The following is a 45,812-nucleotide window of genomic DNA, read 5'->3' as shown; positions in this document are numbered from 1 at the left end:
CGCCAGGTCAGCAACGACGGAACCCGGCGCGTGCTGGCCAAGAAGCTCGGCAACGGCGACGTCGCGGTCGCCCTGTTCAACCAGGGCGGCAGCACCACCACGATCAGCACCACCGCGTCCGCGATCGGCCTGACGGGCGATTCGTTCACCCTGCGCGACACCTGGACGAACACCGCCGGCACCAGCACCGGCACCATCTCGGCCGCCGTGCCCTCGCACGGCACCGTCGTCTACCGGGTCAGCGGCAGCACCACCCCGACACCGACGCCCACCCCCACGCCGACGCCCACCCCCACGCCCACGCCGAGCGGGTGCACGGCGACGTACCGGCTGATCAACGACTGGGGCACCGGCTTCCAGAGCGAGGCGACCGTCACCAACAACGGGCCGTCCGCACTCGACGGCTGGACCGTGAAGCTGACGCTGGCCGGCGGCCAGACCATCACCAGCCTCTGGAACGGCGTGAACACCGGCACCACCGGCACGGTCACCGTCAAGAACACCCCCTACAACGGCACCATCGCCGCCAACGGGACGACCACCTTCGGCTTCACCGCCAACGGCAACGGCTCGACCGCCCCCACCGGTGTCACCTGCACGAGCCCATGACCGAACGCCATCTCAAGGAAGGTAAGCAGGCATGCGACAAATCAGCACTTTGCGCCGACGAGTGGCACTCTCGGTCGCGGCCATCGCTGCACTGTCGACGGCCGGTGTCGGTGTCGCCGCGACACATGTAGCATCGGCGGCCGCAGCCGGATGCGAGGTCAGCTACACGGTGACCAACCAGTGGTCCGGAGGCTTCGGCGCCAATGTGAGCGTTAACAACCTGGGCGACCCGATCAACGGCTGGAAGCTGACCTGGGCGTTCCCCGCCGGTCAGACCATCACCCAGCTGTGGAACGGCACCTACACCCAGTCCGGCGCCCAGGTGACGGTGTCCAACGTCAGCTACAACGGCAGCATCCCCAGCGGCGGCAGCACCAGCTTCGGGTTCAACGGGAGCTGGAACGGCTCCAACCCGGTGCCGACGAGCTTCGCCCTCAACGGCGTCACCTGCACCGGCGACGTCTCCACCCCCACTCCCCCGGTCACGCCGCCGCCCTCGTCGAGGCAGCCGTGTGACATCTACGCCGCAGGCGGTACACCGTGCGTGGCGGCGCACAGCACCACCCGTGCCCTGTACGCCTCCTACAACGGCCCGCTCTACCAGGTACGCCGTTCCTCCGACAACACCACCCGGGACATCGGGGTGCTGAGCGCGGGCGGGGGCGCCGACGCCGCCACGCAGGATTCGTTCTGCGCCGGCACGACCTGCCTCATCACCATCATCTACGACCAGTCAGGTCGCAACAACCGCCTCACCCAAGCACCTCCCGGCGGGTTCCCCGGCCCGGCCCCGGGCGGATACGACAACCTCGCCAACGCCACCAAGGCACCGACCACCGTCTACGGCCGCAAAGCCTACGGCGTCTACGTCGATCCCGGCGTCGGCTACCGCAACAACACCACCAACGGCATCGCCAAGGGAGACCAGCCCGAGGGCATGTACGCCATCTTCGACGGCACCCACTACAACGGCGGCTGCTGCTTCGACTACGGCAACGCCGAGACCAACAGCCGCGACAACGGCAACGGCACCATGGAGGCCATCTACTTCGGCAACATCAAGGTCTGGGGCTACGGCGCCGGCAACGGCCCCTGGATCATGGCCGACCTCGAGAACGGCCTGTTCTCCGGCGTGAACCAGAAGTACAACGCCAACGACCCCACCATCAGCCACCGTTACCTGACCGCCATCATCAAGGGCGAGCCGAACCACTGGTCGATCCGCGGCGGCAACGCCCAATCGGGCAACCTGTCCACCTTCTACAACGGGCCACGTCCCAACGTTCCGGGCTACAACCCGATGAAGAAGGAAGGGGCCATCATCCTCGGCATCGGCGGCGACAACAGCCACGGCGCCGCCGGCACCTTCTACGAAGGCGTGATGACCTCCGGCTATCCGACCGACGCCACCGAGAACGCGGTCCAGGCCAACATCGTCGCCGCCGGCTACAGGTGAGTCGGTCAGGTGAACCAGCCACCGGGATGACCGAGCCCCGCACCCGACGATGCGGCCTCGCGGGGCCGGCACCTCGGCGATCCACCCATCCCTAAGGAGAACTCAGTGCGCTTCAGCCGACATCGGCGCTGGCTCGCGGCCGCGACGGCCGCGGCGCTCGGCGCCCTCGGGCTCGCGACAGCCGGCTCCGCCCACGCCGCTGAGGGTTGCCGGGTCACTTACACGGTGACCAACCAGTGGCAAGGCGGTTTCGGCGCCAACGTGACGATCGACAACCTGGGCGATCCGGTCAACGGCTGGAAGCTGACCTGGTCGTACACCGCCGGACAGACCATCACCCAGCTCTGGAACGGCTCCTACACCCAGTCGGGCGCGCAGGTGACCGTGAGCGACGCCGGCTACAACGGCGGTATCCCCAGTGGCGGCAACGCGAGCTTCGGGTTCAACGCCACCTGGAACAACACCGCCAACCCCGTCCCTGCGACCTTCGCCCTCAACGGCACCACCTGCACCGGTACCGTCACCACCACTCCCTCGCCGACCCCGTCGGTGCCGCCGACCGGCACGTCAACGGCCTGGCAGAACGGGAAGTTCGTGGTGGACACGCCCAACGTGGTCCGCCGGTCCAGCATCGTGTTCAGCCGGGCCAACACCACCGCCAGCCAGTTCGCGCCGCTCGGCAACGGCACGCTGGGAGCCGCGGCGTGGGGAGCGAACGGCTTCACCGCGCAACTGAACCGCAACGACACCTTCCCCGACCGCAAGTCACCCGGCCAGGTCGTCATCCCCGGCCTGAGCAAGCTCGCCGGGGCCGCCGACTTCAAGGGATACCTGGATCTGTACGACGGAACGCTGTACGAGTCGGGTGGCGGGATGACCCTGAAGGCCTATGTGCGGGCCGACACCTCCCAACTGGTGGTGGACGTCACCGGGGCCGACCCCAACAGTTCCCAGACGGCGCAGGTGAAGCTGTGGAGCCCGCGCAACCCCAGGGCCGAGGCGTCGGGCTCGGTGGCGACGCTGTCGGAGAGCTGGACCGACTGCTGCGGGGGCGGCGCCTCCGGCCAGACGTTCGGCACCATGGCGGGCGTCAGCGCCGGCGGGCGCAACGTGCGCGCCGCCAACCCCGACTCGCGGACCGCGCAGGTGAGCTTCCAGCCCAACAGCGACGGGTCGTTCCGGGTCATCGTGGTCTCCCCCGGCTGGAAGGGCGGCAACGCGCTGACGACGGCGACCACCCTGCTGGGCGGAGATCTGACCCGGGGCTCCGCCGACCTGGCCGCCGGCACCCTGTCCTGGTGGCACGACTACTGGAGCTCGGTCGGCCTGATCAAGATCACGTCCAGCGACGGGTCGGGCGAGTACTTCGAGAACATGCGGACGCTGTACCTGTACAGCATCTCGGCGAGCAACCGCGACACCTACCCGGGCACCCAGGCCGGTGAGGCCAACCTGTTCAACGTCGGCCAGGACACCCAGCCCTGGTATCCGGCCGGGTACTGGTTCTGGAACCTGCGAATGATGATCCAGGCCAACCTGTCGGCCGGTGCCTTCTCGCTGAACACGCCGATGTTCACCCTCTATCGGAACAACCTGAGCAACATCGCGGCCTGGACGAGCGCGCGCTATCCGGGTCATGAGGGCATCTGCGTGCCGGAGACCATGCGGTTCAACGGCAACGGCACCTGGTACGCGGGCAACGAGTCCTGTGACTCGGCCATCGCCCCCTCCTACAACTCGCAAACCGTAACCTCCGGCGCCGAGATCGGCCTGTGGGTCTGGCAGACGTACCTCGCCACCGACGACCGCGCGTTCCTGTCGGCGAACTACCCGATCATCCGGGATTCGGCGAAGTTCCTGCTGTCGCACGCCAGAACCGGCTCCGACGGCCTGCTGCACACCCACTCCAACGCGCACGAGACGCAATGGTCCGTGGATGACCCGATCACCGACGTGGCCGCGATGCAGGCGCTGTTCCCGGTGGCGGTGTCGGCGGCCCAGACGCTCGGCATCGACGCCGACCTCGTCACCAGGCTCCGGACGGCGATCCCGAAGATCCGGCCGCTGCCCAGAACCGATTTCGGGCAGACCCAGGTGCTCGGCCCGTCCTCCGACGCCGCCGGGAACAACATGCTCGCCCTGTCCGCGCAGCCGACCGCGGCCAAGCACAACGTGGAGAACCTCGGCCTGGAGCCGGTGTGGCCGTACAACCTCATCGGTGACAGCGGCAACCAGTCCGACCTGGCCAAGCGCACCTTCAGCCACCGCAGCTACATCACTCAGACCGACTGGAGCTTCGACGCGCTGCACGCGGCGCGGCTCGGCCTGGGCAACGAGATGCGGACCGCCCTGATCGCCAACATCAACAAATATCAGGTCTTCCCCAACGGGTTCGCGAGCTGGGATGCCACCAAGCTGACCAACCCGTACCTGGAGGAGTTGGGGGTCACCGCCGCGGCGGTCACCGAAGGCCTGGTCCAGGACTACGACGGCACGCTGCGCGTCGCCCCCGGCTGGCCGACCGGATGGGACGCCGACGGGACCGTGTACATCCAGCACAAGGGCAAGGCCCACGTCCAGATCCGCAACGGCACCCTGGTCACCGTCGCCGTCGAGGCGGGAGCGAGCGGGGACATCACCGTCCGCAACCCCTGGCCCGGCCAGAACGTCACAGTCGTGAACGGCAGCGGTGCCACCGTGCTGACGAACCAGACCGGCGCCACCATCACCATCCCCGCGCAGGCCGGCACTCCGTACCTGATCCAGCGGGCCTCGGCGCCCACCACGTCCCTGCCTTTCGCGTCGGTCGGCGGCAGCCCCGCCACCGCGGCCAAGCGCCTCGGCAACCGGAGCATCGGACTGTGACCGCGGACGCGGGAGTACGGCTCGCCGAGGTCCGGGTGGCCCGGCCTCCGTCTCCCGCGCCGATCTCCACAGTCCGGCCTCGGGGTCGTCTCCTGGCGGCGACCCCATCCGCTCGGGGACGACCCGACCCGGAGGCCGGGTCGTCCCCGACACCAGTCCCCGAAGGGAGAACCCGCCGTGTCAAGAGTCAGACGATTGCTCCGGCGCCTGCGCGCCGCGGCGGTCGTGACGGCCGGAGCCGTTCTGGCCTCGGGCAGCGTGCTGACCGCGGTCACCGTACCCGCCCAGGCCGCCACCTCGATCACGATCAACGGAGCGTCGGGCGGCCGTACGCTCGACGGCGTCGGCGCGGTCAGCGGCGGTGGCGGCAACAGCCGCCTGCTGATCGACTATCCCGAGCCGCAGCGCTCACAGATCCTCGACTACCTGTTCAAGCCCGGGTACGGCGCGAGCCTGCAGATCCTGAAGGTCGAGATCGGCGGCGACACCAACTCCACCAGCGGAGCGGAGGCCAGCCACGCCCACTTCCGCGGCGACCTCAACTGCGACCGCGGGTACGAGTGGTGGATCATGGAGCAGGCCAAAGCCCGTAACCCCGGCATCAAGCTGGTGGGCCTGGCCTGGGGCGCACCGGGCTGGATCGGCAACGGGACGTTCCTGTCCCAGGACATGATCGACTACTACCTGTCCTGGCTCAGCTGCGCCAAGCAGCACAACCTGACCATCGACTACCTCACCCCGGTGCAGAACGAGCGAAAGTGGGACGTCAACTTCACCATCAACGTCCGCAACGCGCTCAACGCCAACGGCTACGGCAACGTCAAGCTCATCATGGGTGACCAGTATCCAGGCTGGGTCGGAGCCGACCAGGCGGCCGGCAACCCGGCCTTCCGCAACGCGGTCGACGTGTTCACCGCCCATTACCCGTGCGGCTACCTCGGACCACAGAGCTCATGCCCGACCCCGGCCAACTTCCTCAACTCCGGCAAGCAGTTGTGGGCGGGCGAGAACGGCTCACAGGACTACAACGGTGGAGCCAAGGCGATCGCCCGCGGCGTCAACCGCGGCTACATCGACGGCAAGTGGACCGGCTACCTGCACTGGAACCTGCTCGCCGCGATCACACCGAACATCCCCTGGTCGACGGTGGGGCTGATGGTCGCCAACCAGCCATGGTCGGGCTGGTACTCGGCCGGCAAGAACCTGTGGGCCATGGCCCACACGGGACAGTTCACCGCCCCCGGCTGGAAGTACCTGGACACCTCCAGCGGCTACATCGGCGGCAACCGCAACAACGGCAGCTACGTGTCGCTGAAGTCGCCGAACAACCACGACTACAGCACCATCATCGAGACGATGGACGCCACCGCGGCCCAGACGCTGAACTTCACCGTCACTGGCGGCCTGTCGACCGGACAGGTACACGTGTGGGCCACCAACCTCAACTCCAGCAACTCCGCGGATATCTTCCAGCACACCGCCGACCTCACCCCCTCCGGCGGGAACTTCTCCCTGACCGTCCAACCGGGGTACCTGTACTCGATCACCACCACCGCCGGGCAGGGCAAGGGCAGCGCCGTCAGCCCACCGCAGGGATCCCTGAGCCTGCCCTACACCGACGACTTCGAGGGCTACGCCACGGGCAGGGAGCCCGAATACCTCATGGCCATGCAAGGGGCCTTCGAGGCAGCGCCTTGCGGCGGCGGCCGGACCGGCACCTGCGTGCGGCAGGCGACCCCGCAACAGCCGATCCTGTGGAAGGAGAACGCCACGCCGTACGCGCAGCTCGGCAACACCGCCTGGAACAACTACACGGTCTCCTCCGACGTACTGCTGGAAAAGCCCGGTTATGCCGAGCTGATCGGCCGGGCCGGCACCGAGGACCTCAAGCCATGCGGGCTGAACGCCTACTACCTGCGGGTCAGCGACACCGGCGCCTGGTCGATCCTGCGGAACAACACCGGCTGCACCTTCACCACGATCGCCGGCGGCACCACCGCCGCACTCGGCACCGGCCGCTGGCACAGCCTCGCCCTTGGCTTTTCCGGAAGCACCATCACCGCCACCATCGACGGCACCGTGATCAGAACAGTGAGCGACTCCACCTTCTCGGCCGGTCAAGTCGGTTACGGCACCAGCCAGGGCGAGACCGCCCAGTTCGACAACCTCAAGGTCGTTGCCGGCTCCGGCAGCCCGGGCGATGGATCGACGTTGCGCAACGTCAACGCCGGCCGCTGCCTGGACGTGCCGGCCCTGTCGCAGACGAACGGCACGCAGGTGGCGTTGTGGGACTGCAACGGCGGGACCAACCAGCAGTGGACCTACACCTCGGGCAAGCAGTTGCAGGTGTACGGAACCAAGTGTCTGGAGGCCGGAACCGCGAACGGCACCAAAGCGATCATCTGGGACTGCACCGGGCAGCCCAACCAGCAGTGGAATCTCAACGCGGACGGCACCGTCACCGCCCCGCAGCCCGGCCTATGCCTCGACGCCAACGCCGCCGGAACCGCGAACGGAACGCAGGTGATCCTCTGGGCCTGTAACGGCGGGAACAACCAGAAGTGGACACGTAGCTGATTCGGTCACCGGTCGCCCTCGCCGGAGCCCGTCACTCATGCTGGCCGGACGGCACAAGACGTCCGGGTGACGTTCGGATGGCCGGTTCGATCTCCCGAGCCGGCAGGAGCACGCAGGTATGATCTCGGGGCGCGCGGACTGGCCCGCCCCGGGGTCGGAAAGCCTGTACGAAACCCGCACAGAGCCCGCGGAAAGCCGGTCGTTCACCTCAGTGACCGTGCCCCATCGAACGCGGTTCGTGGTGGCGGGCAAGGAATTGGAGGTGTTCGCGGTGGCCGCCCGCCGGTTACCGCCGCGTCGTGCCGTACCACGCGGCGGCGGGGATCGGCACCGATCCGGCCTGTGGATGCGCAAACCCTGTATGGGCGGATCACTGGTATCGTCCGCAGCTCTGCGGCTGATACCTACAGCTCACCATTGTCGGGCTCCGGTTGATCGCTCGCCTCGGAGGGTATTGCGCCGGCATGCCGATCTGGTGAAACGCCGCCGAAGCCACCGATCACGGCAGCCAGGACTACCGCAGACGTGACCCCACGATCATCGTGATGACGAACTAATCCACAAACAACCTCCGACTCAGCAGACTCCACAAAGACGCGTTGGCCACCAGCTGCGATCCCACCCAGGACCAAAGGTTCGGCCTCGCGCTCACTGGCTGGATACGAGTATGAGCTGGTCTCGAACCGGCTGCCCGGCAGCGACATCACGCGGGGCAGGTTCGACCTCACCGAGGTGACCGGGGCCGAGCGTGCAGCCTATCCCGCCGACGAGGCGCGGCTGTCCGGCGGCGCGCGGATCACTGTCAGGCGAAGGGACCCACCGTCGCGCTCGGCGGAGCGGCGGGCGCCACGTTCTTCGTTGCCGCGGGCGAGGACGGCTACCACGGCCTGGCGCTCTGCGCCTGCCGAAAATGCCATCCGTGCACGTCAACCTGTATGTGAGTACTCGTGGAGGATGCCGCCAAGCCGGTCTCGTCGGCGTATGTTCAGGTCGGTGATTCGCTCGGGGTGCGTGATCGGGTCCGGGACGGGACGCAGCGGGGCGGCTTGGGCCAGGGTTTGGTGGGCGCGGTGCTGGTTGCAGAATCGTTCGTACTCGCGTAGGGCGTGCCGTAGGTGGTGTTCGTTCCAGAGCAGGCAGCGGTCCAGGAGTTCGTCATCGCTCCGTGATCGAGTTCATTCACGGCATCCGGATACCGGTGAGTATGGTCTGGATACCTGCGTCGGCGAGGATCTCGTCCATTGGGGCGGGGAACTTCCATCCCTGTCTCGGACCAGAAAGCGCGCCCGGCAGCCCGCATCCTCCAGATCCATCACAAGATTCTTGAACGCCTGGATCACCTGGTTCCCGCTCGGGTGAGCGGTGGTGCCCAGCACGCGGACACGCCGAGTGGCGTGCTCGATGACAGCCAGAATGTACTGGCGCTGGCCGCTAAGCGTGACGGTCTCGATGAAATCGCAGGCCAGCAGAGCGTCTGCTTGGGAGCGCAGGAAGTCGGCCCACGTGCTGGACGCCCGCTCCGGCGCCGGATCAACACCTTCGTGCTTAAGGATCTCCCACACCGTGGACGATGCGACCTTGATGCCGAGCGTGGTGAGCTCTCCGTGGACCCGCCGGTAGCCCCAGCCGGGGTTCTCCCGGACCAGGCGCAGGACGAGAGCGCGGATGGGGCGGACCGTGGGCGGGCGCCCAGGCCGCTTCGGCCGGCAGGTACGGGCATGACCCCGTTTCATCAGATCGCGGTGCCATCGCAGGACGGTGTTCGTGACGGTGAGGTAGGCCAGGCGAAGGAGCACGGCCGATCATCATGCCGCACTTGGTTCCGTCTCCTGGATGGCCGGAGCTCGCGCCGCCACGCGAAGCCTCGCAGGGCCATGACCAGGACGGATGTAATTATCGGCAGGCGCAGACGCAGGGCGCCGGCGGCTCGCTTTGCTCATCCAAAGCCTCCTGCCCACGCCATCGGATACAGTCGAGCTTTGAGAGGGCATCCGATCTCGTCCTCCGCGTCCTGTGATCGCGTCATCTGATCGTTAGTCACGGTGAGCCGCATGTGAATCACGCCCCCGTCCGCGCCTCGCCGACCTTCCGGTTGGTCGCCCGCCTTCAGCACCAACCGCACGGCCATCCGGGCAGTGTCGTGATACAGGTGCGGCAGCACCGAGACGTGAGTGTCGGCGGTCAGCACGATGCCGGCATGCCTCAGCGTGCCCTGCACCACCTTGAGCTCGGTACGCGACGCCAACGCTTTCGTGACTGCTCCGTGGCATAGGTCGTGCCGCCGGATCGTCGGCAGGCCCGCCGCATCAGGTCTCACGCCCTGCAGGTCGAGCGCCCCGCGGCGACTTCTGAAGCGGGAGGTACACCCGTCCGCACCAAGCGGTATGCCATCGCCGCGCCCAGAAGCCGACGGTGCCGCGCCACGCCGCGTCGTACCGGCACAGAAGAAGGAATTATGCCGCGTCTCTGACCAAAAGCGCTGATCAGGCACTCGCAACAACGTCAAAAAGGCGTCACGTGAGCGGCAGATCCAGCATCCTGGGCATGGCCAGAAACTGCCCCGAGCAGAGCTCTTCTTCTCTTGTCCTCCCCCTTTCCCTGAAGAGGTCTTCGTGACTCGGTATGCCATCAACCGTGCCCACAACACGCTTCTCGCGCAGTGGAGCACCGGCATCGGCGACACCGCCATCGTCGTGGCCCGGCTGACCCACGACCAGCTCCACCAGAACACCCGCCGACTCGCCGCCGAGCTGACCCGCCTGTCGCACCTCTGCTGGCGCTCCTACACGCACCCCGCCAGCTCCGCCGACCGGCACAGCCCTCACAGCCTCGGCTGGCACCGGCAACAGGAACGGGACGGCTTCACCACGATCCTCCCCACCCTGACCGCCACCACGCGAACCACCGACCAGCCGATCGGCACCAAAGTCGAGCAAGCCGCTCACGCCGTCGCCCGCGCCCTGCGCGTGCTCGGCACCTCTCAACTCACCACGCACGTCACCACCGACATCGCCGCCGAACTGGCCGCCATCGAACAAGCCGAACGCGGCGACCTGTCCGACCGCGCCCAGCAAGCCGTCGCCCTCAGCCGCGAAGACCCCTCACCCCTGCAGATCTCCCAAGCCGACCGCCTACTGCACGACAACCCCTTCGGCAGCCAGGACCTCTTCACACAGGTGGATCCCACCGCGGCCGCCATCGCCGCCGCCCACTGGTTCTACGCCGCCGTCACCATCACCGCCCAGCACACCGGCATGCACCCGATCCAGGTGGTCGCCAGCGCCGAGCAGTACGACAAACCCCTCGCCCTCGAAAGCCTCACCGACATCACCACAGCCATGAACGCCGGCGCCCGAACCCGGCACGTGGTCATGCCCCTCATCCGCAACGCCCTCCACATCGCCGACGGCCACCTGCGCGGCATCCTCGAAGTCCAACACCGCATCATGGCCGCCCAGGAACTCATCAGCAAGGCGCACACCGACCACCCCGGAATCGACCTCAGCCCCGACACCATCCACCTGCCCCTCACCTCGCTCGACCCCGCCAGGCCCGCCCCCGACCTCCTCGACAACCTGCTCCACGGCATCCACACCTGCTGGCGCCTCTACCAGCACCACGCCGACCCCCAACGCCCCGCCCCCGCAAACGTCGAGAATGCACGGCAACAACTCCGCGAAGCATTCCTCACCGCGACCCGAGAAGAAGCAGCAGCCCGAAGCGAACGACTGCTGTAGCACCCAGAGCGCATGCCGGCCTCGGATATGGCGCCAAGTGAAGCAGCATGTCAGCACCGAGTTCGTCGGAGGTTGCTCCCATGGCATGGCCTGCTCCAGGTACGCGGCAACCTGGAGCAGCAGGACCCCACGCATAGGCGGGGGCAATCCGCGCGCCGATTCGGATGCTCAAAGCAGGAACGCCATCCGCAAGCGGATCATCAGCACCGCTCATGCCGATTCGTGGACGCAAATCTGTTGGGCAACGGCTGCTCGTACGGGGTTCGATCGGCCGTGAAGCTCGAGCCTCCCCATCGAAGCCGGGTCCATGCAGCCGCGGCGAGGAAAGGGATTTATCGACACATAATGCCGATGATCAAGAACGCATGGTTGCTCGGTGGTTGCTCGCGTGCACGCAATACAGCCCGGCACGCATTGGCACGGGCCGACACAACAAGGGAGAGAATTCCGGAGTCAGCGCCGCAAAACAGCACTTGGCGACATTGAGTGACACCAATCGAACTGACTCATAATCCCTGGGTCGTGGGTTCAACTCCCGCCCGCCCTACTCTTCAATACCGCGTTTCGACCTGGTATTTCTCGCCGGCCTCGGATCACGTTGTTGATCTTGGTTGGTTGCTCGGTGGTACGCGACTTGCATGCCTATGACGATTTCTCTCTCACTGCGGATCGGAAGCCCGCTATGACCGTCCTCACGGTAAACCTGGTTCATCACTCCACATACAGCCGCTGACCCTGCATGGCGAACTTGACGTCTCTTCCTCGGGTCTCATCCCGCCTGCCATCGACACGTTGATCAATACCGGTCGGCAACGCCTCACAGTGGACACCGCCGATCTGACCTTCTGCGACTCCCAGGGGCTACGGACGCAACCCCTCTCGTCCACCGGCATGTCCCCTGAACCACTGGCATGCGCCTGCCGCCGCGAAGGCGGATGCCAGCCCGCACCTCATCTCGCCATAGCCGGTGTAACCACGGGGTTGCAGCTCAGGCGCTTCCTTGCCCTCCACTCAACCCGAGGCATCCCAGAGTCTTCACCGATCCCGGAGCGGTTCAACCTGGCGCCGCGACAGCACAGCCCTCGACGAGTTGGTCATGCGCGGCCCGACCCCGTCGATCAGATCAGGGAACCGATATGAGAGCAGTGCTCTTGAATTTCGAAGCCCGATGAGAGAGCATTGCTCTCGCAAGGAAGCACCAGTATCAAATGAAGGAGACACCATGGGCAGGCACGTCATCGCTGGAGCCGGACAGGTCGGCAAGCACCTCGCCGCGCACCTTCTCGCCCAGGGCCACGAGGTCACCGTGATCACCAGGTCCGGCAACGGCCCCGCCGGCGTCGAGGTCATCGCGGCTGACCTCACCGACCGCGACCGGCTCACCCAACTCGTCAAGGGCGCCGACGCCCTGCACAACTGCGCCGGCCCCGCCTACACCCGCTGGGCCCAGGACTGGCCCTCACTGGCCGCCGCGTTACTGGCCGCCGCCCAGGACACCGGCGCGGTACTCGTCACCGCCGGCAACCTCTACGCCTACGGACCCGTCACCGGGCCGATGACCGAGGACCTCCCTCTCGCCGCCACCGGTACCAAAGGCCGCGTCCGCGCCCGGATGTGGACCGACGCATTGGCCGCGCACCAGGTCGGCCGCGCCCGCGTCACCGAGATCCGCAGCTCCGACTACTTCGGGCCCGGCGCCAGCGACCAGACCCCCGTCGGCACGCGTTTTGTGCCTTCGCTGCTCGCCGGTAAGCGCACGTCCTTCCTCGGCGACCCCGACCAGCCCCATTCCTGGACCTACCTGCCCGACGTCGCCGCCGCCATGGCCATCGCCGCCACCGACGAACGCGCCTGGGGCCGCGCCTGGCACACCCCCACCAACCCCGCGCTGTCGGCCCGCGCACTGGCCGAGCAGCTGTGCGCACTCGCTGCGGCGCCCGCACCACGCCTCAACCGTCCCCCGGCGCCGATCTTGCTCGCCCTCGAACTGACCAACCCCGTCATCCGCGAACTGAAAGAAACCCGCTACCAGTTCGACCGTCCCTTCATCGTCGACTCCTCAGCCTTCGAGAACACCTTCGGCCTGACCGCCACCCCGCTCCACGCCGCGCTCCAGGCCACGATCAGCGCCGCATGAACCACCTGACGATCGACCGACCAAACGTCCGCGTGGCAGTTGAAGGGGCACGCCGTTGTGACGGTGGCGTCCTGAGCCGGCCCGACCGGCTCGCCCAGATCACCCGCGAACGCGACGACCTGGCCCGCCGCCTGACCGATCTCCAGGCGGACACGCAAGTGTGACGAGCACCCGTGTGCCGGCGACCGGTTAGAGGGAGCAGAGAGAGCCGGATTCCTCAGCGGGGGCTGCCGGGGCGGCGAAGAGGGCGACCAGATGGCGCACCGAGAGCCAGGCCCCGCCGGGGTCGCCTACGGGCAGGTCGAGGGTCAGCTGGTAGCGGGCGCGCCGGCCGATCCGCTCGTGTGGCCACCCAATGCGCGCGGACCCTGAACCCCCATGCTGCCCGAACTCGGGAGCAACGACGCCGTCATCGTGGCCGAGGTCGCCGACCTGGACGAAGCCGCCACCAATGCCGTCTAGGGCCGTTCTGCAGAACACAGCGCCACCACGGCGAAGACATCGCCCGCCGCCTCCTCGTCGGAATGACCAGCATCAACGACGCCCTCGTGTTCTCGATGAACCCCGCGCTGCCCTTCGGCGGCCGAGGCGACAGCGGATACGGGCGCAAGCACGGTGGGGGCTCCGCGAGTTCGCATACCCGCACTCCCCCTTCGCCAAGACCGGCCCTGCTCAGCTCTCAGTCTCGAGCCTTGGCAGGCCGGCCCACGCGATGGCGGCAGCCCTCGCCGCCCCAGGGTGGCTTCCGCCGGGTCGCCGGTCATCTCGCGGGTGACGTGCAGCCGGTCCGCCTCGGCCTGGGCGGCGCTCTCCCGCTCGGCTAGGCCGTGTTTGGAAAGATCACGTGTGTGAGGCGTGTCGGTGATCGTTGAACGAAGAGGTCTCCGGTAGTTGGTTCAACGACCAAGAAGAACGAAATACCGGAGACCTCGTGGCCAGCGTGGTGGTGACGAGGCGGCACGACCTCACTGACGCGCAGTGGGCGGCGCTGGAGCCGCATCTGCCTGCCGCATCGGGCAAGGGATGTCCGAAGTGGAGCAGGCGGCAGTTGATCGACGGGATCCGATGGCGGATCCGGACCGGGGCGCCGTGGCGGGACGTGCCGGCCCGCGACGGCCACCGGTTCACCGTGTACGTGCGATGCACCCAGCCCATTCACTGGCTCGGGAAGGTCATACAGGCCGTTGAGACCGAAGAGAACGGCCGGCTCGGCGACGGGGCCCACGGTGTGCAGGCAATCTGTAGTGCGGCCACGAGAGTTCTGCCGTGCCTATCCCCGGGAGGGTGTGGCTGGGTTGCGAACCGGCCACGAATACTGTGAGCCATGAACACGAGACGACAGCTCGGGGAGTTCCTTCAGTCAAGGCGTTCCCAGCTCCGGCCCGAGGATGTGGGGGTCGCCACCTACGGTGGCCGGCGCCGGGTCCCCGGGTTGCGCCGGGAGGAGCTGGCGCTGCTGGCCGGGGTGAGCGTGTCGTACTACTCGCGGCTGGAGCAGGGTCAGGCGTCCAACGCGTCTCCTGAGGTGCTGGACGCGCTGGCCGGGGCGCTGAACCTGGACGACGCGGAACGCCGGCACCTGCACGAACTGGCCACCGGCAGCCGCCGCCGGGGCGCCAGGCGCCGGCCAGCGCCCGAACGGGTCAGCCCGGCGACGCGTCAGCTGATCGCGACGCTGGGCGACGTGCCCGTGGTGGTGCTCGGCCGGCGCAGCGACGTGCTGGCGTGGAACACGCCGGGACACGCCTTGTACGCCGGCCATCTGGCCCCGGGCGCTCCGGACACACCGCGGCAGCGGCCCAACATGGCATGCCTGGTGTTCCTGGACGCACACACCCGTGACCTGTACGCCGACTGGACCGCCAAGGCACGTGCCGTGGTGGCGACCCTGCGGATGGCCTCCGGGTGGTACCCGGACGACCCGCTGCTGGCCGCGCTGCTCGGGGAGCTGACGGTCAAGAGCCCGGAGTTCGCCACGATGTGGGCCGACCACCGGGTCAAGGCCGGCGGCGACGCGGTCTACGAGATGCGGCACCCGCTGGTGGGCACCATGCAGGTGACCCAGCAGACGCTGCGGACCGCCGACGAGCAGGCGGTGGTCGTCGCCACCACCGAACCGGAGTCGCCCTCACACTCCGCGATGACGCTGCTCGTCCACAGCGCGGTCACCGGGCGTGCCTCCATCGCCCAGGACCCTCGGCCCGACGCGCCGGCGCGGACATGACCGGCTGACTCCTTCCCCACGCTTCCCCAGGTGCTCCGGAAAGAGCGCCCGATGTCGCACGCCCGCGAACCCTCGTTCGCGAAGCCATTCGTTCGCGAAGTCATTCGGAAAAGGACCAGCAATGCGCAACATAACGCTCACCCTCGCGGTCGCCGCCGTGGCAGCCGGGATCGGTCTGGTGACCGTACCGCCGTCGAACGCGGCGACGATCACCACCGCATCGTCCCCCTCGACCGCGCAGGCTCGCCCGTCGGCTGCGCCGCCGGTGACGTCACGGATCGCGGTGCACTTCGACCTGGCGAAGGGCCAACTGCCGGAGAACATCGCGCTGGGCCCGGACGGCACGGCCTACGTCACCTTCGCGACCGCCCGCCAGGTCGCCGCGATCAGCCCGACCGGCGCCACCCGGATCCTGGCGACCCTCCCCGCGCCCGCCGACGGCGGCGCCGACACGCCGGCCCTCGGGTTCGCGCTCACCACCGGCATCGTGCGCACCGCCGACGGCACGCTGTACTTCCTGTACGCCAGCGGCGACGCCGCGACCACCGGCCTCTACCGGCTGCCTCCCGGGCAGGAGCCGCGACGCATCGCCGCGCTGCCGGCCACCGGGCTGCCCAACGGCCTGGCCTATGACGAGCCGGCGAAGACCTTCTACCTCACCGACTCAGTGCACGGCACCATCACCACCGTGCCCCTGAACGGCGGCCCCGCCCAGGTCTGGTCCTCGGCGCGAGAACTCTCCGCCACCTCATTCCTCGGCGCCAACGGCATCAAGGTGCGTCATGGCGCAGTTTGGGCCACCAACCTCGACCGCGGCACCCTGTTGCGGATCCCGATCAACCGAGGCCGTCCCGGAGCCGTCCGGGTCAAGGCCGCCGGGCTGGCCGGCATCGACGACATAGCCTTCGCCGGAACCGGCGACAACCAGGTCATCGCGACCCTCAACGCGCCGAACAAGGTCGTCCGAATCGATGCGGACGGCCGCGCGAAGACACTCCTGACGACCGCCGCCGGACTGCAGAACCCGACCTCGGTGGCCGTACGCGGCCGTACCGTCTACGTGCTCAGCGCCGCCTACACCACCGCCACCGACCCCAACCTGGTGCTGGCCACCCTGCCGCGCCGCTGACCCTTGGAGACGCACACCATGCACGACATCAAGCTCGGCGACGTCACCGTCACCCGCATCGAGGAGACACACGGCCCGATCATGCCCACCCTGGCGTTCTTCCCGACCATGCCGGACGAAGCCTGGCAAGCGCATCGCGACCTGCTCGTTCCAGACCACCTCGGCGCCGACGACGACATGGTGCACGTCGCCATGCAGACCTGGCTGCTGCGCAGCGAGGGCCGTACCATCCTGATCGACACCGGCATCGGCAACGACAAGAACCGCCCCGCTGTCGAACCCTGGCACCGGCAACAGCTGGACTACCTCGGCCGGCTCGCCACGGCCGGAGTCCAGCCGGAGGACGTCGACCTGGTCGTCAACACCCACCTGCACCTCGACCACGTCGGCTGGAACACCCGCCTGGCCGGCGGCGAGTGGGTGCCGACCTTCCCGAACGCCACCTACCTGATGCCGGCCATCGACTTCCACCACTGGAACCCGGCCAACAATCCCGGCATCCCCGGCAGCGTCAACGAGTACGCCTTCGAGGACAGCATCGCCCCGGTGCACGCCGCCGGACAGATACGCCTCTGGGAGGACACGTACACCATCGACGGGAACCTGCACCTGGAGGCGGCGCCCGGGCACACACCCGGCCACGCCGTGATCAAGCTGGAGTCCGGCGGCGACCGGGCCCTGTTCGCCGGCGACATCATCCACACCCCCTTGCAGCTGCACCACCCCGGCCACGACAGCTGCTTCTGCGAGGACCCGGCCCAGGCCCGTGCCACCCGGCGCCGCCTGCTCGACTGGGCCGCCGACACCACCACCTTGGTCCTGCCCGCCCACTTCAGCGGCCGATCGGCCCTGGAGATCGAGCGGCGTGCCGAGGCATACGCCGTCAAGGAGTGGGGCCCATTCAGCCGCTACTGACCGCTCCGCCACCGGCGCCTCACCCTGCCTGGTTCGTCGCCGGTGGCCGAGCCCGCCAGGTGACCGCGGCCGCGCCCGCAGTCACCTGCCCTGGATCAGTTCACTCAGCGACACTCTCGCCGTCGGCGGGCGGCCCTGCGTGCTTGTCCGGCACGACGACGAGGCTGACAATGCGACGTGTGCGGCCCTGACCCCCAGTGCGGCCGATGCGTGTGACGACCGCCTTCTCTGTTTCCTCGATCATCGCGGCGAATTCGTCGTCGGACAGCCACACCGCCGCCTGCCGATAGACCACCCCGTCGCCGACGGGATCGGCGTCTTCGCCGGCGAGGTAGCGGTCGAAATCCGCCGGCAACGATGCGACGAACGTGCCGTACGCCCGTTGGTGACCTGCCGCGTCATGGCCGCCCGCGCCGCCGGGTCGGCTGAGCAGGTGGCGGCGTAGGGCGCCGAAACCGGGGTCGTCCTGGGCGCGGGGATGGGGAAGCGTGACGGGGCTGTCCTCGGCGATGCGCCCGTCCTCCAGCACGAGAGTACGGTCGGCGAGCAGCGGCGCCTCGTTCACGTCGTGGGTGACCAGGAGGGCGGCGAAGCCGTGATCGCCGCGCAGGCGGAAGAACAACGCCTGCATCCTGAGCCGGTTGAGCGCGTCCAGGGCGGCGAAGGGCTCGTCGAGTAGCAGGATGTCGGGCTCGCGGACGAGCGCGCGGGCCGGGGCAACGCACTGGGCCTGGCCACCGGACAGCTCCGCGGGCCACGACCGCCCCTGATCGGCGAGGCCGACCTCCGCCAGGGCCACCTCCGTACGCCGGGAGACGCCCGGTCTACGCAGGCCGAGCGCGATGTTGTCGGCGACCCGCTTCCACGGCAGCAGGCGGTGTTCCTGGAACACCACCGCGGTGCGGCCGGTGGTGCTCACCTCGCCGTCCGCCTCGGAGTCGAGCCCGGCCAGGATGCGCAGCAGCGTGCTCTTGCCGGAACCGTTCGCCCCGAGCAGCGCGACCACCTCGCCCCGGCGGATCCGCAGATCGACGCCGTCGAGGACCACCGCGTCGCCGAACACGCGCACGATCCCCGTGGCGGTGACCACCGTCTCCGCCGCCGCAGGGGTGCCGCGGCTCAGCTCGCCTTGGGGCCGCGCCGCCATGCCAGGGCCCTCCTCTCCGCCGTACGCAGGGCGAGGTCGGAGAGCAGTCCGAGGAACAGCGACGGCAGCGCGCCGGGCAGGACGACGTGCCGCAGCCGGGCCGCGGCGGGCAGACCGCAGGTCCGCGCCGCCTCCACCAGCCGCTCGTCGATGTTGCGGATGCCGCTGTAGGTGTTGAGATAGACAGGGAAGAAGGCCCCCAGCGCGACCAGCGAGATCTTCAGCGGCTCCCCGATGCCGACCTAGATGAGCAGCAGCGGGACCAGGCCGAGGTGCGACAGCATCCGCGCCATCTGCACCGGAGGGTCGACGAGGTCGTCGCCGAGCCGCACCAGCCCGGCGGCCGATCCGAGCGCGAGCCCCAGCCCGCCGCCGATGCTCGGGCCGATGACGGCCCGGGTCAGCGAGTGACGGCGCCTCCCCCGTCACGAGATGATCACCTGCGACGTCGCAGGCAGCACCGGCCCGATCGCGCGCCGGGCGCCCGGGGTGCGCCCGTGCCCCCAGCCGATCTGCCGGCGGTATCCACCCAGCAGCCCCCGCTCGGCCAGTTCCGTCACGTCGGGCGGCTCCGGGAGCGGGTGCGCGGCCGGGGCCACGTAGAGGGCGTCCACCGGGCAGTACGCCTCGCACATGAAGCACGTCTGGCAATCGCCCTGCCGCGCGATCAGCGGCACCCCGTCGTCCCCGCGCACGAACACGTCCGTCGGACAGGCCTCGATGCATTTGTCGCAGGTGATGCACCGGTCCCGCAGGACGATCTCGATCACGACGCCACCGCCAGCGGCCACCCGGTCTCCGGCAGCACCCAGACCTCGTCGAGCCCGCCGGAGATCAGCCGGTGGTGCTGGGCGGGATCGGAGCCGGGGTGGTCGGCACGCTTGTGCATGCCGCGGCTCTCGGTCCGGGCCAGCGCGCTGGCGTACATCCACCGGGCGTGGGCCGCCATCGCGGCGGCCGAGCGGGCGCGCACGACGTCGGGGCCGTCGGCGCGCAGGCCGTGCCTGGCCCGCTTCCAGGTCTCGTCGAGCGCGGCCAGCGCGGGCGCGAGCCGATCGCCGTGGCGCAGGTAGTTCTTCTCGTACGGCAGCACCTCGGCCTGGACCGCCTCGATGATCTCGCGGTGCCCGGCCGGGTCGCCGCCGGTCGGTCGCAATCCGGCGCGGCCCGCTCCGCGCACGGCCCGCGTGGCCCTCCGGGCGCCCAGAGCGCGGGCGTGACGGGCCGCGGCCTGCCCTGCCCAGGTGCCGGACGACATCGCCCAGGCCGCGTTGTGGCTGCCGCCGCCGGTGAAGCCCCCGCAGATCGGTTCCCTGGTGGCGGCGTCGCCGGCGGCGTACAGGCCCGCGACGGAGGTGGCGCAGTCGTAGCCGGTCAGGCGGATCCCGCCGGTCCCGCGTACGGTCCCCTCCGCCAGGAGCGTGACGGGGAAAAGCTCGGTGAACGGGTCGATCCCCTGCCGGTCGAAGGGCAGGAAGAAGTTGGGCTGAGCCAGTCGCATCGCCTGCCTGATCCCCTCCCCCGCCTGGTCGAGGCGGCAGAAGACGCGCTCGGACAGCAGCGCCCGCGCGATCACCGACCGGCCGCGCGTGCTGCCCGCACCCTCCAGGACGCTGCCGTCGGCATGGTAGAAGGTGGCGTAGGAGTAGAAGGCGGTCTTGGTTACGGAGGTGAACTCCGGAGCGATCGCGTAGGCGTTGGAGAACTCCATGCCGGACAGCTCGGCCCCGGTCTCCGCCGCGAACAGGGCGCCGTCGCCGGTGTTGACGTCACAGCCGAGCGCCTTGCTGAGGAAGGCGCAGCCGCCGGTGGCCAGCACCACCGCGCCCGCGCGCACCCGGTAGGAGCGGTCGTGCTGCCTGCGGTGGCCGGCCGCGCCCGCGACCGCGCCGTCCGCGTCCACCAGCAGTTCGGTGACAGGGCTGTGGTCGAGCACGCGCACCCCCGAGCGGCGCGCGCGGATGCGCATGCGGCGCATGTACTCCGGGCCCTGCAGGCCGCGCCGGATCTGCCCGCCGTCCTCACCCACCGGGAAGGGGTAGCGGCTCACCTCGGCCAGCTCGTTCATGTTCGCGTACGTCTGGTCCAGGACCCGGGCCATCCAGGCGCGATCGGCGAGGTACCCGCCCAGGGCCTCCCGGGAGGCCATCGCCGCCTCGCGGGAGGCCGGGTCGGGATCGACGTACCAGACTCCGGTGCCGGCGGCAGCAGTAGCACCGCTCGTGCCCAGGTAGCCCTTGTCGACCAGGACGACGTCGGCGCCCGACTCGGCTGCCTTGACGGCGGCCCAGGCGCCGGCCGGCCCGCCGCCGGCCACCAGGACGTCCGCGATGAGATCCAGATCGGTCATGACTTCCTCCTCATGGGAGATCCGCAGGGCGGCTCGTCAGTCCTGCGCTGAAGAAGGTGACGGGACGTTCCTGCGCGACGCCGTCGACGACGATGTCCACTGCCTCGTTGTAGAAGGCCACGTGCCCCTTGATCGGCGCGGCGGCTGGGATGGGGTCGGGGTAGGCCCAGGCGACGTCGGGCGGCGCGCCGCCGCCCTTGAGCGACCAGTACGAGGCCACCCCCTTGTACGGGCAGCGGGTGTGCGTCTCGGTCGGCTCCAGCAGGTCGAGCCGCACGTCATCCGGCGGGATGTAGTAGCGGGTCGGCAGACCCGTCTCGAACAGCAGCACCGCGTGACGGGTGTCCGCGACCACCTGCCCGCCGATCTCGACGACGACATGCCGGGAGCTGGGGATCGGGTCCACCCGCTTGTACGGGTCGCGCGGGTGCACGAAGATCTCCTCTTCCTCCTCGTACCAGTGGTCGAGCACGACGTCCGGATGCCGGAACCACGCGAACGCGATGTGGTCGGGAAGCTCCGGATACCGCCAGGCGGCGTCGCGTACGAGCGCGTCCCCGACCGCGAGGTCGTAGCGGACGCCCGGCGGCTCCCCGACGTCGCGAAGCAGGTCAGTACGCACGTCACGAGCGGGGAAGGCGTACCCGGGCACCGGCCGGCCCGGCTCCCACACGAGCACGGGGGCGCGGCTGTCCACGACGACGACGCCGTCGCGCAGACCGCGCACCCAGCGCTCGCTCGGCTCCCAGCGGAAGTCTCCGGGCATGTCAGGTCTCCGCCAGCTCGGCCACATACGGGCGGCCCTCGCGCCACGCCGCGACCTGGTCCGGCCGCCCGAACACCTCCAGATACTCCTCGACCTGCCGCTTGGCCTGGTCCCACAGCAGCACGGGCTCGTAGTCGGAGCCCTCGGGGCCGACGAACGGGGCCAGCGGCTCGATCACGGTGTCCAGGCTGGGATGCCAGAACACGCCGGTCGAACGCCTGGTGACCGAACCACCCGCGACCACCCGGTGCGTACCCGCGGACAGGCGGCCGTTCGTCCACTTGGTGAGTATGTGACCGGAGAACACCTGCAGGGCGCCGGGCACGATGGGGACCGGGATCCACTCGCCGTCGGGGCCGCGGCCCTGCAACCCGGCGTAGTCGCCGCGCTGGTGCAGCACCGTGAGCGCGGAGCCGTCGGCGTGCTCCAGCAGGAGCAGCTTGTCCTGGTCGGTGTCGCCGCCGTCGTCATAGGTCCAGGTCGGGTAGTCGTTGACGACGAAACTGGTGTAGTAGGGGCGTCCGGAGGTGGGGAAGGTGCCGGCGGGGACGCCGAGCAGGCGCGCGTACAGGGTGAGCACCTTCTCGGCCACGCCGACCGAGGCGTCGTGGTAGCGCGCGGCCAGGTCCTTCAGGCCCGGCTCCTGCGGGGGCCAGACGTTGGGGTGGGCGTAGAGCTGCGTGTGCTCGTCGCCGAGCCCGGCCGCTTTCGCCTCCTCGACGCTGCCGAACTGGCCGATGATGAAGCGTTCCAGCTCCAGGCGGCCGAAGTCGTCCGGCCACTGCCGCCAGCCGCGGTAAGGGTGGCCGGTAGGGCTGGCCAGCTCGGCCTTATCCTCGCGGGGCAAGGCCAGAACGCGGCCGATGGAGTCGTGGAAGCCGTCGATGAGCTCGTCGGGCACTCCGTGGTTGGTCACCTGGATGATCCCGATCTGCTCGGCCGCTTCGCGGGCGGTGTCGAGCAGTTCGGGCGGGGCGTCGTCGCTGAGGGCGAGTTCGAGGTCGATGAGGGGGATCTGGGCGGTCATGAGCTGCTCCTCGTGGTCGGGCCGGTCAGCAGGAGGTCGGCGAGCCGGGCGGGCGTGAGCCCGGCCGCGGTGGGTGGTGGTCCGTCGGGAGCGGGGCTGTGTCCCTCCGAGGCGACGAGCCGGGCGGACGGCACGCGCTCGCTCAGCTCGGCCACGGCGGCGTCGCTCAGGCTGCCGCGGACGACGGTGACGGGCGCTCCCCCGGCGGCGAGCCGGGCGAGCCCTTGCCAGAGGTACTCGGCGTCGTCCGAGGGAGCGGGATGCCCGGGGAGGGTTCCGATGAGAATGAGGGCGGGGACGAGGTGCGGGTGCCGGGCGGCCAGCGCGGCGGCGGCGAGCGCGCCGAGTCCGGTCCCGGCCACCGCCTTGGCCTTCGGGGCGAACGATCTGATCGCCTCGGCGATGGGCAGCACCAGTTTGCGGGGCGCGTAGACGGCGGTATGGCGGCTGGAGCGACCGTGGCCCGGCAGGTCGAGGGCCAGCGCGGGACGGCCTAGCCCGGCCAGCGGGCCGTCCCAGTCGCGGGCGCTGCCGCCGGCGGCGTGCAGCAGGACGACTTCCGGCGGTCCCGCCCCCCAGGCGACGCCGCTCACGTGGTCGCCGGTGGAGACGGTGACCCATCGGCGCTGCACGGGGCCGGGCAGACCGGCGAACTCGTGGTCGGACATGGTGCTTCCTCCCGGAGAGCGGTTATGGTGACGTGCTGTTCCCGGCTCGACGTGGGAGCCGCTCGGGATCGAGGTGACAGCGGACGACGTGCCCCTGTCCGAGGTCGCGCGCCGGTGGCGCGCTCGTGTCGCACAGTCCGCCGACGCGGCTGGGGCAGGTGCCGGCGAACGGGCATCCGGTGCCACTCACCCGGCCCGGAGGTCCGGGCCGGCGGCTGCCGACGAGCAGCGCCGTGTAGGGGTGGTGCGGGCCGTGCAGGACCTGCCCGGCCGGTCCCTGCTCGACGATCCGGCCCTGGTACATCACCGCGATCCGGTCGGCGAGGTAGCCGACGACGGCCAGGTCGTGCGAGATGAACAGGTACGACGTGCCGCCGGCCCGCTGCCGGTCGTCGAGCAGCCGCAGCACGCCGGCCTGCACGCTGACGTCCAGGGCGGACACGGGCTCGTCGCACACCACCAGGTCGGGTTCGCCGGCGAAGGCGCGGGCGATGGCGGCCCGCTGGCGCTGGCCGCCGGACAGGCGGTCGGGGCGGGCGTCAAGGATGTACGCGTCGAGGCCCGCCTCCCTCGCCAGGTCCGCCGGGTCTCGCGTGCCGCCGAGGCTGCGGGCCGCCTTGGCCAGGATGACGCGGACGGTGTGGCTCGGGTTGAGGGAGGCGTAGGGGTTCTGGAAGACCATCTGTACGGCGCGCCGCTGCCCGGGGTCCCGGCGGGTCACCGAGGGGTGGAGGGGACGTCCGTGCAACGTGATCGTCCCCGGTCCGCGTCCTGCCAGCCCGGCGACCGCCCTGGCGAGCGTGGTCTTGCCGCTGCCCGACTCGCCGACCAGCCCGACGACCTCACCCCTCCGGATCACCAGATCGGCACCGTCCACGGCCACGGTCCTGCCGTACCGGCGCGTCAGTCCCCGGACCTCCAGCAGCGGCCCGCTCTCCGGCACGGCGGGCTCCGTCTCCATAGGTTCCGTCTCCGTAGGTTCCGTCTCCGCGGGCTGCCTTTGCGGAAGCTGCGGTCGCGGTTCCGGTCGCCGGGCCTGGCCCGGGTGGTGGCAGCTCACCTGGTGGAGAGCCGCCACGCCCGAGGCGACGGGCGGCACAGGCACACCGGCCACCGCCACCGCCACCGCGGACGGTGCCGGGGCGGTGGAGTGGCACAACGTGTCCGCCCAGGGGCAGCGGGGGGCGAACGAGCAGCCCGCGAGCTCCTCTCCCGGGACGGGCGGATGGCCGGGGATGGAGGTCAGCGGGTGGGTGCGCCGGGTACGGCCCAGCCGGGGCGTACCGGCCAGCAGCGCCGCCGGGTACGGGTGCGCGGGCTCCCGGAGGACCGCCCCGGCCGGTCCCTCCTCAACCAGGCGGCCCGCGTACAGGACCCCGACGCGGTCGCACAGCCGTCCGACGAGATCCAGGTCGTGGCTGATCAGCACCACCGCCGCGGCGAGCTCGACCCGCAGCTCGCCGATCAGCTCCAGGATCTCCCGCTCGACCGTCGCGTCCAGCCCAGTCGTCGGCTCGTCGAGGACGAGCAGCCGGGGGCGGGCGGCGAGGGCCGCGGCGATGACCACCCGCTGCTGCTGCCCGCCCGACAACTGGTGCGGATACCGGCGGGCGATCGCGCGGGGATCAGGCAGGCGCACCCGTTCCAGCAATTCGGGGACCTCCCGGCGGTCGCGACCGCGCGCCCGCAGCGCCTGGGTGAGCTGCGTGCCCACCCGCATGGTCGGGTCGAGCGAGGCGCTCGCCTCCTGGTGCACGACGGCCAGCGCCGCCGCCCGCCAGCGCCGCAGGCCCGCGGGCGGCAGCCCGAGCACGTCCACGCCGTCCACGACGATCCGGCCCGAGGTGATCGCTCCGCCACGCGCGACCTGGCCTCCGAGCGCCCGGCCCACGGTCGTCTTGCCGCACCCCGACTCCCCCACGAGCCCGTACGTCTGACCGGGCGCCACCGTGAATGACACCCCGCGCACCGCCGCCTTCCCCGCGTAGGCGACGGACAGATCCTCGATCCTGAGCCCGGTCATGACGCCTCCCAGCGCCCGCGTAGCGCGTCCGTGACCAGCGCGATCCCGACCACGAGTGAGGCGATGGCCATTGCGGGGCCGAGCACCGTCCACGGCGCGAGCTGCAGCCACAGTCGGTTGTCCGACACCGACGCCCCCCAGTCGGGCGAGCCCGGCGGCTGTCCGAGACCGAGGAACGACAGCGTGGCCGCGGCGAAGATCGCGTCGCCGAAGCGGGACGTGGCCTCCACGAGCACCGTCGGGGCGACGTTCGGCAGGATCTCGCGCACCGTCAGGCCCCAGGACCGCTCGCCGCGCAGCCGGGCCGCCTCCACGTAGGACTTCTCCCGCTCCACCAGCGTGGCGGCGCGCACGCTGCGCGCCACGATCGGCACGAACGACGCGGCGATGACCAGCACCATGACCGTGACCGACCGCCCGGCCAGCGCCACGACCAGCACGGTCGCGATGATCGAGGGGAACACGACGACGGCGTCGAGGAACCGCATGACGATCTCGTCCACCAACCCGCCGTAGGTGCCGGCCGCCAGCCCCACCAGGGTCCCGGCCACGACCGCCAGCGCGGTCGCCGCCGGCGCCACCAGGAGCACCGGTCTGGCGCCCGCGAGCAGCCGCGAGAAGGTGTCCCTGCCGAACTGGTCGGTGCCCAGCCAGTGCGCGCCCCCCGGCGGCAGGAAGCGGGCGGCCGGGTCCAGCAGGTCCGGCTCGTACGGCACGAGCTGTGGCCAGAGCACCGCCACGATCGCCCATGCGAGGACGATCGCCGCGCCGATGCCCAGAGCGGCCTGGTGCCGGTGCCGCCGCGCGAACGGCAGTGCGATGGCCGTCACGACGCCGCCCCCAGCCGGATTCGCGGATCGAGCAGCCGGTACGCCACGTCGGCGGCGAGCACGATCAGCATGTACAGCAGCCCCAGCACCATGGCCGTGGCCTGCAGCGTCGGCAGGTCCTTGTCGACCGCCGACGACAGCAGCAGCGCCCCGATCCCAGGATGGTTGAACAGCAGCTCAACCGTGACCAGCCCGCCGAGCAGGAACTGCAGCTGCACGCCGAGCGCGCTGGTGGCCGGGATGGTGGAGTTGCGCAGCACGTGCCGCCGCACCACCTGCCACCGAGTGAGGCCGCGCAGTTCGGCGGCCCCCGCGTACGCGCTCCCGATCGCGGCCACGGCGCCGGCGCGGACGTGCCGGGCGACGTATCCGGTGCACAGCAGCACCAGTGAGAGCGCGGGCAGCGCCAGATGGCCCAGCCGGACGAGCAGGGAGGAGCCGTCCGGCGCCTGCGCCGAGGAGGGGAACCAACGCAGCCGCACCGCGAAGACCACCAGCAGTACCACCCCGGTCACGAACTCGGGCGTCGCGCCGAGCGCCAGCCCGGTCACGCTCACCAGCCGGTCCACGGGCCGGTCGTGGTTGACGCCCGCGACCAGCCCGAGCCCGACCGCGACCGGCACGAGCAGGGCGAACGCCAGCGCCGCCAGCAGCATCGAGGCCGCGAGGCGGTCGAGCACGAGGTCGCGGACCGGCACGCCGAGCGTGTAGGACTGGCCCCAGCGGCCAGTGAGGAAGCCGCCCAGCCAGTCCGCGTACCGCTCGGGCAGGGGGCGGTCCAGGCCGAGCTGGGAGCGCAGGCGGGCGACGGACCCGGCGCTCGCCTCGCGGCCCAGGATGGTGCGGGCGACGTCGCCAGGCACCAGCTCGGTCGTGACGAACACCAGAACCGACACCCCGAGCAGGGTCAGCGGCACGGCCACCAGCCGGCGCAGCAGGAAGCGCATCACACGACCTGCGAGACCGAGCTGAAGTCGACGTAACTGGAGGGGTGGGCCTGGATGCCGGTGAACTTCCTGCCGTTGTAGGCGCGGACGGTCCCGCTCCACACGGCCACGATCACCGGGATGTCCTCGTGCAGGACCTTGGCGATGATCTCGGCCTGGGCCGCCCGTTCGCCGGGGGTCTGGGCGGCGTCGTAGGCGTCGGCGGCCGCATCGAGGGCGGGGTTGGCGTACTTGGAGCCGTTCCACACGCCGCCGCCCTTGACCATGGGGATGATGAACTGGCTGGGGGTGGCGCGGCCGGCCCAGCCGACGAGGTTCGCGGCGGAGAACAGCCATGGGGTGTCCTTCTCCTGGTCGCCCCCGTAGAAGTCGGCCGAGGTGCGCTGGTCCAGCTCGACCTGGATGCCGGCCTGCTTGAGCTGGTTCTGGACGGTGAGCGCGTAGTCCTTGCTGGGCGGGTCGTACGTCAGGGTGAACTTCAGCGGCTGCCCGCCGAGCAGCTCGGCGACCTTGGCCGGGTCCTTGGCGCGCTGGGCGATGCCGTCCGGCGCGGCCGGGAACAGCGGGGCGAACAGGTGGTCGTTGCCCAGAGCCCCGATGCCGTCGTAGACGGTGGCGTTCACGCCGGGGGGTCCAGCGCGTACGCGACCGCCTGCCGCGCCTCCTTGCGGTCGAACGGCGGCCGGTCCGTGCGCAGCGTGAACGCGGTCAGACCGGTGCCCTGGACCTGGTCCACGGTGATGTCACCGAGCCCCTTGAGCGGGCCGACGAGCTGCGGGCGGCTGAGGATCTGCGCATCGATCTCACCGCTCTGCAGCGCCAGCAGGTCAGCCTGGTCGTCGGCGTAGAAGGTGATCTTCACTCCGTCGAGGTACGGTTTACCCGGCTCCCAGTACTTCGGGTTGCGGGTGAACGTGGCCCCCGACGACGCGTCGTACGACTCCAGCAGGAACGGCCCGGTGCCGATCGGCTTCTTCGTGAAGTCGCCCGCGTAGTCCTTCTTCAGGATCACCGCGTTGTAGTTGCCCGCCGAAACCAGATACGGGAAGTCGGAGAAGGCCCGTTCGAGCGTGAAGACGACCGTGGCGGCGTCGCGCACGCTCACCCCGCCCTTCGCCAGCACCGTGTCGAAGGCGGACAGCGCGGCGGACTTGGACTTCGGGTCGAGCAGCCGGTCGAAGCTCGCCTTGACGGTCTCCGCGTCGAGCGGCGTGCCGTCGGAGAAGGTGACGCCTTTGCGCAATGTGAACGCCCACCGCTTGCCACCGTCCTCGGACTCCCACTTCTCGGCCAGCCGCGGCTTCAGCGTGAAATCCCGGTCGAGCCAGATCAGGTAGTCGGCGACGAGCTGGACGATGGCGATGGCCGAGCCGTCGTACATGGTGACGGGGTCCACGGCGGTCGGCGGTGGAGGGGAGCCCGCGCGCAGGGTCCCGCCGCGTCGGGGTGGCGCGGACGCCGCGGCGTTGGCGTCCGCGCCGGACTGAAGAGCCCCGCTGTCCGCGCCGGTCAGCGGAGCCCCGCCGCCTGCGCCACAGGCGGCCAGCAAGAGCGAGAGGGCTCCCCCTCCTGTCCCGGCGAGCAGGACCCGCCTGGTCAAATCGGTGGCCCCCGGAAGGGCGGGCCGGTTGAAGGGATGGGGGAATTCCCTCATGGGTGCTCCTTCATGGCGAACTCTAACCCACTATTCAGATAGGAATACTCGGATGTCAACCCATCGAGACGTCATAGTGGCGGCTGTACAGCGGACCCGGTCGGCCACCTCGGAGAGACGGAGCTGGACCCCTGGCCAGCGCGGCACGATCCCCATCGAGCGGCGCCGGCAAGCTCGCCGCCATCGCCCGGTGGCGGGAGCAGGCCACGGCGGAGAACCTGTCGATCCTGCAGTTCGCCCGCCGGATCGCGCCAGCGCGCCTTCGACGGCGCTGCGTCGCACATCGCCGACGAATGGGTGCGGCACTTAGGCAGCCCCGATCGAGCACGGCGATCTCATCGTGCAGAGTGGCGGCCACGGCCGGGCCGTGCCGTGCGCTCGAATACGTTCACCGACCGGGACTGGAGCTCATGGCGGGTGCGGCTACGGCTTGACCTCGCTGAGCCGCCCGGTCCTGACGTCGTAGACGAACCCCCGGATCGCGTCCTTGTGCGGGATGAACGGGTCCGCCCGGATGCGCCGGACGGACTGGATCACGTCCTCCTCCAGGTCGGTGAACGCCTCGGCGGCCCAGTCGGGCTTGATGCCGACGTCGTCGTAGACGTCCCGCTTGAAGCCGTCGTCGGTGAAGGTGAGCATGCCGCAGTCGGTGTGATGGATCAGGACGATCTCGCGAGTGCCCAGCAGCCGCTGGCTGATGGCCAGACTGCGGCGCTCACCCGCCGTGATGACGCCGCCCGCGTTGCGGATGACGTGAGCGTCCCCTTCTCCCAGACCGAGCAGGCCGTAGACGTTGAGCCGCGCGTCCATGCAGGCCACCACGGCGACCCGTTTGGCAGGCGGCAGGGCCAGCGCCCCATGCCGGAAGGACTCGGCATAGCGCTCGGCGTTGGCGACCAGCTCGTCGGTGATGCTCATCGGGCCTCCCTCTACCGGTCCTCTTACCCTTACCCGCAATTCCGATATGGTCAACAGGGATTTCCGTCGGAGGCCTCGCTCCCCATGCGCCGGGACCGCTGCCGTAAGGTGGCGCTCTACGATGGCATGGTGAGTCATTCCGACCGGGCGGCACTGGCTCGACTCGAGGTAGCGGTGTCGGCCGTCGTGCGGTGGAGTGAGAGCAAGCACGTCAAGGCCGAGGTGGCGCGTCGCTCGGGGTGCGATCTGCCCGGCAGCGAGCTGCGCCTGCTGGAGCACTTCGACGTCGCCGAGCCCATGCGCGTCTCCGACATCGCCGAGTGCCTGCACATCGACATGTCGACGGTCTCGCTGCAGCTACGCCGGCTCCGCACCGACGGCCTCGTCGTACGAATACCGGATCCGCACGACCGCAGGGTCACCCTCATCGCCATCACCGACGCGGGCCGCGCCACCGTGGCCCAGGTCCGCACCACGCGGCGCGACCTGCTCCAGGACATCCTCTCCGGCACCGACCCGGCCGAGCTCGACCGAGCCGCCGATGTCCTGCTGCGGGTCCAGGAGCACATGCTCGACGGCATGCGCACCACGCCTGGTCTCACCGATCCTCACTGACCCCGGCCGAACCCGAGCCGCTTGTGGTGCCGCCACTTCCAGTGCTTTGATTTCTCAAAGTAAATATATGGAGGTGGGGGATAATGTCCACAGCAGTGATCACCGGCGGGAACGACGGCATCGGCAGGGCACTGGCCGACACCTATCTGGAGCGCGGATACCAGGTCCTCGTCATCGGCCGCGACCGCGGGAAGGGCCAGGCCTTCCTCGACGCCGCCACCGGCCACGGGGCGGGCGGCCGCGCCCGCTTCCTGCGAGCGGACCTGAGTCTCGTCACCGAGAACGAACGTGCCCTCGCCTGGATCACCCGGACCTACCCGAGCATCGACGTCCTCGTACTCGGCGCGCGGTACCACCGCTCGAACCGCGTGGAGACCGCGGAGGGATTCGAGAGCAACTTCGCGCTCTACTACCTCAGCCGGTTCCTGCTCAGCCACGGCCTGGTCGGGCCGCTGAGCCGGGCACCGCACCCGATCATCCTCAACTTCGGCGGAGCCGGCCAAACCGGCCCCGTACGCTGGGACGACCTGCAACTGCGGCGCGACTACCCGGGGACCGGCGCACTGGGCCACAGCGCGAAACTGTGCGACCTGCTCGGCGTCAGCTTCACCCGGATCCACCACGACACACCCATCCGATACGTGCTCAACCATCCCGGCGTCGTCACCACCAGCTTCGCCGGCGAATACGACCAGGCAACCGCAGCCCAGATAGAACGCCTGAGAACCATCGGCAAGACCACCGCACAGGCGGTCGCACAGATCCTGCCCTACCTCGACAATCCGCCCGCACGACTGACCGCGGTCCTGGAAGGCGAACGCGTTCCCACCGACACCGGCGCCTTCGACCCTGCGGAGGCGACCCGCCTGCACGAGATCACCCAAAAGCTCCTCGCAGGATAATCGAGTTGCCGCTCAGTCCGCGGCTGTCCGCGCCGCCGGCGGCAGCGGCGGGGAGCCGGCGGCGACCAGCCCGGCGATCGGTGACACCTTGCGCCGAGCGATCAGCCACCTGCCCTCGAAGCGTCCGAAGTCGTCCTCGACCAGGCCGATCGTCGTCCAGTCCGCCGGGCGGAGGTCACCTTGAGAGGCCTGCGCCATCTGGAGGATGCCGCCCGCCACTCCGGCCGCCTCCGCCGGCGCGTGCCGGAGCACCGACGCCTGGAGAGGCGAGATGACCAGCCCCGCGGCGGCGCTCTGGCACATGGCGCACACCGCCAGCAGCAGGGGCAGGCCGGCCCGGGGAGCGAACAGCCCGGCGAGACCGCTCGCGAGCATGGCGCAGGCCGACAGCGCGAGCCCTGCCGAGAGCGTGTAGCGGCCGAAGCGCCGTGCCACCCGCCAGGCCAGCGCGGAGCTCGCCGTCATCGCCGCGGCCGCGGGCAGGGTGACGGCCGCCGCCGCGAACGCCGACAGCCCGAGGCCCTCCTGCAGGAACATGGTCAGGACGAGCGACGAGGCCAGCCCGGATCCGAAGTAGCCCATCGCCGTCACCGTCCCGGACGCGAACGGCAGCGAGCGCATCAGCGCCGGGTGCACCAGCGGGCGGCGGCCGGAACGCGCGTAGTGCCGCTGCCACAGCACGAACAACCCAGCCGCAACGCACGCCACAGCGGCCCAGAGACCCCAGGCCGAGCCGGCCGAGGGCTGGACGAACGGCAGTATCAATGCCACCGTCAGGCCACCCATGAGGAGCAGGCCGACCACGTCGAGGTCCGGCGAGCCCAAGCGGCTCCGCGCCGGAGGCAGGTGACGGGCCGCGAGCACCAGCGTGACCAAGCCGAACGGCACCGCGAGGAGGAAGACGAGCCGCCAGCCCACGCCCGGACCGGCGGCCGCGATGACCGCCCCGCCCAGCGGCGGTCCGAGCCCTCCCGCCACGCCGCCGGTCACCGCGTACAGGCCGAGGGCGCGCGTTCTGGCGTGGCCGGTGAACACGTCCTGGATCGTGCCGATCATCTGGGAATTGACCAGCCCTCCCCCCAGCCCTTGGAGCAGGCGCGCCGCGACGAGCGCCCATGGGTGGGGGACGACCCGGCCAGCGCCGCCCCGACGGTGAAGATCGCCATTCCGGCGAGGAAGAACGGCTTCCTGCCCCGGATGTCGCCGAGCCGCCCGCCGGGGACGAGGGCGAGGCCGAAGGCCAGGGAATACCCGGCCACCATCCACTGCACCTGCGTGGCGTCCGCGTGCAGCGAGTCGCGTAGCGCCGGGATGGCGATGTTCAGCACGGAATTGTCGAGCAAGGTAGTGAATCCACATGCGGCGCAGACGACCAGCACCCGGCGCCCCGCGGCGTCGAAGCCCATGGTTCACCGGAACGGCTCCGGACCGGAGGTCTGTGGGTGGGGGTCGTGCTCCGTGGCATCGGGCGGGTTCATCCTGCGGAGGGCTCAGCCGACGATCCGCTTCTCGATGCAGGTGGAGTAGGTCATCGAGAGGTAGGGCGGGAAGATCGGGATGCGAGTGTAGCCCTCCCGCTCGTACAGGCGGATCGCGTCGGGCTGCCGGTCCCCTGTCTGCAGGAGGACGCGTCGCGCGCCCAACTCGCGCGCGGCCTCCTCGGCCGCCGCGAGCAAGAACCGCGCCACCCCGCTCCCCCGGTGTGACGGCGCCACGTACATCCGCTTGAGCTCGACCTCCTCGCCGAGGCGGCGCAGCAGCACATGCCCGACAGGTCGCCTGGCGTCGAAGGCGACGCCGGTGAACAACACGGACTCCGCCCGCACGGCCATCCCGGCGGGAAGGTGGCCGGGGTCGGCCGCCGGCCTGTCGGCGTAGCGCCGGCCCATCTCCTCCCGCATGGCCGCGCGCAGTTCCTCGGCCGCCGGATGGTCATAAGGCAGGGTTCGGACGGTGAACGTGGCGTTGTCAATGGTCATGCGTTCCCTCCCGTACTCGTTCGCCGGCCAACCGCCGGATCATGGCGCGGGACGCCAGCCGAGCAGGGGCGCCAGCTCCTGGGCGCCGGCGGCGAGCAGCCGGACGTGTTCGTCGAACTCGGGCACACCAGGGACGAAGCTCACCAGCAGGTCGGTGATCTCCCGCAACGCGGGATCGGCGGCCAGCTCGGCCGCGAGATCCTCCGGCGGGCCAAGGAGAGCGCGGTCGGCCTCCAGGTACTCCTCGACGCTCAGGCCCGCGACCTCACGCTTGGAGGACAGCCAGCTCTGCCAACGACGGGCGCCGGGCGTGACCAATCGAATCGCTTCAGCCCGGTCGGGGTGGGGGTAGACGGCTCGGGATACCTGTACCCGGGGCCGAGGACCGGACTCCCCCCATGCCGCGCGGTAGGCCGCGATCCACTCGGCCTGCCGCTGCTGAGCCTCACGCATGGTGCTGCCACGCCAGCCGGTGGCGCGCGAGAGCTGCAGCCCGTCACCGGCGCGAGCGGCGGCGGCCGCCGCCGCATGGGCCAGCGCCGGGTCGCCGGTGGTGGCCTGCCACAGCCGCTGCCGTACACCGGCCCCGGGCGGGTGGAGCACCTCGCCGAGGCTGTTGAGCGCCACCCCCTCCAGCACCTCGTGGAGCCGCTCCACCGAGGCGTCGAAGAGCTTGTGCCGGTCGGCCAGGTCCTTCCCGAACGCCTCCCACGCTCCGGGGAAGGGACCCGATCCCACCCCGAGCTCGAGCCGGCCGCCGCTGAGCTCGTCGAGCGTCGCGGCGTCCTCAGCGATCTTGAGGGGATCCTCCAGCGGAAGCACCAGCACGCCGGTGCCCAGCCGGATCCGCGTGGTGTGCTCGGCGATCGCGGCGAGCACGACCAGCGGCGCGGAGACGTGCTCGTTGCCCTGCCGGAAGTGCCGGTGGATGACCCATCCGGAGTCGTAGCCCAGCTCCTCCGCGGCCACGAACAGGTCGATCGCCTCCCGGTAGGCCCGGGCCGGCGGCACGTCGCTGTCGAGGTGCAGCAGGAAGCCCAGGCGGAACGGCCGGCCGTCCTCGACGCCGGTCCCTATCAGGTCAGCCATGTCAGAGCTTCACCCCGGTCCCGTGCACGCCGTGTTCGTCGATCAACGTCAGCTCCTTCTCCGTCAGCGGCGGGAAGTCGAGCGCCTTGACGTTGTGATCCAGTTGCCAGGTCGAGCTGGCTCCGATGAGTGCCGAGGTCACCTGCGGCTGCCGCAGCACCCACTGCAGCGCCAGCTGCGCCAGCGACTGGCCGCGCCGCTCGGCGATCCGGTTGAGCGCGGTGGCCCGCTGCCGGTAGGTGTCGTCGATGACGTCGGGCGAGAGGAAGGTGCTGTTCCCCGCACGCGCTCCCGCCGGAACGCCGTCGAGGTACTTGCCCGTGAGGAGCCCTTGCGCCAACGGCGAGTAGACGACCAGGCCGAACCCATCCTCGGCGGCCAGTTTGAGAAGGCCGTTGAACTCGGGCCGGCGGTCGAAGATCGAGTACCGCGGCTGGTGGACCAACAGCGGCACTCCCGCCTGTCGCAGCAGTTCGGCCGCGTCGTGTGCCCGCTCGGGGGCGTAGTTGGAAATGCCGGCGTACAGCGCCTTGCCCTGCTCCACGGCGCTGACGAGGGCGCCGACGGTCTCCTCCAGCGGCGTGGACAGGTCGGGGCTGTGGCTGTAGAAGACGTCGACGTAGTCGGTGCCCAGGTCGCGCAGGCTGTGCTCCAGCGAGGCGAGCAGCGACTTGCGCGAGCCGCCCTTGAAGTAGGGGCTGGGGCCGATGGGGTTGCCGGCCTTGGTCGACAGGATCAGCTCGTCACGGTACGGGGCCAGGTCCCGCTTGAGCACCTCCCCGAAGAGCTGCTGCGCGGCGCGGTGCGGCGGGCCGTACCGGTCGGCGTTGTCGAAGTGGGTGATGCCCAGGTCGAAGGCGTGCAGCACAATTTCGCGCTGGGTCTCGTAGGGGTGGTCGGTGCCGAAGTTCTGCCACAGGCCGAAGGAGAAGGCCGGAAGGTCGAGACCGGAGTTCCCCGCGCGTCGGTACTCCAGCTTCTCGTAGCGGTCCTCGCTCGCGGTGTAGGTTTCGCGGCTCATGAGCGGATCCTCCGTCGGAGGGCGGCCGGCTGGAGGGACGGGGTGTCACGGCCGGTGTCGCGCTCGAGGAAGTGGGTGCCCGGGTCGACGATCTCGTCGATGCGGTCCAGGATGTCGTCGCCGAGCTCGACGTCGGCCGCTTTGAGGTAGCTCTCCAGGTGGTCGAGCGTGCGCGGGCCGATGATCACGCTGCTGACCGCCGGGTGGTTGAGCGCGAACGCCAGGGCCAGGTCGACCAGCGTCAGGCCGTTGTCCTCCGCGAGGCGGGCCAGCGCGTCGGCGGCGGCCAGCTTGCGCCGGTTGCGCTCGAGTCCGATGTCGAACCGGCCGGGGATGAGGTCGGCGCGTGCCGACTCCGGCTGTTCGCCGTCGATCCGGTACTTTCCGGACAGCCAGCCGGCGGCCAGCGGGCCGTAGGCGAGAATGCCGACGCCGTGCTTCCGCGCCACGGGGAAGACCTCCCGTTCGGCACTGCGGACGAGGAGGGAGTACGGCAGCTGCTCGGTGTGCGGGGCGATGAGCCCGTGCTTCTCGGCCAGCCAGTGTGCCTCGACGAGCTGGTGCGCGGGGAAGACCGAGGTGCCGTAGTAGAGAATCTTGCCCTGGCGGATCAGGTCGTTGAGTGTTTGCAGCGTCTCCAGCAGGTCGGTGTGCGGGTCCGGCCGGTGCGCCTGATAGAGGTCGATGTGGTCGGTGCCGAGCCGGCGCAGGCTGTCCTCCACGGCGCGGGCGATCCAGCGGCGCGAGTTGCCGGCGTGCTGGGGGTTGTCACCGATCTGTCCGTGGAACTTGGTGGCCAGGAAGACGTCGTCGCGGCGGCCCTTGATCGCCTTGGCGACGATCTCCTCCGACACGCCCTGGGCATAGACATCGGCGGTGTCGAGAACCGTGATGCCGGCGTCGAGGGCAGCATGGATGATCTTGATGCTCTCACCCTCCTCCTGCCACCGGCCGAAGTTCATGGTGCCGAGCGTCAGAGGAGTGACCAGGACGCCCGTGCGGCCGAGTGTCCGGCCGGCCTTGATGGTCATCGGATTCCTTTCTAGAACAGGCCGGTGGTCGGCGGGTCCTCGCCGGTCAGGTGGTACGCACCCGCCACCGCCGCTTTCCACTGCCTGGGGTTGTGGTTGGCGACCGTGCGGGCATTGCGCCAGTGCCGGTCGAAGCCGAGGTCACGGTTGGTGATCGAGCCGCCCGCGACGTCGAAGAGCAGTTCGGCGGCGCGCAGCGCGGAGTCGATGGCGATCACGCCGGTCTGTGCCACGGTGACCGCGGCCTCAGCGCCGGCGGCACGCGCCCGCGGGCCGGTCAGGCCACGCACGCCCTCCAGCACTTCGGCGGCGACCAGGACCGCCGACCGGGCGGCCAGGGCCCGGGCGCCGATCTCCCCCACGGTCTCGCGCACGTACGGGTCCTCCACGCTTTTGCCCGCCGTGCTGTGCTTGATCGGCCGGGCCTTCTCACGGACGAACCAGATCGCGTCGTCGAGCGCCGCGGCGGCGATGCCGGCCTCGACCGCCGCCAGGTAGAGCTGGGCGAACGAGCCCTGCCACGGGTTGTCCAGCCGGGCGTTGTCGCGGGCCACGACCTCGTGCCCGTGGGCACGCACGTTCTTCAGCCGCGTGGTGCCGCTCGCGGTCAGCCGCTGGCCGACCGCGTCGAAGTCGTCGAGCCGCTCCACGCCCTCGCGGTCAACCGGAACCGTGAAGCTCAGCACGGTCCCGTGCTCGTCCCTGGCCAGGCCCGAGAACCACGACGCGTACAGGCCGCCCGTCGAGTAGTACTTCTCGCCGTCGATGACGTACCCGTCGCCGTCACGCCGGATGGTGGTGTTGACGGATCCGTTGGCGCCGCCGGTGCGCTCGTTGGCGGTGCCGGCGAACAGGTCGCCGTCGAGCAGCCGCCGCAGGGTCACCGCCCGGTTGGGCAGATCACGCCGGCTCGCCACCTGGTTGGCGGTGAGGAAACTGCTGCGCAGCGCCTGTGCCACGTTGGAGTCGGCTCGGGCGATGGCGATGATCAGGTCGATCACGTCCCGCAGCGTGCCGCCGGCGCCGCCGTCGTCCTCGGCGATGCCGATCAGCGTGATCCGCTGCTCGGCGAGCGCGCGGACGTCGTCGAACGCGTACTCGCGGGCGAGCTCCCGCGCATGTGCCCCGGCGCGCAGGCGTGCCAGGACCGGGGAGACCGCGGCGCGGATTCCTTGGACCGCGTAGATCACAGGGCTGTCGATCATGCCGCCACCGCCACGAGCTCGGGCAGGCCCAGCGCGGCCCGCAGGGTGGGAGGCGCCGACACGGGCCTCGGCACCAGCGCCCGCAGGGCGGCGATCACCGCTGTGGCGCCGCCCGTGGGCACCAGCTCGAATCCGTCCAGCCGGTGCTCCTCGGCCCAGGCGCGAAGATCGTCACCGGTGGCCGGGCCCTTGAGCCCGAGCTCGACCCGGCCGAGCAGCGCGACGTCCTTTCGGGAACGACCGGCTCGCCGCAGCGCCTCCGTCAGCGCGGCGTCCGCATCGGCCACCTGCTCCCGATCCACCACGACGACGTCCGCGGACTCCGCGACCGCCGTCGCGTCGAGGGTGCCCAGATCGGCGACGATGACCGGGCGGCCCTGCACCGACGACGGCCCGTCCAGCGGACCGGCGACACGGTAGAAGGCGCCCTCGTGGTCGATCGGCCTGATACGCGTGTCCTCGACGACGATGCCGGCTTCCTGATCGCCGATCAGCGCCGTACGCGGGAAGGACTCCCACAGCCGGGTCAGCAGGTGGGCGTACTCCGTCCAGCGCCGGGCCGGGTCGGTCGCTCCGGGGTCCGGAGCGGTGGCCTGGCTCACCTCGTCGCCTCCGCCCGCGCGCAGGGCGACGCCTGACCGGCCGCCGGTGGCCCGGTCGAGGGAGAGTACCCGGCGGGCGAGGTTGTACGGCGCGTTGCGGGTCGTCGGGACCTCGGCGATGTAGCCGACGCCGCCATGGAGGCCGGCCAGGTAGGCGCCCACCACGGTCGGGTCGAGCGCCCGGCCGGCGGCCCCGCTGTCGTCGGGGCCATCGATGAGCCGGATCGCCGCGACCCCGACCTCTTCGGCCACCGCCGCGATGACGGCGGCGTCGGAGAGCGACACCAGCGCCGGGCCGCCGGTCTGCCGGCCGGTCGGCTCCCCGACCGCGAGGGCGAGCTGGATGGCTGTACTCATGAGGAGATCACTTCCGATTGAGGGACAGGTCGCGGAGCGAGCCGGCGGCCCTCGGCCGGCCCCCGGACGGCACCTCGGGGAGACCGAGCCCGAGGTGGCCGCGCAGGGTCGTCCCGTCGTACTCGGTCCGGAACAGGCCACGGCGCCGCAGCTCGGGAATCACGTGGTCGGCGAAGTCATGGAAACCGGACGGCAGGACGTCGGGCATCACGTTGAAGCCGTCCGCCGCACCCGCACGGAACCAGCGCTCGATGTCGTCGGCGATCTGCTCCGGCGTCCCCACGACGATCCGGTGACCGCCGCCGCCGGAGAGCTTCTTCAGCAGCCCGCCGAGCGTCGGCTGCTCCCTGTCGATGATCGCCTTGACGACCCGGTAGAACGTCTGCGAACCACCGGCCTCGTCGGGGTCGACGAGCAGCTCGGCCGGGATCGGTTCGTCGTCGGACAGCCCGTCGAGGGAGATCCCGAGCTGACCGGCGAGCCGGCTGCGGGCATAGGCGTCGGGGAGGATCTCGTCCAGCAGCTCACGCCGGGCCCTGGCCTCGGCCTCGGTGCTGCCCACGACGGTGGACAGCCCGGGGAGGACCACGATCTCCTCGGGTCGCCGCCCGAACTCGACCGCGCCGCCGCGGATCTCGGCGCGGAACGCGCGGGCGTGGTCGAGGTCCTGGTCGGCGGAGAAGATCACCTCACCGACCCGCGAGGCGAGCCGGCGGCCGTCGCCGGAGCCGCCGGCCTGGACCACGACCGGCCGGCCCTGCGGCGAGACGAGCTCGGTCCGGGCGGCCCAGCCGGCGATCACCTGCTCGGTGAACTCCGCGGCGCGGCGGTAGCGCAGCGCGTGCTCGGGTTCGACGGCGCGCCCGAAGTTGCGCGCCGCCACCGGACCGGCGGTGGTCACCACGTTCCAGCCGAAGCGGCCACCGCTGACGTGGTCGAGGTCGCCGAGCCGGCGCGCCAGCTCGACCGGATCGTTGTAGGACGACGACAACGTCCCGATCAGGCCGATCCGCTCGGTCTGGGCGGCGATCCGCGCCAGTACCGTCGTCGGCTCCAGGTTGTTGGCGGTGCGGTGCCTGATGTTCGGGTCGAGCGACGGGCCGTCCGCCAGGAAGACCGCGTCGAGCTTGGCCTCCTCGGCCTTCTTCGCGATCGAGGTGTAGTGCTCGATCGTGTAGCCGGCGGTGCCGTCGGTGTTCGGGAACCGCCACGAGCCGCCGAAGACGCCCGCGTTGAGGATGTTGACGTTGATGTGCAGCACGATCGCTCCTTAACGTGCGACGGCGAGCCGGGCTCCCGGGATCGCCTCCAGCAGTTCCCGGGTGTGGTCGTGCTCCGGCGCGCGGAACACCTGCTCGACCGGGCCGGTTTCGACCACGGCGCCGTCCTTCATCACCGTGACGTCGTCGGCGATCAGCCGTACGACGCCGAGATCGTGCGTCACGAACACGTAGCTGAGCCCGAACCCGGCCTGCAGATCCACCAGCAGTTGCAGGATCTGGGCCTGGACCGACACGTCGAGCGCACTCACCGCCTCGTCGAGCACCAGGATCCCGGGGTTGAGCGCGAGCGCCCGCGCGATCGCGACCCGTTGCCGCTGCCCGCCGGAGAGCCGGCCCGGGAGCCGGTCCAGGTAGCTCTCGTCCAGCGCCACCGCCTCCAGCAGCTCGACCACCCGGGCCCTGCCGGCGGCCAGGCCGAAGGCGCGCAGCGGCTCGGCGATGATCCTGCCGACCGTGAACCGCGGGTCGAGCGAGGTGAACGGGTTCTGGAACACGAACTGCAGGTCCCGGCGGATCTCCCGCAGCTGCCCGCGGCGCAGTCCGGTCAGCTCGCGGTCGCCGATGTGCACCGTGCCGCTGTCGGCTGGGGTGAAGCGGGCCAGGATGCTCGCCAGCGTCGACTTGCCCGCGCCGGACTCACCGACGATGGCGTGCGTGGTGCCCTTGCGCACGACCAGGCCGGCGCCGTCCAGCGCGCGCAGCTCGCGCCGCCGGCCGCGGCCGCGCAGGTGGTAGGTCTTGGTGAGCGCGTGCGCCTCCAACGCCACCGACGCGGTGCCAGGGATCGGCCGCGTGACCGCCCGTGTGCCCGACGTCGGCTCGAGCCGGCCGGCGTGCCGCGCGGGAGCGGCTTCGAGCAGCCGGCGGGTGTAGTCGTCGGCCGCGTTCTCCAGGACCTGGCGTACCGGGCCTTCCTCCACGATCTCGCCGTCCCGCATGACCAGGATCCGGTCGGAGCGGTCGAGCGCGACGCCGAGGTCATGGGTGACCAGGAGAATGCCGATGCCGAGCTCCTCGCGCAGCCGCACCAGGTGGTCGAGGATGACCTTCTGGACGGTGACGTCGAGCGCGCTCGTCGGCTCGTCGGCCACGATGATCTTCGGCTTGCCCGCCAGCGCGATCGCGATGAGAGCACGCTGCTTCATGCCGCCGCTGAGCTCGTGGGGGTACTGGTGGAACACCCGCTCAGCGTCCTTGAGACCTGCCGTGCGCAGGCTCTCCAGCGCGGCATCTTCGTGCTGCTCAGCGTTGCCGGCTTCGGGCTCGTTGAACCGGACCGCCTCGATCACCTGCTGCCCGATTTTCTTGACCGGGTTGAGCGAGGTGTTGGGGTCCTGCGGTATGAAGCCCACGTAGTTGCCCCGTACCAGCGCCATCCGCTGGTCGTTCCAGCCGGTGACGTCGACGCCGGAGTAGGCGATGGAGCCGGCCCGGATCCGCGCGGAGGCCGGAAGCAGGCCGAGCGCGCCCTGGACCAGGGTGGTCTTGCCGGAGCCGGACTCCCCCACGAGCGAGACGAACTCGCCGGGCCCCACGTGGAGGCCGACGCCGCGGACGGCGGGCGTCCACTGGCGGCGCCCCGTCCGATAGTCGATCGCAAGGCCGGTGATCCGCAGCAGCGGCTCCTTGGACGGGTCGGTCATCGGCGGTGCTCCTTCCGGTACGAGGTGCTGATGCGGTGAGTGGCGATGACGACGATCGCGAGCGCCACGCCGGGCATGATCGAGGCCCAGGGGTGGACCGCGACGTAGTCACGGCCCTCGGCCACCAGCAGGCCCCACTCCGGCTGCGGCGGCGGCGCGCCGTAACCGAGGAAGCCGAGCGAGGCGACGGCGAGCACGGCCGTTCCGACCTCCAGCGCGGCCAGCGCGAGCACCGAACTGAGCGAGTTGGGCACGACGTGCCGGACCATCACGCCCAGCCGGCCGACGCCGAGGCCGTACGCCGCCTTGACGTAGTCCTGGGTCACGACCGCCAGCACCTGGGCCCTCATCACCCGCGCGAACGACGCGATGGAGGAGATGCCGACCGCCAGGGCGATGTTCTGCGTGGAGTAGCCCAGGACCGAGACCACCACCATCGCGAGCAGCAGGCTGGGGATCGCCAGGAACACGTCGACCACCCGCATGACGGCGGTGTCGATGACCCCTCCGAAGAAGCCGGCCACCAGCCCGGCGACCGTGCCGAGGCCGAAGGCGATGAGGACCGCCAGCAGGGTCGCGGTCAGCGTCGTGTGCGCGCCGTACACGCTGCGGGCGAACAGATCCCGGCCCAGCCGGTCCGTGCCGAACCAGTGCTCCGCGCTCGGCGGTGCGAAGCTCGCGGCGGTGTCGCCGTCGTAGGGGCCGTACGAGGTGAAAAGGCCGGGGGCGACGGCCCAGCCGATCACGACCAGCACGACGATCCACGAGCCGACGAGAATCGGCTGCCGCGCGAGCTCGCCGAGGCGCTTGACGAGCGGGCGGGCGAAGCCGGGCCGGCCGCCCGCGCCGAGCGCGTCGAGTTCGACGGTCATCACGATTCTCCGTTCACGCGGCGGCGAGGGTGGCCCGCAGCCGCGGATCCAGCAGCGGGTAGATCAGGTCGACGATCAGGTTGATCAACGCGAAGCCGGCCGCCGTGAGCACGACGATCCCCTGCACCAGCGGGACGTCCAGCGTGTTGATCGCGGACTGCGTCAGCCGGCCGATGCCCTTGCGGGCGAAGACGGTCTCGGTGATGACAGAGCCGGCGATCAGGTTGCCGAACGTGACGCCGGCGATGGTGAGCGCCGGCAGGCCGGCGTTGCGGAAGACGTCGCGGATGATGATGCCGCCGCGGGTGGCGCCCTTCGCTCTGCTGGTCGTGACGTAGCCGGAGCGGAACTCGGTCGCGAAACTGCGGACGAGGAGCTGAGCGATCGGGCCTGACACCGGGATGGCCAGCGTGACCAGCGGCAGGACGACGCTCTTCGCGCCGCTGTCGCCGAAGGCCGGGAACCAGCCCAGCCGGAACGCGAAGATCTGCAGCACCAGGATGCCGGACAGGAAGACCGGCACCGACACCGCACCTGACGGCAGTGCCTCGACCAGATGACGCACCCATTCACGGCGGGTCCAGGTCGCGACGAGCGCGATCACGAAGGCGATGAGCAGTGCCAGCGCGAGGGCGCCGGACGCGAGGACGAGTGTGCTCGGCAGTGCGTCCAGGATCGTGGCGGCGACCGACCGCCCCGACTGCACCGAGTTGCCGAAGTCGCCGGTCAACGCGTGTCCGAGCCGGCCGAGGTACTGCAGGATCACCGGCTTGTCGAAGCCGTAGCCCGCCGCCACCTGCTCGCGGACCTCCGGCGGAATGCTGTTGATCTCGGCGGGGTCGAAGAGCAGGTCCACCGGGTCGGCCGGCAGCACGAACAGCAGGACGAAGGTCAGGGTGAACGCGGCCCAGACCACGAACAGGGCCCGGCCTGCCTTCAGAGCGAGATAGCGCGTCACTTCCCGTTGCTCTTCCACGCGTCCACGAAGTGGTTGCGGGACTGGGCGTCGAAGACGATTCCGTGCACGTAGTCCGCGTGGGCGATCACCTGCGACGGGTTGTAGACCGGGTTCACCAGCGCGTACTTGTCGAGCAGGAGGTCCTGCGCCGCCTTGGCGTACTGCGTGCGCGCGGCCGTGTCGAGCGTGGTGTCGAGCTTGCCCACGGTCTGCGTGACCTCGTCCAGGTCGATCCCGGTGGAGTCCTTCGTGAGATACGTGACGTTGCCGAGCTGCGGGCTGTACTGGAGGTTGAGGACCGCCGGGTCGTTGCGCGAGCGGTTGGACGCGGTGACGTTCCAGTCGGTCGTGGCCTTGGCCAGGGCGGCCGTGTAGTCGGGGATCGGGACGACCGTGAGCTGCAGGTCGACGCCGATCTTCTTCAGGTCCTGCTGGATCGACTCGTAAGCCGGCTTGTTCACCACCAGGTTGCTGATGCCGAGCAGCTTGACCACGAGCTTCTTGCCGTCCTTGACCCGGATCCCGTCCGGCCCCTCCTTCCAGCCGGCCTCTTCGAGGATCCGCCCCGCCTTGTCGGGGTCGTACTTCAGGACCGAGCCGCTGTAGTCCGCGTATCCGGGAACCGACGGCGCGAGGACGGAGGTCGCGATGGAGTAGGAGTCGGTGAGCACGGTCTTCTTGATCGCCTCACGGTCCCAGCCGAGCTGGATCGCCTTGCGCACCGCGACGTCGCTGGTCGGGAACAGCTGGGAGTTGAAGTTGAACAGGATGGCGGTGCCGGAGACGCCCCAATAGATGATCTTGAAGCCCTGGCCGGCCAGCGACTTCTCGTCCGTGGTGCCCACGTCCAGCGTGGCGTCGATGGCGCCGGACGTCAGCGAGCCGGTCCGAACGCTGGCCTCCGGGATCGTGTTGAGCACGACCCTGTCCAGGTACGCCTCGCCCTGGTGCTTGAGCGCCGGCGGGGCCCAGTTGTAGCCCTTGCGCTTGACCAGGACGGTCTTGACCTGCGGCTCCCACGACTCGTACACGAACGGGCCGGTGCCGATCACCTTCTTCGGGTCCGTCCGCTCCTGCGCGCTGAGCTTCAGCGTCGAGAGCGACAGGAAACCGGGCTGCGCGTTGGCGGTGAAGGACGAGGCCTGCAGAAAGCTCGCGAGCGGCTTCTTGAAGCGGACGACGGCGGTGTACGGGTCAGGGGTCCGCGTGTCGATGTAGCCGGACAGCAGGGCGGCGCCGTTGGGGAGGATGTCCAGCTTCTGGTCGCCGTGCACGTACTGGTCGAAGTTGGCCTTGACCGCCTCGGCGTCGAACGGGGTCCCGTCGCTGAACGTGACGTCCTTGCGCAGGTGGAACGTGAACTCGGTCAGGTCATTGTTGTACTCCCACGACTGCGCCAGCCACGGCGTGATCTGGCCGGTCTTCGGGTCCTGCCAGGTCAGCTTGTCGGTGATGTTGTTGCCGATGAGCGACTCGGCATAGTTCGTACCCCATTGCGGGTCCGGGCTGCGCTGGTAGTCGATCAGTGCGAACTGCAGCGTGCCACCGCGAACGGGTGTCCCGTTGCCGACGGCCTTGGCGCTGGAGCCGTCGCCCCGGGTGAGGGCGAAACCTGTCCCGGTGATGAGGAGGACGGCGACGGCGCCGGCGACCCAGGGCCACTTCTTGCGCTTCGGCGCGGCGCGCTCGATGGAACTGCGAAGGTCTGACATGAACTTTCCTCGTTGCTTGATGGGCACTCACATGCGGACGGGTGCGACAGCCAGTCAGCGCTGACACAGCGCGCCGGCGAAGAAAGCGAAGTCAATCTCGCGCCTGGAGTATCGAAGCAACCTGAACACAATCTACACTTTACCTACATGAAGACTAGGTTTTTTACGTGATCCGAGTCACACCGCACGCCGAGCAGAACAGGAAGATCCACCGATGAGCCTTCAGTTCCTCTGGTACATCCCCAACCAGGCCCAGCCGGGGCATCGTGGCGACGACGTCGTCGCGGACCACAACAGCCTGGAGACCCTCAGCGGCCAGGCCAGGGCCGTCGAGGAGCACGGGTGGGGCGGGGCGCTCATCGGCGCCGGCTGGGGGCGGCCTGACACCTTCACGGTCGCCGCCGCGCTGGCCGCGCGGACGACGACGTTCCAGCCGCTGATCGCGGTCCGGCCCGGCTACTGGCGGCCCGCCAACTTCGCCTCCGCCGCCGCGACCCTGGACCATCTCACCGGGGGACGGGTGCTGGTCAACATCGTGTCGGGCAAGGACGACCTGGCGGCGTA

At 70.2% G+C, this 45,812-nt stretch carries 43 protein-coding genes; 15 read left to right on the top strand and 28 right to left on the bottom strand.

What is annotated here, in order from left to right:
* The 4 genes from AB0J87_RS63475 to AB0J87_RS63460 form a co-directional block, all read left to right on the top strand.
* The coding region (locus tag AB0J87_RS63475) for a cellulose binding domain-containing protein (RefSeq protein ID WP_363985617.1) at positions 1 to 609 on the top strand (609 nt) is incomplete at its 5' end.
* A gap of 31 nt (positions 610 to 640) precedes the next feature.
* Complete coding sequence (locus tag AB0J87_RS63470; RefSeq protein ID WP_363985615.1) at positions 641 to 2,065, top strand: arabinofuranosidase catalytic domain-containing protein; 1,425 nt, start codon at positions 641 to 643, stop codon at positions 2,063 to 2,065.
* 105 nt (positions 2,066 to 2,170) lie between these two features.
* The gene (locus AB0J87_RS63465) at positions 2,171 to 4,930 is read left to right on the top strand and encodes a cellulose-binding domain-containing protein (protein WP_363985613.1); all 2,760 of its coding nucleotides are present in this window, start codon (positions 2,171 to 2,173) and stop codon (positions 4,928 to 4,930) included.
* 177 nt (positions 4,931 to 5,107) lie between these two features.
* Complete coding sequence (locus AB0J87_RS63460) at positions 5,108 to 7,507, top strand: ricin-type beta-trefoil lectin domain protein (RefSeq protein ID WP_363985611.1); 2,400 nt, start codon at positions 5,108 to 5,110, stop codon at positions 7,505 to 7,507.
* A 1,175-nt stretch (positions 7,508 to 8,682) separates the two neighbouring features.
* On the opposite strand, the gene AB0J87_RS63455 is transcribed toward AB0J87_RS63460, so the two are convergent.
* Positions 8,683 to 9,303, bottom strand: a complete 621-nt coding sequence (locus AB0J87_RS63455) for a helix-turn-helix domain-containing protein (RefSeq protein ID WP_363985609.1) — start codon at positions 9,301 to 9,303, stop codon at positions 8,683 to 8,685.
* A 140-nt stretch (positions 9,304 to 9,443) separates the two neighbouring features.
* On the bottom strand, positions 9,444 to 9,824 hold the full coding sequence (locus tag AB0J87_RS63450; RefSeq protein WP_363985607.1) for a hypothetical protein: 381 nt from the start codon (positions 9,822 to 9,824) through the stop codon (positions 9,444 to 9,446).
* A 295-nt stretch (positions 9,825 to 10,119) separates the two neighbouring features.
* On the opposite strand from AB0J87_RS63450, the gene AB0J87_RS63445 reads away from it, so the two are divergent.
* The 8 genes from AB0J87_RS63445 (at position 10,120) to AB0J87_RS63410 (ending at position 17,649) form a co-directional block, all read left to right on the top strand.
* On the top strand, positions 10,120 to 11,244 hold the full coding sequence (locus AB0J87_RS63445) for a hypothetical protein (RefSeq protein WP_363985605.1): 1,125 nt from the start codon (positions 10,120 to 10,122) through the stop codon (positions 11,242 to 11,244).
* Between the two features lie 1,222 nt (positions 11,245 to 12,466).
* Positions 12,467 to 13,381, top strand: a complete 915-nt coding sequence (locus AB0J87_RS63440) for an NAD-dependent epimerase/dehydratase family protein (RefSeq protein WP_363985603.1) — start codon at positions 12,467 to 12,469, stop codon at positions 13,379 to 13,381.
* Positions 13,378 to 13,545: a hypothetical protein gene (locus AB0J87_RS63435; RefSeq protein ID WP_363985601.1), complete on the top strand. Its 168-nt coding sequence runs from the start codon at positions 13,378 to 13,380 to the stop codon at positions 13,543 to 13,545. The genes AB0J87_RS63440 and AB0J87_RS63435 overlap by 4 nt, the downstream gene beginning before the upstream one ends.
* 360 nt (positions 13,546 to 13,905) lie before the next feature.
* Positions 13,906 to 14,205, top strand: coding sequence for a hypothetical protein (locus tag AB0J87_RS63430; RefSeq protein WP_363985599.1), 300 nt, complete (start codon positions 13,906 to 13,908; stop codon positions 14,203 to 14,205).
* 107 nt (positions 14,206 to 14,312) lie between these two features.
* On the top strand, positions 14,313 to 14,702 hold the full coding sequence (locus tag AB0J87_RS63425; RefSeq protein ID WP_363985623.1) for a transposase: 390 nt from the start codon (positions 14,313 to 14,315) through the stop codon (positions 14,700 to 14,702).
* Positions 14,703 to 14,705: 3 nt separating this feature from the next.
* Positions 14,706 to 15,605, top strand: a complete 900-nt coding sequence (locus tag AB0J87_RS63420; protein WP_363985597.1) for a helix-turn-helix transcriptional regulator — start codon at positions 14,706 to 14,708, stop codon at positions 15,603 to 15,605.
* Between the two features lie 121 nt (positions 15,606 to 15,726).
* Complete coding sequence (locus AB0J87_RS63415; protein ID WP_363985595.1) at positions 15,727 to 16,734, top strand: hypothetical protein; 1,008 nt, start codon at positions 15,727 to 15,729, stop codon at positions 16,732 to 16,734.
* A gap of 18 nt (positions 16,735 to 16,752) precedes the next feature.
* Complete coding sequence (locus AB0J87_RS63410; protein ID WP_363985593.1) at positions 16,753 to 17,649, top strand: MBL fold metallo-hydrolase; 897 nt, start codon at positions 16,753 to 16,755, stop codon at positions 17,647 to 17,649.
* Between the two features lie 100 nt (positions 17,650 to 17,749).
* On the opposite strand, the gene AB0J87_RS63405 is transcribed toward AB0J87_RS63410, so the two are convergent.
* From AB0J87_RS63405 to AB0J87_RS63345, 13 genes are all read right to left on the bottom strand, one after another.
* A complete protein-coding gene (locus AB0J87_RS63405; protein WP_363985591.1) occupies positions 17,750 to 18,796 on the bottom strand; it encodes an ABC transporter ATP-binding protein in 1,047 nt (348 codons plus the stop codon).
* Positions 18,769 to 19,008, bottom strand: a complete 240-nt coding sequence (locus AB0J87_RS63400; protein ID WP_363985621.1) for an ABC transporter permease subunit — start codon at positions 19,006 to 19,008, stop codon at positions 18,769 to 18,771. The genes AB0J87_RS63405 and AB0J87_RS63400 overlap by 28 nt, the downstream gene beginning before the upstream one ends.
* A 213-nt stretch (positions 19,009 to 19,221) precedes the next feature.
* Positions 19,222 to 19,566, bottom strand: coding sequence for a ferredoxin family protein (locus tag AB0J87_RS63395; RefSeq protein ID WP_363985589.1), 345 nt, complete (start codon positions 19,564 to 19,566; stop codon positions 19,222 to 19,224).
* Entirely contained in the window at positions 19,563 to 21,146 is a 1,584-nt protein-coding gene (locus tag AB0J87_RS63390) for an FAD-binding protein (protein WP_363985587.1), read from the bottom strand. Before AB0J87_RS63390 ends, AB0J87_RS63395 begins: the two co-directional genes overlap by 4 nt.
* A 10-nt stretch (positions 21,147 to 21,156) precedes the next feature.
* A complete protein-coding gene (locus tag AB0J87_RS63385; protein WP_363985585.1) occupies positions 21,157 to 21,912 on the bottom strand; it encodes a DUF427 domain-containing protein in 756 nt (251 codons plus the stop codon).
* Position 21,913: 1 nt separating this feature from the next.
* The gene (locus AB0J87_RS63380; protein ID WP_363985583.1) at positions 21,914 to 22,939 is read right to left on the bottom strand and encodes a 2-oxoglutarate and iron-dependent oxygenase domain-containing protein; all 1,026 of its coding nucleotides are present in this window, start codon (positions 22,937 to 22,939) and stop codon (positions 21,914 to 21,916) included.
* Complete coding sequence (locus tag AB0J87_RS63375; protein ID WP_363985581.1) at positions 22,936 to 23,607, bottom strand: alpha/beta fold hydrolase; 672 nt, start codon at positions 23,605 to 23,607, stop codon at positions 22,936 to 22,938. Before AB0J87_RS63375 ends, AB0J87_RS63380 begins: the two co-directional genes overlap by 4 nt.
* A gap of 22 nt (positions 23,608 to 23,629) precedes the next feature.
* On the bottom strand, positions 23,630 to 25,630 hold the full coding sequence (locus AB0J87_RS63370; RefSeq protein ID WP_363985579.1) for an ABC transporter ATP-binding protein: 2,001 nt from the start codon (positions 25,628 to 25,630) through the stop codon (positions 23,630 to 23,632).
* A complete protein-coding gene (locus AB0J87_RS63365) occupies positions 25,627 to 26,460 on the bottom strand; it encodes an ABC transporter permease (RefSeq protein WP_363985577.1) in 834 nt (277 codons plus the stop codon). Before AB0J87_RS63365 ends, AB0J87_RS63370 begins: the two co-directional genes overlap by 4 nt.
* On the bottom strand, positions 26,457 to 27,407 hold the full coding sequence (locus AB0J87_RS63360) for an ABC transporter permease (RefSeq protein ID WP_363985575.1): 951 nt from the start codon (positions 27,405 to 27,407) through the stop codon (positions 26,457 to 26,459). Before AB0J87_RS63360 ends, AB0J87_RS63365 begins: the two co-directional genes overlap by 4 nt.
* Entirely contained in the window at positions 27,407 to 28,030 is a 624-nt protein-coding gene (locus AB0J87_RS63355; protein WP_363985573.1) for a hypothetical protein, read from the bottom strand. The genes AB0J87_RS63360 and AB0J87_RS63355 overlap by 1 nt, the downstream gene beginning before the upstream one ends.
* Positions 28,027 to 29,061 (bottom strand): ABC transporter substrate-binding protein, encoded by a 1,035-nt coding sequence (locus tag AB0J87_RS63350; RefSeq protein WP_363985571.1) that lies wholly within the window; start codon positions 29,059 to 29,061, stop codon positions 28,027 to 28,029. Before AB0J87_RS63350 ends, AB0J87_RS63355 begins: the two co-directional genes overlap by 4 nt.
* A gap of 423 nt (positions 29,062 to 29,484) precedes the next feature.
* Positions 29,485 to 29,979: a carbonic anhydrase gene (locus tag AB0J87_RS63345; protein ID WP_363985569.1), complete on the bottom strand. Its 495-nt coding sequence runs from the start codon at positions 29,977 to 29,979 to the stop codon at positions 29,485 to 29,487.
* 129 nt (positions 29,980 to 30,108) lie between these two features.
* Between AB0J87_RS63345 and AB0J87_RS63340 the strand changes: the two genes are divergently transcribed.
* Both AB0J87_RS63340 and AB0J87_RS63335 read left to right on the top strand, forming a co-directional pair.
* Positions 30,109 to 30,594 carry a MarR family transcriptional regulator gene (locus AB0J87_RS63340; RefSeq protein WP_363985567.1) on the top strand — a complete coding sequence of 162 codons (486 nt, stop codon included), beginning with the start codon at positions 30,109 to 30,111 and terminating at the stop codon, positions 30,592 to 30,594.
* A gap of 83 nt (positions 30,595 to 30,677) precedes the next feature.
* Positions 30,678 to 31,496: an SDR family NAD(P)-dependent oxidoreductase gene (locus AB0J87_RS63335; protein WP_363985565.1), complete on the top strand. Its 819-nt coding sequence runs from the start codon at positions 30,678 to 30,680 to the stop codon at positions 31,494 to 31,496.
* 12 nt (positions 31,497 to 31,508) lie between these two features.
* On the opposite strand, the gene AB0J87_RS63330 is transcribed toward AB0J87_RS63335, so the two are convergent.
* From AB0J87_RS63330 to AB0J87_RS63270, 13 genes are all read right to left on the bottom strand, one after another.
* Positions 31,509 to 32,567 carry an MFS transporter gene (locus AB0J87_RS63330; protein WP_363985619.1) on the bottom strand — a complete coding sequence of 353 codons (1,059 nt, stop codon included), beginning with the start codon at positions 32,565 to 32,567 and terminating at the stop codon, positions 31,509 to 31,511.
* Positions 32,549 to 32,902, bottom strand: coding sequence for an MFS transporter (locus AB0J87_RS63325; RefSeq protein WP_363985563.1), 354 nt, complete (start codon positions 32,900 to 32,902; stop codon positions 32,549 to 32,551). The genes AB0J87_RS63330 and AB0J87_RS63325 overlap by 19 nt, the downstream gene beginning before the upstream one ends.
* Before the next feature lie 84 nt (positions 32,903 to 32,986).
* Positions 32,987 to 33,475, bottom strand: a complete 489-nt coding sequence (locus AB0J87_RS63320; RefSeq protein ID WP_363985561.1) for a GNAT family N-acetyltransferase — start codon at positions 33,473 to 33,475, stop codon at positions 32,987 to 32,989.
* 39 nt (positions 33,476 to 33,514) lie between these two features.
* A complete protein-coding gene (locus tag AB0J87_RS63315) occupies positions 33,515 to 34,564 on the bottom strand; it encodes an LLM class flavin-dependent oxidoreductase (protein WP_363985559.1) in 1,050 nt (349 codons plus the stop codon).
* A gap of 1 nt (position 34,565) precedes the next feature.
* Entirely contained in the window at positions 34,566 to 35,585 is a 1,020-nt protein-coding gene (locus AB0J87_RS63310) for an aldo/keto reductase (protein ID WP_363985557.1), read from the bottom strand.
* On the bottom strand, positions 35,582 to 36,616 hold the full coding sequence (locus tag AB0J87_RS63305) for an aldo/keto reductase (protein ID WP_363985555.1): 1,035 nt from the start codon (positions 36,614 to 36,616) through the stop codon (positions 35,582 to 35,584). Before AB0J87_RS63305 ends, AB0J87_RS63310 begins: the two co-directional genes overlap by 4 nt.
* A gap of 11 nt (positions 36,617 to 36,627) precedes the next feature.
* Positions 36,628 to 37,821 (bottom strand): acyl-CoA dehydrogenase family protein, encoded by a 1,194-nt coding sequence (locus AB0J87_RS63300; protein ID WP_363985553.1) that lies wholly within the window; start codon positions 37,819 to 37,821, stop codon positions 36,628 to 36,630.
* A complete protein-coding gene (locus tag AB0J87_RS63295; RefSeq protein ID WP_363985551.1) occupies positions 37,818 to 38,780 on the bottom strand; it encodes a hypothetical protein in 963 nt (320 codons plus the stop codon). The genes AB0J87_RS63300 and AB0J87_RS63295 overlap by 4 nt, the downstream gene beginning before the upstream one ends.
* Positions 38,781 to 38,787: 7 nt before the next feature.
* Entirely contained in the window at positions 38,788 to 40,041 is a 1,254-nt protein-coding gene (locus tag AB0J87_RS63290; RefSeq protein WP_363985549.1) for an LLM class flavin-dependent oxidoreductase, read from the bottom strand.
* A gap of 9 nt (positions 40,042 to 40,050) precedes the next feature.
* Positions 40,051 to 41,706: an ABC transporter ATP-binding protein gene (locus tag AB0J87_RS63285; protein ID WP_363985547.1), complete on the bottom strand. Its 1,656-nt coding sequence runs from the start codon at positions 41,704 to 41,706 to the stop codon at positions 40,051 to 40,053.
* Positions 41,703 to 42,578 carry an ABC transporter permease gene (locus AB0J87_RS63280; RefSeq protein WP_363985545.1) on the bottom strand — a complete coding sequence of 292 codons (876 nt, stop codon included), beginning with the start codon at positions 42,576 to 42,578 and terminating at the stop codon, positions 41,703 to 41,705. The genes AB0J87_RS63285 and AB0J87_RS63280 overlap by 4 nt, the downstream gene beginning before the upstream one ends.
* A gap of 13 nt (positions 42,579 to 42,591) precedes the next feature.
* The gene (locus AB0J87_RS63275) at positions 42,592 to 43,536 is read right to left on the bottom strand and encodes an ABC transporter permease (RefSeq protein ID WP_363985543.1); all 945 of its coding nucleotides are present in this window, start codon (positions 43,534 to 43,536) and stop codon (positions 42,592 to 42,594) included.
* Complete coding sequence (locus tag AB0J87_RS63270; protein ID WP_363985541.1) at positions 43,533 to 45,248, bottom strand: ABC transporter substrate-binding protein; 1,716 nt, start codon at positions 45,246 to 45,248, stop codon at positions 43,533 to 43,535. Before AB0J87_RS63270 ends, AB0J87_RS63275 begins: the two co-directional genes overlap by 4 nt.
* Before the next feature lie 214 nt (positions 45,249 to 45,462).
* On the opposite strand from AB0J87_RS63270, the gene AB0J87_RS63265 reads away from it, so the two are divergent.
* A partial coding sequence (locus AB0J87_RS63265) for an LLM class flavin-dependent oxidoreductase (protein ID WP_363985539.1) occupies positions 45,463 to 45,812 on the top strand: 350 nt, incomplete at its 3' end.

It is taken from the genome of Nonomuraea sp. NPDC049625, from assembly GCF_040675285.1.
GTDB classification, from domain to species: Bacteria; Actinomycetota; Actinomycetes; order Streptosporangiales; family Streptosporangiaceae; genus Nonomuraea; species Nonomuraea angiospora_A.
The sequence above is the reverse complement of the archived record's forward strand: the minus strand, read 5'-3'. Positions and strand labels throughout refer to the sequence as shown.

Coding starts and splice junctions, on each gene's coding strand:
- AB0J87_RS63285 (WP_363985547.1), bottom strand. CDS start 41,706: ATGACCGACCCGTCCAAGGAGCCGCTGCTGCGGATCACCGGCCTTGCG.
- AB0J87_RS63375 (WP_363985581.1), bottom strand. CDS start 23,607: ATGTCCGACCACGAGTTCGCCGGTCTGCCCGGCCCCGTGCAGCGCCGA.
- AB0J87_RS63440 (WP_363985603.1), top strand. CDS start 12,467: ATGGGCAGGCACGTCATCGCTGGAGCCGGACAGGTCGGCAAGCACCTC.
- AB0J87_RS63430 (WP_363985599.1), top strand. CDS start 13,906: ATGACCAGCATCAACGACGCCCTCGTGTTCTCGATGAACCCCGCGCTG.
- AB0J87_RS63405 (WP_363985591.1), bottom strand. CDS start 18,796: ATGGCGGCGCGGCCCCAAGGCGAGCTGAGCCGCGGCACCCCTGCGGCG.
- AB0J87_RS63350 (WP_363985571.1), bottom strand. CDS start 29,061: ATGAGGGAATTCCCCCATCCCTTCAACCGGCCCGCCCTTCCGGGGGCC.
- AB0J87_RS63335 (WP_363985565.1), top strand. CDS start 30,678: ATGTCCACAGCAGTGATCACCGGCGGGAACGACGGCATCGGCAGGGCA.
- AB0J87_RS63385 (WP_363985585.1), bottom strand. CDS start 21,912: ATGCCCGGAGACTTCCGCTGGGAGCCGAGCGAGCGCTGGGTGCGCGGT.
- AB0J87_RS63325 (WP_363985563.1), bottom strand. CDS start 32,902: ATGGGCTTCGACGCCGCGGGGCGCCGGGTGCTGGTCGTCTGCGCCGCA.
- AB0J87_RS63345 (WP_363985569.1), bottom strand. CDS start 29,979: ATGAGCATCACCGACGAGCTGGTCGCCAACGCCGAGCGCTATGCCGAG.
- AB0J87_RS63470 (WP_363985615.1), top strand. CDS start 641: ATGCGACAAATCAGCACTTTGCGCCGACGAGTGGCACTCTCGGTCGCG.
- AB0J87_RS63420 (WP_363985597.1), top strand. CDS start 14,706: ATGAACACGAGACGACAGCTCGGGGAGTTCCTTCAGTCAAGGCGTTCC.
- AB0J87_RS63270 (WP_363985541.1), bottom strand. CDS start 45,248: ATGTCAGACCTTCGCAGTTCCATCGAGCGCGCCGCGCCGAAGCGCAAG.
- AB0J87_RS63410 (WP_363985593.1), top strand. CDS start 16,753: ATGCACGACATCAAGCTCGGCGACGTCACCGTCACCCGCATCGAGGAG.
- AB0J87_RS63315 (WP_363985559.1), bottom strand. CDS start 34,564: ATGGCTGACCTGATAGGGACCGGCGTCGAGGACGGCCGGCCGTTCCGC.
- AB0J87_RS63370 (WP_363985579.1), bottom strand. CDS start 25,630: ATGACCGGGCTCAGGATCGAGGATCTGTCCGTCGCCTACGCGGGGAAG.
- AB0J87_RS63390 (WP_363985587.1), bottom strand. CDS start 21,146: ATGACCGATCTGGATCTCATCGCGGACGTCCTGGTGGCCGGCGGCGGG.
- AB0J87_RS63360 (WP_363985575.1), bottom strand. CDS start 27,407: ATGCGCTTCCTGCTGCGCCGGCTGGTGGCCGTGCCGCTGACCCTGCTC.
- AB0J87_RS63300 (WP_363985553.1), bottom strand. CDS start 37,821: ATGATCGACAGCCCTGTGATCTACGCGGTCCAAGGAATCCGCGCCGCG.
- AB0J87_RS63305 (WP_363985555.1), bottom strand. CDS start 36,616: ATGACCATCAAGGCCGGCCGGACACTCGGCCGCACGGGCGTCCTGGTC.
- AB0J87_RS63320 (WP_363985561.1), bottom strand. CDS start 33,475: ATGACCATTGACAACGCCACGTTCACCGTCCGAACCCTGCCTTATGAC.
- AB0J87_RS63310 (WP_363985557.1), bottom strand. CDS start 35,585: ATGAGCCGCGAAACCTACACCGCGAGCGAGGACCGCTACGAGAAGCTG.
- AB0J87_RS63435 (WP_363985601.1), top strand. CDS start 13,378: ATGAACCACCTGACGATCGACCGACCAAACGTCCGCGTGGCAGTTGAA.
- AB0J87_RS63415 (WP_363985595.1), top strand. CDS start 15,727: ATGCGCAACATAACGCTCACCCTCGCGGTCGCCGCCGTGGCAGCCGGG.
- AB0J87_RS63295 (WP_363985551.1), bottom strand. CDS start 38,780: ATGAGTACAGCCATCCAGCTCGCCCTCGCGGTCGGGGAGCCGACCGGC.
- AB0J87_RS63380 (WP_363985583.1), bottom strand. CDS start 22,939: ATGACCGCCCAGATCCCCCTCATCGACCTCGAACTCGCCCTCAGCGAC.
- AB0J87_RS63280 (WP_363985545.1), bottom strand. CDS start 42,578: ATGACCGTCGAACTCGACGCGCTCGGCGCGGGCGGCCGGCCCGGCTTC.